General features: G+C 39.2%; 54 protein-coding genes and 1 pseudogene (1 of these 55 running past the window's edge). 25 read left to right on the top strand and 30 right to left on the bottom strand.

Annotation, left to right across the window (positions count from 1 at the left end; genetic code table 11):
- From hppD to HH219_RS15655, 4 genes are all read left to right on the top strand, one after another.
- A protein-coding gene (gene hppD, locus HH219_RS15670) for a 4-hydroxyphenylpyruvate dioxygenase (protein ID WP_054205112.1) crosses the window boundary here: on the top strand, window positions 1-63 show its final stretch. Its footprint begins 984 nt before the window's first position; 63 of the gene's 1,047 nt are visible here — the last part of the coding sequence; its start codon lies off the left edge, out of view; it ends in the stop codon at window positions 61-63.
- A 152-nt stretch (window positions 64-215) separates the two neighbouring features.
- On the top strand, window positions 216-1,529 hold the full coding sequence (gene fahA / locus HH219_RS15665; protein WP_169328009.1) for a fumarylacetoacetase: 1,314 nt from the start codon (window positions 216-218) through the stop codon (window positions 1,527-1,529).
- A gap of 153 nt (window positions 1,530-1,682) precedes the next feature.
- Window positions 1,683-2,840 carry a M23 family metallopeptidase gene (locus HH219_RS15660; RefSeq protein ID WP_169328008.1) on the top strand — a complete coding sequence of 386 codons (1,158 nt, stop codon included), beginning with the start codon at window positions 1,683-1,685 and terminating at the stop codon, window positions 2,838-2,840.
- The gene (locus HH219_RS15655; protein ID WP_054205109.1) at window positions 2,830-3,321 is read left to right on the top strand and encodes a polymer-forming cytoskeletal protein; all 492 of its coding nucleotides are present in this window, start codon (window positions 2,830-2,832) and stop codon (window positions 3,319-3,321) included. The genes HH219_RS15660 and HH219_RS15655 overlap by 11 nt, the downstream gene beginning before the upstream one ends.
- Before the next feature lie 17 nt (window positions 3,322-3,338).
- Here HH219_RS15655 and HH219_RS15650 read toward each other — a convergent pair whose 3' ends face one another.
- Entirely contained in the window at window positions 3,339-3,809 is a 471-nt protein-coding gene (locus HH219_RS15650; RefSeq protein ID WP_054205108.1) for a hotdog fold domain-containing protein, read from the bottom strand.
- 183 nt (window positions 3,810-3,992) lie between these two features.
- Between HH219_RS15650 and HH219_RS15645 the strand changes: the two genes are divergently transcribed.
- Genes HH219_RS15645 through HH219_RS15635 form a run of 3 tightly spaced genes read left to right on the top strand, consistent with a single transcriptional unit; the run spans window position 3,993 to window position 6,312 of the window.
- The gene (locus HH219_RS15645) at window positions 3,993-5,195 is read left to right on the top strand and encodes a multidrug effflux MFS transporter (protein ID WP_054205107.1); all 1,203 of its coding nucleotides are present in this window, start codon (window positions 3,993-3,995) and stop codon (window positions 5,193-5,195) included.
- Between the two features lie 2 nt (window positions 5,196-5,197).
- Window positions 5,198-5,830, top strand: coding sequence for a LysE family translocator (locus tag HH219_RS15640; RefSeq protein ID WP_054205201.1), 633 nt, complete (start codon window positions 5,198-5,200; stop codon window positions 5,828-5,830).
- 17 nt (window positions 5,831-5,847) lie between these two features.
- Window positions 5,848-6,312: a methylglyoxal synthase gene (locus tag HH219_RS15635; RefSeq protein WP_054205106.1), complete on the top strand. Its 465-nt coding sequence runs from the start codon at window positions 5,848-5,850 to the stop codon at window positions 6,310-6,312.
- 286 nt (window positions 6,313-6,598) lie between these two features.
- On the opposite strand, the gene yegD is transcribed toward HH219_RS15635, so the two are convergent.
- The 7 genes from yegD to HH219_RS15600 form a co-directional block, all read right to left on the bottom strand.
- Window positions 6,599-7,966 carry a molecular chaperone gene (gene yegD, locus HH219_RS15630; protein ID WP_054205105.1) on the bottom strand — a complete coding sequence of 456 codons (1,368 nt, stop codon included), beginning with the start codon at window positions 7,964-7,966 and terminating at the stop codon, window positions 6,599-6,601.
- 64 nt (window positions 7,967-8,030) lie between these two features.
- Window positions 8,031-8,918: a DNA ligase gene (locus HH219_RS15625; RefSeq protein WP_169328007.1), complete on the bottom strand. Its 888-nt coding sequence runs from the start codon at window positions 8,916-8,918 to the stop codon at window positions 8,031-8,033.
- Between the two features lie 30 nt (window positions 8,919-8,948).
- Window positions 8,949-9,605: an HAD family phosphatase gene (locus HH219_RS15620; RefSeq protein ID WP_169328006.1), complete on the bottom strand. Its 657-nt coding sequence runs from the start codon at window positions 9,603-9,605 to the stop codon at window positions 8,949-8,951.
- Between the two features lie 60 nt (window positions 9,606-9,665).
- A complete protein-coding gene (locus HH219_RS15615) occupies window positions 9,666-9,965 on the bottom strand; it encodes a hypothetical protein (RefSeq protein ID WP_054205103.1) in 300 nt (99 codons plus the stop codon).
- A gap of 112 nt (window positions 9,966-10,077) precedes the next feature.
- Entirely contained in the window at window positions 10,078-12,369 is a 2,292-nt protein-coding gene (locus HH219_RS15610) for a TonB-dependent receptor (protein WP_054205102.1), read from the bottom strand.
- Window positions 12,370-13,438: 1,069 nt separating this feature from the next.
- Complete coding sequence (locus HH219_RS15605; RefSeq protein ID WP_169328005.1) at window positions 13,439-15,073, bottom strand: methyl-accepting chemotaxis protein; 1,635 nt, start codon at window positions 15,071-15,073, stop codon at window positions 13,439-13,441.
- 231 nt (window positions 15,074-15,304) lie between these two features.
- Entirely contained in the window at window positions 15,305-16,174 is an 870-nt protein-coding gene (locus tag HH219_RS15600; RefSeq protein WP_054205100.1) for a mechanosensitive ion channel domain-containing protein, read from the bottom strand.
- A 176-nt stretch (window positions 16,175-16,350) separates the two neighbouring features.
- On the opposite strand from HH219_RS15600, the gene HH219_RS15595 reads away from it, so the two are divergent.
- The 5 genes from HH219_RS15595 (at window position 16,351) to HH219_RS15575 (ending at window position 22,243) form a co-directional block, all read left to right on the top strand.
- Window positions 16,351-16,560 (top strand): hypothetical protein, encoded by a 210-nt coding sequence (locus HH219_RS15595; RefSeq protein WP_169328004.1) that lies wholly within the window; start codon window positions 16,351-16,353, stop codon window positions 16,558-16,560.
- A 269-nt stretch (window positions 16,561-16,829) separates the two neighbouring features.
- Window positions 16,830-18,962, top strand: a complete 2,133-nt coding sequence (locus HH219_RS15590) for a M3 family metallopeptidase (RefSeq protein ID WP_169328003.1) — start codon at window positions 16,830-16,832, stop codon at window positions 18,960-18,962.
- An 85-nt stretch (window positions 18,963-19,047) separates the two neighbouring features.
- Window positions 19,048-19,911, top strand: a complete 864-nt coding sequence (locus HH219_RS15585; protein WP_169328002.1) for a carboxylate/amino acid/amine transporter — start codon at window positions 19,048-19,050, stop codon at window positions 19,909-19,911.
- A gap of 92 nt (window positions 19,912-20,003) precedes the next feature.
- On the top strand, window positions 20,004-21,347 hold the full coding sequence (locus HH219_RS15580; protein WP_169328001.1) for a glycerophosphodiester phosphodiesterase family protein: 1,344 nt from the start codon (window positions 20,004-20,006) through the stop codon (window positions 21,345-21,347).
- A gap of 161 nt (window positions 21,348-21,508) precedes the next feature.
- Window positions 21,509-22,243, top strand: a complete 735-nt coding sequence (locus HH219_RS15575; protein ID WP_054205199.1) for a dienelactone hydrolase family protein — start codon at window positions 21,509-21,511, stop codon at window positions 22,241-22,243.
- Window positions 22,244-22,256: 13 nt separating this feature from the next.
- Here HH219_RS15575 and HH219_RS15570 read toward each other — a convergent pair whose 3' ends face one another.
- A complete protein-coding gene (locus HH219_RS15570) occupies window positions 22,257-23,174 on the bottom strand; it encodes a LysR family transcriptional regulator (protein ID WP_054453281.1) in 918 nt (305 codons plus the stop codon).
- Between the two features lie 138 nt (window positions 23,175-23,312).
- On the opposite strand from HH219_RS15570, the gene HH219_RS15565 reads away from it, so the two are divergent.
- Window positions 23,313-23,996, top strand: coding sequence for a type 1 glutamine amidotransferase domain-containing protein (locus tag HH219_RS15565; protein ID WP_054205094.1), 684 nt, complete (start codon window positions 23,313-23,315; stop codon window positions 23,994-23,996).
- A gap of 105 nt (window positions 23,997-24,101) precedes the next feature.
- Window positions 24,102-24,698 (top strand): rhomboid family intramembrane serine protease, encoded by a 597-nt coding sequence (locus HH219_RS15560; protein WP_054205093.1) that lies wholly within the window; start codon window positions 24,102-24,104, stop codon window positions 24,696-24,698.
- A gap of 19 nt (window positions 24,699-24,717) precedes the next feature.
- On the opposite strand, the gene HH219_RS15555 is transcribed toward HH219_RS15560, so the two are convergent.
- The gene (locus HH219_RS15555) at window positions 24,718-25,755 is read right to left on the bottom strand and encodes an endonuclease/exonuclease/phosphatase family protein (protein WP_054453350.1); all 1,038 of its coding nucleotides are present in this window, start codon (window positions 25,753-25,755) and stop codon (window positions 24,718-24,720) included.
- A gap of 410 nt (window positions 25,756-26,165) precedes the next feature.
- Between HH219_RS15555 and HH219_RS15550 the strand changes: the two genes are divergently transcribed.
- Window positions 26,166-26,306: a hypothetical protein gene (locus tag HH219_RS15550; protein WP_169328000.1), complete on the top strand. Its 141-nt coding sequence runs from the start codon at window positions 26,166-26,168 to the stop codon at window positions 26,304-26,306.
- A gap of 129 nt (window positions 26,307-26,435) precedes the next feature.
- Here the strand turns inward: HH219_RS15550 and HH219_RS15545 are convergent, their stop codons facing one another.
- The 5 genes from HH219_RS15545 to HH219_RS15525 all read right to left on the bottom strand — a co-directional run bounded on the left by HH219_RS15545 (window position 26,436) and on the right by HH219_RS15525 (window position 30,827).
- The gene (locus HH219_RS15545) at window positions 26,436-26,966 is read right to left on the bottom strand and encodes a metal-dependent hydrolase (RefSeq protein WP_169327999.1); all 531 of its coding nucleotides are present in this window, start codon (window positions 26,964-26,966) and stop codon (window positions 26,436-26,438) included.
- Between the two features lie 87 nt (window positions 26,967-27,053).
- Complete coding sequence (locus HH219_RS15540) at window positions 27,054-27,434, bottom strand: hypothetical protein (RefSeq protein WP_169327998.1); 381 nt, start codon at window positions 27,432-27,434, stop codon at window positions 27,054-27,056.
- 10 nt (window positions 27,435-27,444) lie between these two features.
- Complete coding sequence (locus HH219_RS15535) at window positions 27,445-27,912, bottom strand: hypothetical protein (RefSeq protein ID WP_169327997.1); 468 nt, start codon at window positions 27,910-27,912, stop codon at window positions 27,445-27,447.
- Between the two features lie 433 nt (window positions 27,913-28,345).
- On the bottom strand, window positions 28,346-30,016 hold the full coding sequence (locus HH219_RS15530) for a HAMP domain-containing sensor histidine kinase (protein WP_169327996.1): 1,671 nt from the start codon (window positions 30,014-30,016) through the stop codon (window positions 28,346-28,348).
- A gap of 109 nt (window positions 30,017-30,125) precedes the next feature.
- A complete protein-coding gene (locus HH219_RS15525) occupies window positions 30,126-30,827 on the bottom strand; it encodes a response regulator transcription factor (RefSeq protein ID WP_169328017.1) in 702 nt (233 codons plus the stop codon).
- Window positions 30,828-30,999: 172 nt separating this feature from the next.
- Between HH219_RS15525 and HH219_RS15520 the strand changes: the two genes are divergently transcribed.
- A complete protein-coding gene (locus tag HH219_RS15520) occupies window positions 31,000-33,144 on the top strand; it encodes a TonB-dependent receptor (RefSeq protein WP_169327995.1) in 2,145 nt (714 codons plus the stop codon).
- 563 nt (window positions 33,145-33,707) lie between these two features.
- Here HH219_RS15520 and HH219_RS15515 read toward each other — a convergent pair.
- Together HH219_RS15515 and HH219_RS15510 are read right to left on the bottom strand one after the other, a co-directional pair.
- Window positions 33,708-33,968: a hypothetical protein gene (locus HH219_RS15515; RefSeq protein ID WP_169327994.1), complete on the bottom strand. Its 261-nt coding sequence runs from the start codon at window positions 33,966-33,968 to the stop codon at window positions 33,708-33,710.
- 277 nt (window positions 33,969-34,245) lie between these two features.
- Complete coding sequence (locus tag HH219_RS15510) at window positions 34,246-34,773, bottom strand: GNAT family protein (RefSeq protein ID WP_054453271.1); 528 nt, start codon at window positions 34,771-34,773, stop codon at window positions 34,246-34,248.
- 653 nt (window positions 34,774-35,426) lie between these two features.
- On the opposite strand from HH219_RS15510, the gene yghU reads away from it, so the two are divergent.
- The gene (gene yghU / locus HH219_RS15505; RefSeq protein WP_169327993.1) at window positions 35,427-36,266 is read left to right on the top strand and encodes a glutathione-dependent disulfide-bond oxidoreductase; all 840 of its coding nucleotides are present in this window, start codon (window positions 35,427-35,429) and stop codon (window positions 36,264-36,266) included.
- Between the two features lie 643 nt (window positions 36,267-36,909).
- Window positions 36,910-38,292, top strand: coding sequence for a VCBS repeat-containing protein (locus HH219_RS15500; protein ID WP_169327992.1), 1,383 nt, complete (start codon window positions 36,910-36,912; stop codon window positions 38,290-38,292).
- Between the two features lie 349 nt (window positions 38,293-38,641).
- On the opposite strand, the gene HH219_RS15495 is transcribed toward HH219_RS15500, so the two are convergent.
- From HH219_RS15495 to HH219_RS15470, 6 genes are all read right to left on the bottom strand, one after another.
- The gene (locus HH219_RS15495) at window positions 38,642-41,275 is read right to left on the bottom strand and encodes a TonB-dependent receptor (RefSeq protein WP_169327991.1); all 2,634 of its coding nucleotides are present in this window, start codon (window positions 41,273-41,275) and stop codon (window positions 38,642-38,644) included.
- Window positions 41,276-41,748: 473 nt separating this feature from the next.
- On the bottom strand, window positions 41,749-42,393 hold the full coding sequence (locus HH219_RS15490; RefSeq protein WP_169327990.1) for a hypothetical protein: 645 nt from the start codon (window positions 42,391-42,393) through the stop codon (window positions 41,749-41,751).
- Window positions 42,394-42,515: 122 nt separating this feature from the next.
- Window positions 42,516-42,962, bottom strand: coding sequence for a hypothetical protein (locus HH219_RS15485; RefSeq protein ID WP_169327989.1), 447 nt, complete (start codon window positions 42,960-42,962; stop codon window positions 42,516-42,518).
- A gap of 194 nt (window positions 42,963-43,156) precedes the next feature.
- A complete protein-coding gene (locus HH219_RS15480) occupies window positions 43,157-43,321 on the bottom strand; it encodes a hypothetical protein (RefSeq protein WP_169327988.1) in 165 nt (54 codons plus the stop codon).
- Window positions 43,322-43,347: 26 nt separating this feature from the next.
- Complete coding sequence (locus tag HH219_RS15475; RefSeq protein WP_169327987.1) at window positions 43,348-43,713, bottom strand: hypothetical protein; 366 nt, start codon at window positions 43,711-43,713, stop codon at window positions 43,348-43,350.
- Window positions 43,714-43,851: 138 nt separating this feature from the next.
- Window positions 43,852-44,463: a flavin reductase family protein gene (locus HH219_RS15470; protein ID WP_169328016.1), complete on the bottom strand. Its 612-nt coding sequence runs from the start codon at window positions 44,461-44,463 to the stop codon at window positions 43,852-43,854.
- 106 nt (window positions 44,464-44,569) lie between these two features.
- Between HH219_RS15470 and HH219_RS15465 the strand changes: the two genes are divergently transcribed.
- Genes HH219_RS15465 through HH219_RS15455 form a run of 3 tightly spaced genes read left to right on the top strand, consistent with a single transcriptional unit; the run spans window position 44,570 to window position 47,527 of the window.
- On the top strand, window positions 44,570-45,889 hold the full coding sequence (locus HH219_RS15465; RefSeq protein ID WP_169327986.1) for a DASH family cryptochrome: 1,320 nt from the start codon (window positions 44,570-44,572) through the stop codon (window positions 45,887-45,889).
- 2 nt (window positions 45,890-45,891) lie between these two features.
- The gene (locus HH219_RS15460) at window positions 45,892-47,394 is read left to right on the top strand and encodes a deoxyribodipyrimidine photo-lyase (protein WP_169327985.1); all 1,503 of its coding nucleotides are present in this window, start codon (window positions 45,892-45,894) and stop codon (window positions 47,392-47,394) included.
- Window positions 47,384-47,527 (top strand): DUF2256 domain-containing protein, encoded by a 144-nt coding sequence (locus HH219_RS15455; RefSeq protein ID WP_169327984.1) that lies wholly within the window; start codon window positions 47,384-47,386, stop codon window positions 47,525-47,527. Before HH219_RS15460 ends, HH219_RS15455 begins: the two co-directional genes overlap by 11 nt.
- A 273-nt stretch (window positions 47,528-47,800) precedes the next feature.
- On the opposite strand, the gene HH219_RS15450 is transcribed toward HH219_RS15455, so the two are convergent.
- The gene (locus tag HH219_RS15450; protein ID WP_169327983.1) at window positions 47,801-48,610 is read right to left on the bottom strand and encodes a helix-turn-helix domain-containing protein; all 810 of its coding nucleotides are present in this window, start codon (window positions 48,608-48,610) and stop codon (window positions 47,801-47,803) included.
- Between the two features lie 123 nt (window positions 48,611-48,733).
- On the opposite strand from HH219_RS15450, the gene HH219_RS15445 reads away from it, so the two are divergent.
- The 3 genes from HH219_RS15445 (at window position 48,734) to HH219_RS15435 (ending at window position 52,933) form a co-directional block, all read left to right on the top strand.
- Window positions 48,734-49,489: an HAD-IIB family hydrolase gene (locus HH219_RS15445; protein WP_169327982.1), complete on the top strand. Its 756-nt coding sequence runs from the start codon at window positions 48,734-48,736 to the stop codon at window positions 49,487-49,489.
- 325 nt (window positions 49,490-49,814) lie between these two features.
- Complete coding sequence (locus HH219_RS15440) at window positions 49,815-50,369, top strand: zf-TFIIB domain-containing protein (RefSeq protein ID WP_169327981.1); 555 nt, start codon at window positions 49,815-49,817, stop codon at window positions 50,367-50,369.
- A gap of 284 nt (window positions 50,370-50,653) precedes the next feature.
- Window positions 50,654-52,933 carry a TonB-dependent siderophore receptor gene (locus tag HH219_RS15435; protein ID WP_349251626.1) on the top strand — a complete coding sequence of 760 codons (2,280 nt, stop codon included), beginning with the start codon at window positions 50,654-50,656 and terminating at the stop codon, window positions 52,931-52,933.
- 162 nt (window positions 52,934-53,095) lie between these two features.
- Here HH219_RS15435 and HH219_RS15430 read toward each other — a convergent pair whose 3' ends face one another.
- The 4 genes from HH219_RS15430 to HH219_RS15415 form a co-directional block, all read right to left on the bottom strand.
- Entirely contained in the window at window positions 53,096-53,593 is a 498-nt protein-coding gene (locus tag HH219_RS15430) for a lipocalin-like domain-containing protein (protein ID WP_054453245.1), read from the bottom strand.
- 305 nt (window positions 53,594-53,898) lie between these two features.
- Complete coding sequence (locus HH219_RS15425) at window positions 53,899-54,318, bottom strand: hypothetical protein (protein ID WP_169327980.1); 420 nt, start codon at window positions 54,316-54,318, stop codon at window positions 53,899-53,901.
- A gap of 426 nt (window positions 54,319-54,744) precedes the next feature.
- Window positions 54,745-55,044: a type II toxin-antitoxin system RelE/ParE family toxin gene (locus HH219_RS15420; RefSeq protein ID WP_169327979.1), complete on the bottom strand. Its 300-nt coding sequence runs from the start codon at window positions 55,042-55,044 to the stop codon at window positions 54,745-54,747.
- Window positions 55,032-55,289, bottom strand: coding sequence for a type II toxin-antitoxin system Phd/YefM family antitoxin (locus HH219_RS15415; RefSeq protein WP_054206756.1), 258 nt, complete (start codon window positions 55,287-55,289; stop codon window positions 55,032-55,034). Before HH219_RS15415 ends, HH219_RS15420 begins: the two co-directional genes overlap by 13 nt.
- Window positions 55,290-55,551: 262 nt before the next feature.
- On the opposite strand from HH219_RS15415, the pseudogene HH219_RS22100 reads away from it, so the two are divergent.
- A pseudogene (locus tag HH219_RS22100) lies at window positions 55,552-55,820 on the top strand (hypothetical protein); the annotation flags it as partial.
- 88 nt (window positions 55,821-55,908) lie between these two features.
- Here the strand turns inward: HH219_RS22100 and HH219_RS15410 are convergent.
- Window positions 55,909-56,259, bottom strand: coding sequence for an SH3 domain-containing protein (locus tag HH219_RS15410; protein ID WP_169327978.1), 351 nt, complete (start codon window positions 56,257-56,259; stop codon window positions 55,909-55,911).
- A 23-nt stretch (window positions 56,260-56,282) separates the two neighbouring features.
- Complete coding sequence (locus HH219_RS15405) at window positions 56,283-56,966, bottom strand: hypothetical protein (RefSeq protein ID WP_169327977.1); 684 nt, start codon at window positions 56,964-56,966, stop codon at window positions 56,283-56,285.
- Window positions 56,967-57,671 lie beyond the last annotated feature (705 nt).

The raw sequence follows: 57,671 nt of genomic DNA, 5'->3' as shown, positions 1-57,671 counted from the left end.
GGTAACTTCCAAGCGTTGTTTGAATCAATCGAGCGTGACCAAGAGCGTCGCGGCGTTTTATAAACACCGTTTTTAAAATTTAAAAAGCAGCGTATTTCGCTGCTTTTTGTCGTTTCATCTGTTTTATAAATGACAATCTGATTTTCACTGTTTAAATCGCGCTATTTGTCACCATATCCCTGTAAAGCGTGACTGACTAAACCAAAGGAAATGTAATGAGTTTAATTAACGAAACCCATGATATAAATTTAACTAGCTGGGTAGCCTCAGCAAATGTTGCAAACTGCGACTTCCCTATTCAAAACTTACCGTTTGCAGAAGTACGCCGTAAAAATTCAAGCGAAGCATTTCGTGGTGCAGTTGCCATTGGCGACCAAGTTATCGACCTTGCAAAAGTAAACCAGCTAGCAATATTCAGCGGTGACGCGCAAATAGCCGTTGCAGCAGCAAGTAATGCAACGTTAAATGAATTTATGGGTTTAGGTCAGCAATACTGGTCAGCACTTCGTTTAGCACTGTCTAAAGCGCTACGTGAAGGCTCAGCAGAACAAGCTACATTAAGTGAAGCACTGATCGCACAAGCTGATATAGAATTCGCATTACCATGTCGCATTGGTGATTACACAGATTTTTATACTTCAATTTACCATGCAACTGCGGTTGGTAGCTTGTTCCGCCCTGATAACCCATTATTACCGAACTACAAATGGGTACCAATTGGTTACCATGGTCGTTCATCGTCAATCGATGTTTCAGGTCAAACTTTTCATCGCCCTAACGGCCAAACTAAAGCGCCTGATGCTGAAGTACCGTCGTTTGGCCCATGTAAACGTCTTGATTACGAGCTAGAGCTTGGTATTTACCTAGGTAAAGGCAATGACTTAGGTGATGCTATCGCGATTGAAAATGCAGAAAACCACGTATTTGGCTTCTGCGTATTTAATGATTGGTCAGCACGTGATTTACAAGCATGGGAATACCAGCCTCTTGGGCCGTTTCTTGCTAAAAACTTCGCATCAACGGTATCTCCATGGATTGTGACAACGGAAGCACTGGCGCCTTACAGAACATCATGGACACGCGATGAGAACGATCCACAGCCACTTGATTACTTAGAATCAACCCATAACCGTGAGCTTGGTGCTTTTGATATTAAAATGGATGTATTGATTGAAACGCAAAAAATGCGTGATGAAGGCCATACTCCTGCTCAAGTATCAAAATCAAGCTTTAAACACTCATACTGGACTGTGGCGCAAATGGTCACTCATCACACAGTAAATGGTTGTAACTTTATGCCTGGCGATATGCTTGGATCAGGTACACAATCTGGTCCTACCCATGAAGAAGCAGGTTCACTGCTTGAGTTATCTCGTGGCGGCAAAGAAAAAATAACACTCAGTAATGGCGAGCAACGCAGCTTTTTAGAAGATGGCGACAATGTTGTTATGCGCGGTTGGTGTGAAGCTGATGGCTTTGCACGCATTGGTTTTGGCTCAGTAGAAGGGACTATCCTTCCTGCTAAGTAATTAAATAGCCAATATTTTTAATATCAGGTTAATATAAAAAACGCTCATTTGAGCGTTTTTTTACATTTTAATTATTATAAATTACAATTTTTTTCTGGCTTTTTCAGCTCAAATTGCTATCTTAAATCGGTTAATAGCCAGTATTTATAAGCCATGTCAGTATTTATTAAGTCTTTTTATCATCGAGTTTTCCCAGCGCGACAGCTGTTGATCCGCCAAAATGGTGAGGTCAAACATGTCATATTGGCTCCTTGGTTACAAATTTGTGTCGCCCTGTCTATTTTAATTGCTTTAACTTGGCTTGCTGCATCTACACTTCAAGTTTACTCACAAACAAATAAAATTTCTGATATCGAGCAAAATCAATTATCAAAGCAACAACAATGGCAGCAGCAGCAAAGCGCCCAACAAATACAACACACCAAACAATTAGAGCAGCTGCGTATTCTTGAGCAAAAACATGCTTTGCTGCAAAGCATGATTGAGTCACTCCCAGAATCCATCAGTAAGCAAAATGATAATGTCAGTGACTCACCAATAAAAAATATTGAACAACAAAGTGATTTCCATGCACCTCTTATTGACGAAAGTGACGAAAAAAACACGTCAGTAAATAATTTAAACTCGTTGACTGTAGATCAACGTTTTGTAGCATTGACGAACAGCTATGAACGCAGTTTTTTGCAATTAGAGGTGCAAATAGAGCAACGGCAACAGCACATTCTTACAATGCTCAAAGGTGCAGGCTTAGATACCGCATTAGCCAAGCGCTTAAGTTATGCAACGCCTAAAGCAGCTCAAGGGGGGCCGTTGGATTTATTTGATGAGTCGAAAATTCCTATGCAGTTTTTAGCCATCGCAGATAAGTTACTTTCTCTCAACGCACTTGAGAATTTTTTAAACGAATTACCCCACGCCCTTCCCGCAGCCGACTATTATATCTCTAGTAGTTATGGGTTGCGTAAAGATCCTATGAATGGCCGACGTGCTTTTCACAAGGGTGTTGATTTAGCGGGTTGGCATAAAACTGAAATTTTCGCCCCTGCTGATGGTATTGTTTTACGTGCCGGGCGAAATGGTGGCTATGGCAATTTTATTGAGTTACAGCATAAAAATGGCTTTGTTACTCGTTTTGGTCACTTGCATAAAATTAAAGTAAAAAAAGGCCAAAGCATTACTAAAAATGATGTTATTGGTTTAATGGGTAGCACCGGTAGAAGTACGAGCACTCATTTACACTATGAAGTATTACTTAATGGCAAACATGTCAATCCTGTAAAAATCACAAAGGCGCTCTCTCGTGTTCGGTAAAAAAAAATCTCCTGTGGGTAATTCATCAAGCTCACATTTAAAAAGAACTAATAATACGCCGTCGATTATCTCTGAAGATGTACGGTTAACTGGTAGCTTAGTGAGCCAAGGTGAGGTCCAACTTGATGGTCGCATTGATGGTGATGTTCGTGTTAATCATCTTGTGATCGGTACTACGGGTACGGTTGAAGGAACTGTCACCGCTGAAAGCGTTATAGTCAAAGGTAAAATCTTTGGCTCACTTAACGCAAGTAAAGTCGTTATTGAAAGCTCTGCACAAGTTCATGGTGATGTCTACCAAGATACATTGAGCATTGATGCTGGTGCTATTATTGAAGGTAATTTAAAACAACGTCATGAAGCTGAAACGGTCGCATTAATTAATAATGATACTGAGTCAAAATCAGAACTGACCTCAGTTCTTAGCGAAGGCGATAACGACTTGTCGTTTTTTAATAAACAAGCCGCAGAAAAAGAATAAAACACGCTGTCTTTAAGTTATTTTTTCTCAGTTATGTACATTGTTATATCTGCGGTGAACACCAGTTCATTGCGGGTATTATAAAGCTTTACAGGTACTACTAAATCTTCTTTATCGTGCCATTGTCTTGGCATCGGTATTTCAGCAATCGCAGTCACATCGGTATCTACTTTCGCCAAGTATTTTACCGTCATGCCCTTTGGGATCCAACGATGTGTTTTGCTTGGGACTGTAGCATCAACCATAACACCAGCACACAATTCAGCCAAGTTACACTGCGCAATAGCGTGAATAGTCCCTATATGATTAAACACCTTACGACGTTTTTTAACAACCGCACTGCAATGCCCATCGCGTAATTCAAGTATGTAAGGTTTTATAGAACCAAAATACGGCGCTTTAAAACATACCGCTTTACTAAAAAGCCAGTTTCCGTATGGTAACTTTGTTACTCTTCGCCAGATTTTTAACACAGAACCACCACTCATAGCTCAATCTCTACCACTGTAAATAAAATCAAAACTAACACATCAGACCAGTTATTCAAGGTTTAATAAACTGTCATTCATTCGTTAGCAAAAAAATTATCTTTCACTGACTACGTATGTACCTATATCTCCGCTTTCTTTTTTTCAATTAAGTTCTTAGAATAGCAGCCATAAGGAGCATTCATGCCAACAACAGATCCGCGTCGCCATCTTCGTGTTATTTTAATACTCGCTTTACTGGTTGTATTTTGCCCATTAGCGATTGATATATACCTACCAGCCTTTCCAGACATTGCGCATGCACTGAGCATTGATGAGCAAAAAGTACAGTTAACTGTCGCGATTTTTATGTTAACAGTTGGTTTAGGCCAACTTATTGCAGGCCCACTTGCAGATAAATTTGGGCGTAAACCTATCGCACTCGCTGGCATTATTTTGTATGGTTTGTCATCTTTATTGGCGTATATGTCACCGAACTTTACTGTATTAATGTGTGCTCGTGCATTGCAAGGGTTTGGCGCATGTGCCACTTTTGTTGTAGCATTTGCGATTGTGCGTGACACGTATGGCAGTGCTAAAAGCGGTCAAATGATCACTTACCTCAACGGAATTGTGTGCTTTATCCCTGCCCTTGCTCCTATTTTAGGTGCTTGGTTAACCGTGCAGTTTGGTTGGCGGATGAACTTTTTATTTTTAGCCGGCTTTGCGTGCGTAGGTCTTCTATTGACGTTGCTATTTTTCAAAGAGACTCGCCCAAGTGACAGTCATTACCAGGGGCACATATTAGACATACGCCGATTTGTGCCAATTATTACCACACCTGTATTTTTCTTTAATAGCTTACTGTGCATGGTAGCAATGTCAGCTATTTTAGCATTTGTAACACTAGCGCCTGGCTGGATCATGACCGAACTTGGTGGCACAGTCGGTGATTTCACTTTTTGGTTTACGCTCAATGCGATTGTCAGTATTGTCGCCAGCTTTATTGCGCCGCTCTATATCAAGCGTCACAGCCAAAAAGCATTAAAGTTAGGGGTTAGCTTGCTAATTCTATCAGGCGTGCTGGTATTAGTGATGAGCGAGCTCAGAACGGCCTTTACTTTTATGTTACCAATTTTAATAGCTGCATTAGGCTTTGCGCTAAGTTTAGGGTCAGCTGCGGGTATGGCATTGTCACATTTTCCTAAGCAAGCAGGCACTGCATCAGCATTAATTGGTCTAATGCAAATGAGTGGCGCTGGGTTACTAGTGATGCTTACGCAAGTACTGCCATTTAATGCCCCTGAGTTTATTGCTTTTCATCTACTGTTGTTACTGCCATTGTGGGTAGTATTGCTCAGTAAAAAAGCACATATTTACCACCCTACTCAAACGGCGCAACCATAATGCTGGTTAACTATGAATTTTTGTTATCTTTCTTGGCAGCCAGTTTTTTAATTGCAGTAGCGCCAGGGCCATCAAATGCATTTTTAATGGCACAAACATTCGCAAATGGCCGCGCTGCAGGCTTGCAAAGTGCATTTGGGTTTGCCTTAGGTGGTGTTGCTCATACTCTATTTGCTGTTGCAGGGTTAACTGCCATTTTAAAAGCCTCTGAAACCGCATATGCAACGGTACAATATGCTGGTGCCGCCTACCTTTGCTACCTTGGTATTATGATGCTTAAAAGCACCTTCAGTAATGCAACTGAAAACAGTGATGATAAGCCCAAAGTCAGTAATAAGGCACAAAACGTTATGTTTCAAGCTATGATGACCGAAGTGCTAAACCCTAAAGTGGCGCTCTTTTTTATTGCGTTTATACCTCAGTTTGTTGATACGAGTTTATCAACGTCGACTACTTTTCAATTAGCATTTTTTGGTTTGCTTTACCCTCTTTTTGCTTTTCCAATCGACTGCACATATATTTATTTTGGCGATAAGATAGCAAACTACTTTCGCGATCATCCGCAAAGTCAAATTTGGATTGACCGCATAACAGGCGTCGTATTTATTGCACTGGCAATTAATCTATTAATGTAATAAAAATAAGAGTCAACATGGAACAAAAACAACAAACACTCCCAGCTCGTAAAAATATTGCGCTCGTTGCCCACGATGGAAAAAAAGCAGCGCTGCAAGCATGGTGCAGCAAACACAAGGATGACTTAAGTAGGCATACTTTGTATGGTACTGGCACCACTGGTCACTTAATTGAGCGTAATACAGGGCTTGAGGTTATCAAGCTATTAAGTGGCCCGATGGGGGGCGATCAACAGCTTGGCGCTAAAATAGCTGAACATGAAATTCATATGTTGATTTTCTTTTGGGATCCGTTGGCCTCTCAGCCCCATGACCCTGATGTTAAAGCCTTGCTACGTCTAGCTGCGGTATGGAATATTCCGGTGGCGTGTAATGAAGTCAGTGCTGATATGATATTAAGCTCGTCGTTAATGCACAGCGAGCTTGAGCGTACCTTGCCAGATTACGAAAAATACCTCGCAACCCGACAAGTTAATTTATAAGTTAAACTATATACCCAAGCCACCTCAAGATACGAGTTTCAGTTGGAATTAAAAGCGATTTAGGCAAGGCATTGATTGCAAATAATGGCTGTTCCCTTGTTAAAATCAATAACGCAGTATAAATCGCTTTTAAACCAACCCGCAGGGCATTTCACAGGCACTTACTCTCATCGTTGTTACTTCTTAAAAGGGACTGCCATTGTTGCAAAGTAACGCCTTGATATTAAGCCCCTGTGAAACGCTGAATTCTGCATCTTGAGGTGGCTTGGGTATAAGCTAAGTCTGCCTACTTATAAATTATATTAGCCCACTTGGTTAAACCAGCGGTGACACTACCAAAGTGATCACCGTTCACCATTTTTATATCGCCTAAGTGTTGTTGCAAGGCCGCTTTAATTAAGGGTGATTGTGCGCTACCACCAGTCAAATAAATAACATCTGGTGGTACACCCGCATCGCTAATTGCTTGCTTTGCTAAGGTCACTATTTGGCTGATTGAATCATCAACCGCCAGCGCTAGCTCATTGGTGCTTATTAATTTAATTAACTGCGGCGATAAAAAGCCCAAATCACACTCAAATGTAGCTTGCGAAGACAATGCAATTTTAGCAGCCTCCCCTTGCTGAACAAGTTGGTGACCTTGCTTGTTCTGCTGTAGCGTAATTAAACGTTTGAATAAGTCAGGTTCACTTACATCACGCAGCTGCGTTAATAACTCGCGGGTATGTGATTGCGCATAAAACTGACTTTGCAAGTTCACATCATTAATTTTACACGCTTGCCAAAATGCCTGATTAGGTAAAGGTAAGCCTGACTTAAACGTAGTACCTAAACCTAGTAATGGCATAAGTGCGTGGTAGCTCAGTGCAATGTCTAAATCATTACCACCAACACGTTTACCTGTATGCGCTAAAAAGTCACTATCACGATCATTATTATTACGAAAGCTTGGGCCCATTTGCACAAACGAGCAATCACTGGTCCCCCCGCCAATATCAATAACCAAAACTTTTTGGTCTTCGGTTAGGTCACTTTCATAATCAATCCCAGCTGCCAGTGGTTCGTATAAAAAAGCCACGTCTTGAAAGCCTGCTCGTTTAGCTGCGCGCTCTAAAATGCCAATGGCTTGCTTATTTGACTCTTCCCCGCCCACTGCTTGAAAGTTCACAGGGCGACCTATAACGGTGTGTGTTAGTTGTTTTTGTAACGACGCTTCAGCACGCTGTTTTATTTTTAAAATCATCGCAGTCGCAATGTCTTCAAAAAAGTTAATTTGCCCTTGCTTTAAACCTGTAGCCCCAAAAAATGATTTAGGTGATTTAACAAAATAGCCTTCTTCAGGAAATTGTACATATTCACTAATGGCTTCACGACCGATAAATAAACTTTCATCGCCAGGGACAAGATCTAAATCTGATTTAATGCGAGGCATCGTGTTAAGCAGCGCTTGGCGCTGAATTCTAAAGTCGCTTTCGTAAGCGGTGCCAGTTAAATGTTGTGCAACAAAATCAACGACTAATGCACTATGGTGCGTATATAAGGTTGAGGGTAGGTAAAACTTACCTTGCTCTAAGGGTACTAACTCAACTGTATTTTGAGCATTCATTACACCCATTGCGCAATTAGAACTACCATAATCAAAACCAACTACCATTATTTCACCGTTACTCACATCAAAAGGCCGCGCAATTTAGCACATTTAGTGATTTTTTGAAACGTTATTCAGGTGTGCGTACTCTTAAAAAACTCGCAAAACGAGGGAGCCCGTGCTTGGTAAAACCGTGATAACGGTAAGTAATTGTTACGCCTAATGCTGGTGGTATTCGTCTTTGTGCATCGCTAAATCCAGTGCCTATTGTAAACTCTAATCCATCACTATTTTTAACCCGCAAAGCGCCTAACATGCCCTGATACTTACCCTTACCTGGTAAGTGAGCAATAACCATGGCCTCATTATCAAAATACGGTTTGAGTTTTAATAACGAAGACGATCGACCATCACGGTGTTTTGCACTGGCTAAATGAAGCATAACGCCTTCAGCACCTTGCTGTACGGTGCGCTCAAAATACGCAGTAAGGGTTTCATTTGATGTAAACTGATGTTGTTTTACTGCGACAATGTGGGGCTGATTTATATTACTGACTAGTCGCTGATAATTTTGATAACGGACATTGAAAGGATTTACTTTATCTGGCATATCAAAGACACGATAACTGACCTTTCGCCAGTCATCATCATTTGGTTTTATAGTGCGTACAATGCCACTGAGTGAGGCAAAGTCTTGGTGTTTAGTCCAAAGTTCGCCATCTAACCACACGTTTGGTAATACATCCACAAACCAATGTGGCGCATTAATAGTGTTACCATTACGCGTTACAAATTGATTACCAGTCCAAATGGCTCTAACACCATCAAACTTTTCACTTACTAAATAGCGCGATACAGCAATATCATTATTTGCATCATATACATTAGCAAGCTGCACGTGAGGAGTGGTCGTTGATAACAACGTTTTAATCGCGTTTTTATCGTCATTTGCAGCTATGTTAACTTGACTGAAAACAAGTACACATAACAATAACGCGTTATAAATCCTTTTATTCATCACGGTATCCTTACAGGGTTGATACCTACACTATAGTTTAATCTGTACCCATTGCCATAGTTGCTGAAGATTTTCAAACCGTACAGTTGCTTTGCTCAAGTCATGGTTAAGCGTATGCTTATTGGGTATAGCCATGACACGAACTTGCGCATTATATGCAGCAGTAACCCCCGTGTGAGTATCTTCAATTGCAATGGCATTTTGCGCCGTAATATTAAGTGTGTTTAAAGCAAGTAAATAAGGATCAGCAGCAGGCTTAGGGTTAACAACATCATCTTTAGTCACCACACAATCAAATAATGTATAAAAGCCGTACCCTTTAAGAATAGGTAATGCCTCAGCGCGGGCACTGCCTGTTACGAGTGCCATTTTTAAACCACTTTGCTTTACAGCCAGTAAAACTTCTTTTGCATAGGGCATCAAAGGCGGTAAATGGTTTGATACAAATTCACTAAAGTAATCATATTTAGCTTTCGCCAGCGCTTTAGGAGTTATATCCAACTGATAATGCGCCACCACTTCTTTTGCGGCCTCTAATGTTGCCTTACCAGAAAAACGTTGACAAAATTCGTCTTCTTCGTAGCAAATACCATACTTGGCTAATACATCATTCCAACAATTAAAATGCACGCTTTCTGAATCAACTAGCGTGCCATCCATGTCAAATAAAACAGCCTTTAAAGTCATCCTCATTCCTTTATTTTTAATTATAAAAAAAGGCGCACATGGCACCTTTTATAATATATATTATTGCGTTAAACCCGCTGGTGGCTCTGCAAACGCTTCTGCGCCAGTCTCAACATCAACCAGCTCATAACCTCGCTCTTTTCTGATAACTTTTAATACCGGCTTTTCAAACGCTGTTTTAAGACGCGTTGCATCATCTTGCAATGCCTCTAACGTGTTACCAAATGGCGCTGCACCCGTTTCAGACCAGTTTGTTACTTTACCGTTTAGGTTGTATTCCACTTCGTGTATTTGATATTGCGCAGCATCGTCTTTTGTTGCTTCACAAAAAATAACTCGGTAATTCCAAAATCCAGCCATCACTATTCTCTTTAATTAAAAAATCTATACACATTACTTTAGCAGCAAAGCTTTTCAATATAAACGAAAAAACCCGCTAAGAAGCGGGCTTTATAATCAGATTACTAAAAGCTTAGAAAAACTTAACTTTAAATTCAGCGCCAATGTAACGCTCTTCATTAACCATACCTGTGTTGTTATTGAAGTCGACAGCACCGATTGCTTGTTGCTCATTAAACATATTACGAACGAATCCTGAAACTTCGTATTCATAATCGCCTTCTGACCAGTTATAACCAGCGCGTAGGCCCGTTTCTAACAATGCTTTACCTTCAAACTCAACTGACTCATATAAGAAAAAGTCAATTTTGCTACGGTACGAAACGTCGGCATATGCAAAGAAGTCACCATCAGCAAGTTCTTTCGTATAACGTAACGTTATGTTAGAAATCCACTCTGGTGCATGCGGTAAGTTATTGCCATCTAAAATTGCACGATCCTCAGGACCAAATGGGCCTGGTACTTGGAAAGTAGGATCAGTAACAGTGCATTGCCCACACACAGCAACAGCTAAATCGTTATCATCAAGTTCAGTTTTATTGTAACTTAAATTGAATGTAGCATTTAACTCATCTGTTAATACCCACTCTGTATCCAGCTCAAAACCGTAACCAGTCGTTTTATCAGCATTAATCAAGCGATTAAAGTTTGCACCACCACCAACAGCAGTTAATTGTTGATCATCCATTTGGAAATAGAAGATAGTTGCGTTAACACGACCACGGCCATCTAGCACATCAGACTTAATACCTGTTTCATAAGATGTCACAGTTTCTGATTTAGCAACAGTCACTTCATTACCAAATAAGATACGACCTTGTACGCTTGGTGCACGAAAACTGTTAGCAATACGCGTATACCAGTTAACATCATCATTCACTTTATAGCTTGTTGAAATATCCCAGCTGATATGATCATCATTTAAATCTTCAGTTAAAGATAACGCACCGCCACCAATTGGGCTTACAGTACGATTTGCAGAGAATTGTTTATCGTCATCTGAATAACGAAGGCCAGCAGTAACTTTTAAGTCATCTGAAATAGTGTAGTCAACAGAACCAAACACAGCCCATGCTTTAGTGTCTTGTTGTTGTAATACATAGCCATTTAACTTGCCATTTGCAGACGTGTCAAAGCTGTAGTTTTCAATAGTCAGTGCTTCATCAAAATAGAACACACCTACTTGGTAATTTACATCACCTGAAAAGTTACTCGATAAGCGAAGTTCTTGAGTATATTGATCATGATCAGGAATACCATCAGCACTTTCTGAGCTAAAAGGTATAAAACCAGGGCCCATTGGCGCGTCTTGACCATCAACTTTATAGCCACCGTAACCGCCGTCGATGTCTGCACGAGAGAAAATCTCTGCACTTTCCCATGCTGAGATAGACGTAATAGTATGATTAGCAAGGTCCCACTCAAGCTTTAAGCTTGCACCTTGAGATTCTACATGCTGAACAGCACGTGATACTGCATCTTGATAAATCACATCATGTTCGTAATTATCAACAAGCTCATTTGAGCCTTTTTCAATAACATTGGCGCGAAAAGCAATTGGTGAACCAATCATGTCGCGTACATGGTAGTTAAATAAACCAGTAAAGTCGTCGCCTTCATATAAAAACTGAATACGCGCTGCTTTATCAGTGTAACCGCCAAGGACATCTTTTTGTTCAAAACCAGGTGCACGATTATCGATATAATCGTCTTTATTTTGCCAAAGTACTGAAACTCGTGTTGATAAGCGATCTGTTAATGACCCACCTACTGCACCTTCAAAATCAACAGCACCAAGACTACCGTAAGAAACTGAGCCATAGCCATCAAATTCTTGACCTGGTTTTACTGTGTCGAACTTAACAAGGCCCGCCGGTGTATTACGACCAAACAAAGTACCTTGAGGACCACGTAAAACTTCTACGCGCGCCACATCAAAAACAGGAAAGCCTTTTAAAATAGCATTTTCTTGCACAACCTCATCAACAACTAACGAAACAGGTTGTGAAGCATTTAAATCAAAATCGGTATTACCTAAGCCACGAACATAAAAGCGTGGGAATGAACGACCAAATGAAGACTCAATTGATAAGCTTGGAATTTTCGCATTCATAAAACGAATGTCCATACCTGCAGAGCTGTAGGCATCTAAGCTGTCACCTTGTAACGCAGAAACAGCAACAGGGACTTCCTGTGCATTTTCTACACGCTTACGCGCGGTGATTTGAATAACTTCTAATTGGTTGTTTTTCTCAGCAGCTGGCGTTTGCTCAGCAGCAAGAGTTGAAAATGAAGTACCTGCTACAGCAGAGAACAACGTTGCATTAATTAGGGTTGCTAACGTAGATCTTTTCATTGCTTTCATGTCGGGGTTTAACCTTTTGTATGCACTCTTGTTCAACGGTTGGGGTGTTGCGCCAAATTCACTCGGCGGGCTCGGCCAATTTTTCGCGCCTTGCAGTAAGCTGCGCGGACCTCTTTGTCGAGAGTGCAAAACGAAGTAAAGAGGCTGAACGAACGCTGAAGATTATAACACTGCATGACAGTTTTGCTGCATAAATATGTACAATAAGATAAAGTTTTTACAACAAATACCGACAAGTTAAGCGAACTTAGGACACTTTATGCAATTATTTTTATTTTATGCGGACATATGTCCTATCAACTATCGAGTTAAAAATTGTAGGGAATCCCCATAGATCTATTTAATAACTATTTGCATTGTAAATTTAGGTACGCATTATTTACGCTGAATACGATTTGATTTATCCTTACTTCCTCTATACCAATAATTGAAGTGTGCATATTTTAAGTTATAGATTAATGAGGACTTTAGTTTCGATATACCCAAGCCTCCTCAAGATACGAGCGTCGTTGGAATTAAAAGCGATTTAGGCAAGGAATTGATTGCAAATAATGGCTGCTCCCTTTTTAAAATCAATCTCTTATAAAAGTAACGCAGTATAAATCCCTTTAAACCAACCCACTAGGCGCTTACTCTCATCGTTGTTACTTCTTAAAAGGGGCTGCCATTGTTGCAAAGTAACGCCTTGATATTAAGCCCCTGTGAAACGCTGAATTATGCATCTTGAGGTGGCTTGGGTATAAAATGCGATAAAAACACTTTTCAGGTTGGCTGAATTAATACCAACCTGAAAAGGGATATACCCAAGCCACCTCAAGATGCGAGTTTCAGTTGGAATTAAAAGCGATTTAGGCAAGGCATTGATTGCAAGTAATAGTGGTTCTATTGTTAAAATCAATAACGCAGTATAAATCGCTTTTAAACCAACCCGTTGGGCGTTTCACAGGGACTTACTCTCATCGTTGTTCCTTCTTAAAAGGGATTGCCATTGTTGCAAAGTAACGCCTTGATATTAAGCCCCTGTGAAACGCTGAATTCTACATCTTGAGGTGGCTTGGGTATATATTATTTATAATTTAAACTCGCCAACTAACCCGTTGAGTTTTTGCGACATCTCACTTAACTGCTCACTTGATTGATGTGTATGCTTTGCACCTAATTCAGTTTGCTCTGCAATCGCTGATATCTCTGTAATATTGCTACCTATGCTGGTCATTGCGTTTTGTTGATCATTCGTTGCTAATGCAATGTCTTCGCTTATTGTAAATAAAACATGCACAGCTTCGTCTATTTGCTGTAATGTTTGTGTACACTCGTGACTCACAGATAACCCATATTGTGTTGCAGAATGGGCTTGTTGCATTTGCTCAACGGTTAACCCCACTCTTGCTTGAAGTTGCTCAATCATTAGTTGAATACTCCCTGTCGACTCTTGAGTACGTTTAGCGAGCGTTCTTACTTCATCAGCAACAACCGCAAAACCACGACCTTGATCACCCGCTCTCGCGGCTTCAATTGCTGCATTTAATGCTAATAAGTTAGTTTGTTCTGCCACCTGTCTAATGACATTCAAAATATCACCAATTTGCTCTGATGCTGTTTGCAACTCTAATACAGCCAATTGTGCTTGCTCAACATTGCCTGCAACTTGTGTAATGGAGTTAAAATTATCCTCAACATGTTTCAAGCCCTGTTTGCTGAGCAACTCAACATCTTTTGTCGTTTGTAAACTCAACGCTGTTTGTTGAGTGATTGAATGAGCTTGTGTGCTTAGTGATGCTATATTATTTGCAACCTGAACGGTTTGTTCTTTTTGTTCTGCAATACCCACTTGTATTTGACTCGTCACACATGCTAATTCTTCAGCCTGTGAGGCAAGTGTACTGGTGTTGCCATTAATCACACTTAACACATCTTTGAAGTCATTATTCATATTGTTAAAGGCGCACGCCATGATTGAGAGCTCATCTTTACCATCGCTTTTTAAACTAATTGTGAGATCTTTATTTGCAGCAATTTCACTCATTGAATAAGTTAGCTTAGCAAGCGGTTTAGTAATATTTCGGGCTATGTATAAACCCAATAAAACCAGAACCACTATAGAACCAAATGTACTTATCAAACTTATTTTGAGTTGTTCATTAAACTCCTCTTCAATATCATCTAAGTAAATACCTGTAGCAATAGCCCATTGCCCACTACCTAAACGTTTTACAAATGAAGTTTTTTGTTCAAGTTCTACAGATCCTGGTTTTGGCCATTGATAATAGACAAAGCCCTGGTTATACAGGCGAGCCATTTGTACAAATTGCGTAAATGCAGATGCAATAAAAGGCTTTTCATGTGTAGTCATCGATAAATCATTTAATTGTGGTTTTATGGGATGCATAACCATCTTACCGCTAAGATCAAACAAGAAAAAATAACCACTTTGCCCGTAACTTGCTTGTTTAACTAAACGCTTAATTTCATCATTACGTGCTTGTTCAGTAAGCTCAAAATTACTCTCAAGAGCTTTAAATTGACTTTCTATACTATCAACTAATAATTGAGCACTATTCTTACGCTCAATGAGCATACGGTCTTTTAAATCATAGGCATTGTGTATTTGTAAAATCAAAATAATTAAGCTGGCAAAAATAATTATGAGACGAAGTTTAGCGGATACTTTTAAGTTATTTAAACAGTTGGTTAGCAGTTTCATGGGTATTCCGGATTAATGACGACACAGAGTAAAAACTCTCATTAAGCACGCAATTGTACCCTTTTATAGAACATTTAATATAGACGCATAGCCTTTTAGCAACCTTAAAATATAAACAGTGGCTTAACGTATTGATAATAATTATCTTTTACAGTGGCATTAATTGTAAAGAAATGTAACTGAAAGAGGAACATTGCGAATTCCTCTTTTTGTTAATAAGATGAATTAGGTTTATAAAGAGCGCTTACGCATTAGTGCGATTTCCCCATCAATATGAATATCACGTTGTGGAAATGAAATGGTTACTTCATGCTCTGCAAATATTTTATAAATACTAAAACGAATATCACTTCGGACTTGACGCAGCATACTCTCAGATTCAGCACAAACCCAAAAAATAGCATTAAAAACAAGTGAACTATCAGCAAAGTCATCAAGTAAAACTGATGAACTTGGGGCAGGTAATATCGCTGAATGTTCTTTTAAAACTTGTTTTATTAGCCGTTCAACGAGTAATACATCCGAACCGTACGCAACACCAACACTGACTGAAGAGCGCGCGTTGCGATCAATTAACGTCCAATTGGTTACCGTGTTTTCCAAAAGCTGGCTGTTAGGGATCAGCATATGCACACCATCGTTACGGCGAATTCGCGTAGAGCGGGTATTTATGGTTTCAACAACGCCTTTTGCATCTCCGACTTCTAAAAAATCACCTATACGAATTGGGCGTTCCCACATTAATATCCAGCCACTAATAAAGTTATTAATAATATTTTGTGCACCAAAACCCACACCAATGGCAATGGCACCAGAGACAAAAGCAAATGCGGTAAGCGGAATGTTAAGTACTTCGAGCGAGGTAAAAATTAAAATCGCGATACTTAGCACTAAATAAATACGCGTAAATAAAAGCACCGCATCGGGGCTCATTTTTCGCGCTAACAAGGTTTTTTTAATAAGTCGTCCGATGCGTGTTACCAAAAACCACATTGCAAAAATAATCAGTGGCACTTGAATAACTTTCGCCACTGTAATATTGACCTCTCCGTAGCTAAAAAGCACAAAAGATAAGTAATGATAAATTTGTTCTAAAGTCATACGGCTTCCGCAAAAAATAATAAATGTGTTCAGTGTTCGCTAAGTTTAGCACGTCATAATGAGTTTTAAGGAGAAGTTAAATGCGCACAACGCACTTTATGAACAAATTATTAACATTTACTCATAGTCAGTGCTATATAAATAATAATAGCTTTAATGAGTACCAGGAGAAATTAATGTCACAATTAACCTTAAATCAAAAATTAGCCACTTTGCAGCCACTCGTTGATATGAACTTATTTGAATCGAGCCTTGAGTACCGCAATAAAATTTTATGTTTATTGGCCGAACAAGAAAATACGCTAAATTTAATTAATAAAGAATTTGGCCACGAACAACCACCCAGCTTTAGTAGCGAAAAAAAGTTTGTATTAGGTTACAACTAATTTTGCCACACACAGTGTCTTTTCCATCCAGTCCAACCTAATTGCCGCTTTATTGTTACATCGATAATAAAGTGGTTCTTTTATTTTGACTTTTTTATCTACAAAACGTGCTTTTTGCGCTCAATCCCCCCGTTAAATCGATAAACTTGATTGTATATACATGAAAATTTGTTAACTTATGGAAGTTAAATACCCAAGTCACCTTAAAATTCAGAATTTAGGTGATTTTGGTATACCCACGCTATCTATTTTCATTTAACGGAGTTCTCATGCGTAAGACCTTAATAGCAACAACGATTGCTAGTGCAGTACTATTATCTGCTTGTGGTTCACAAGAAACAAAACAAACCACAGAACAAGCGAGCGAAGTGCAAACCGTCGCCGTTGATAACGTATTGATGAAGCCAAGCCCATTACAATATATGGCGCCAGAATTTGATAAATTTGGCACTAAAGATTACGAACCCGTTTTTGACGCGGGTATTGCGCAACAAACAGCACAAATTGCGACAATTGCAAATAATCCAGAACCTGCAACCTTTGCTAATACACTTGTTGAGTTAGAGCTATCAGGTGAACTACTTGATCGTGTATCAACTGCTTTTTATAACTTATCAGGTTTGATCTCTGATGATGAGTACCAACGCATTGCAGCAAAAATGGCACCTGTGCTATCTGCACATTCTGATGATATTTATTTAAATAAAGCATTATTTGCACGTGTTGAAAAAATCAATAACAACAAAGCTAGTTTAAACGCAGAAGATCAACGTCTTGTTGAATTTTACTACACTAAATTTGTTAATGCTGGTGCAAAATTAGATGAAGCGCAAAAAACTAAAATGCGTGAGATCAATGCTGAGCTTGCAAAACTATCAACTGCTTTTTCACAAAACGTATTAAAATCGTTTAAAGAAGACGTTGTACTTGTTACTGATAAAAGTGAATTAGCAGGCCTTTCTAATAGTCATATCGAAAGCTTAGCGGCTGCGGCTAAAAAAGCAGGTAAAGAGGGTTACATGATCACCCTTGTAAATACCACGCAACAGCCTATTTTGAGCAGCCTAGAAAACCGTAAACTACGTGAACGCGTATTTAAAGCGTCATCTACACGTGCACAAGATACAAATGGCCCTATCATCATCAAAGAAACCAACTTACGCGCACAAAAAGCGGCGCTGCTTGGTTACAAAGATTGGGCATCTTATGTAATGACTACGCGTATGGCTAAAACCACTGAAAACGTGTACGGCATTTTAGATGACTTAGCACCAAAAGCTGTAGACAAAGCAAAGGCTGAAGCAGCTGAAATTCAAAAAGTGATCAAAGCATCAGGCGAAAAATTTGAGTTACAACCGTGGGATTGGGCTTACTACTCTGAAAAAGTTCGCCAAGCGAAATACGACCTAGATCCAGCGCTTGTTAAACCTTACTTTGAAATGCAATCAGTGATCCATAACGGTATGTTCTTCGCAATGGAAAAACTGTACGGTATCACTTTCAAAGAGCGTAATGATTTACCGGTATATCATGAAGATGTAATGGTATTTGAAGTATTTAACGAAGATGGCAGTGCAATTGGTTTATTCTACATGGACCCATATGCACGTGAAGGTAAACGTGGCGGTGCTTGGATGAGCGCATACGTTGGTCAAAGTGGCTTAAAAGGCACTAAACCTGTTATTTATAATGCGCAAAACATACCAAAACCTGCAGAAGGTCAACCAACATTAATGACGTTCTCTGAAGTAACCACTATGTTTCATGAGTTTGGTCATGCGGCGCACGGTTTATTCTCAGACGTTAAGTACCCAAGCCTAGCGGGTACTGCAACAGCACGTGACTTTGTTGAGTTTCCTTCACAAGCACATGAAGATTGGAATATTGAACCAATAGTACTTGCTAACTACGCTAAGCATTACAAAACGGGTGAGCCAATTCCAAAAGAATTATTGGATAAAGTACTTGAGTCACAAAACTTCAACCAAGGTTTTGGTACAACTGAGTATTTAGCGGCGGCATTACTTGATATGGAATGGCATTCATTCGGTGCTGATAAAGTTGTAACTGACGTACAAAAGTTTGAGCATGATGCACTTGAAAAGCATGGTATTGCTTACTACCCGGTACCGCCACGCTATAAGTCTTGCTACTTTAGCCACACATTTGCTGGTGGTTACTCTGCAGGTTACTACGCTTACCTTTGGACTGAAGTATTTGCAGCTGATGCATTTGCACACATGACAGAGCAAGGTGGTCTAACCCGTAAAAACGGCGATAACTTCCGTAAAGAGATCCTTTCAAAAGGTAACAGCCGCGATTTAATGCAAAGTTACATTGAATTCCGTGGTCAAAAACCAACAACTGACGCGTTATTAAAGCGCCGTGGTTTAGTTGAGTAATAAAGCACACGTAAACCAAAAGCCCGCATACTGATGCGGGCTTTTTTGTTATAGTGGCTTTTTTCCACAATACCTAAAAATCATAATGAGCTACCTTTTTGCAGTCACCCTACTTTGGGCCTTTTCGTTTAGTTTAATTGGTGTGTACCTTGCCGGCCAAGTTGATGCCTGGTTTAGCGTATTAATGCGTGTAGCCTTAGCAACAATTGTATTTTTACCCTTTTTAAAGTTTAAACAAATTCCCAGCCAGTTGATCGTAAAGCTAATGCTCATTGGCGCTGTGCAGCTTGGAGTTATGTACAGCTTTTATTATCATTCATTTTTATACTTAAGCGTGCCAGAAGTATTACTATTTACAGTAATGACCCCGCTTTACATCACCCTGTTAAATGACGCGATTGAGCGGCATTTTAATCCACAATTTTTTGCTGTCGCACTGCTTGCAATTGCAGGTGCTATTGCCATTCGTTATCAAGGTATCGATGAAGACTTTATACTTGGCCTATTGTTAGTCCAAGGCGCAAATCTATGCTTTGCCACCGGGCAAGTGACCTATAAACGCTTAATGCGCGATAGTAACATTGCACACCAAACCGTATTTGGCTGGTTCTTTATAGGCGCGCTTATTGTCGCTAGTATCTGCTTTGCTTTATTTGGTAACACTGAAAAACTTCCCACCACTACAACTCAATGGGGTGTATTAATTTATCTGGGTATTGTTGCTTCTGGGGTAGGTTATTTTGCATGGAATAAAGGCGCAACACTTGTCAATGTTGGGGCGCTTGCCGTAATGAATAACGTACTTATTCCCGCTGGTATTTTAGTTAATGTTGTAATTTGGAATCGCGACGCCGATATTATAAAACTCAGCCTAGGTGGTGCGATCATTTTATTGGCACTCGTGCTTAATCAGTATCTAGATAAAAAATCGGCAACACCTAAGTACTGACCTAAAACTGTCACTAAAAGTAATTACTCTAGGGCGTGTTGTATTTCGATATCAACACCCCAATCGTTTTTAATTAATTAGTGGAATAAAAAATGAAGCATGCAGCCCCTTTTATTGGCTTGGCATTATTTAGCGCGGTATTAATTGCATTGTCAGGTTGTGACGATGATATTAAAATCGTCGACAAAGAAATCGTTGTCGAAAACACTCAGCTTAAGATTGTTGAAGTCCCTACGCCTATTATTGTCAAAGTACCTGAAGGTGCAGCGCCAGATATTCAACTGGGCACACGCCCTTATTTTCTTATTAATGATATGCAACAAAGTCCGCTAAAAGAACAACTGGCCAGTTGCAACGAAGGGCCTTTTTACCGCACTGATTTTTCAATAGGTCACCGCGGTGCACCAATGCAATACCCTGAGCACACTAAAGAATCTTATATTGCAGCTGCTCGTATGGGAGCTGGTATTGTGGAGTGTGATGTTACATTCACTAACGATAAAGAACTGGTTTGTCGTCATTCTCAATGTGATTTACACACCACCACAAACATTTTAGCTATTCCTGAACTTGCCGCTAAGTGCAATGTGCCTTTCACACCTGCCGATCCTGTAAACGATATCGCAGCCTCTGCAAAGTGTTGTACCAGTGATATTTCATTAGCTGAGTTTTTAACCCTTGAAGGTAAAATGGATGGCGCGAATAGCAAGGCCACAACAGTTGCACAATATCTGCAAGGCACACCGAGTTGGCGCACGGATTTATACAGCGCACACGGTACATTATTAACGCATAAACAAAGTATTGAACTGTTTAAAGAGTTAGGCGTTAAAATGACACCAGAACTTAAAGCCCCTCAGGTAAGTATGCCATTTAATGGTTTTACCCAAATGCAATACGCGCAAAAAATGCTGGATGAATACACGCAACTTAATGTTGAACCTAGCCGTGTTTACCCGCAGTCATTCAACCTTGAAGATGTTAAATATTGGATTAATACAAACCCTGAATTTGCAGACAGAAGTGTTTACCTTGATGGACGAGATGACAATGCGGGCTTTGACCCTAATAATGCAGATACTTGGCAACCTAGCATGGCTGAGCTTGTGAATCAGGGCGTTAAAATTATTGCACCGCCAATATGGATGCTACTGAGCATTAATAGTGACCAAAAAATCGTTCCCTCCAAATATGCAGTTAATGCCAAAGCAGCGGGGTTAAATATAATTACTTGGAGTTTGGAGCGCTCGGGGCCACTTGAAAATGGCGGTGGTTATTATTATCAATCCATTACGGATGTGATCAACAACGATGGCGATATGATGAATGTAGTTGACGTGCTTGCACAAGATGTAGGTGTTATTGGTATATTTTCAGATTGGCCAGCAACAGTCAGCTACTACGCAAGCTGTAAAAAAATGCCTGCGAGTATTTAACTTTAGTCCAAGTTAAGGTTATTCAAATTATCACCGAGTCCAACATTATGTTGGGCTCGCATATTTTTCAAGGCCACACACTCGTCCACTGACTCACTGTGCGTTATTATAAGCAAAATTTAAGTTTACCAATTGTATTAAATTGGCATAAAAGGCACATTATGATCATTCAACATCACAGCCATGATATCGCAACAGACACAGGTATTATGCGCACCAGCGTGTACCGTCCACAGGCCGGTGGCCAGTTTCCCGCCATTATTTTTTACTCTGAAATATTTCAACAAACCGCACCAATTGCACGCAGTGCCGCACTTTTAGCAGGTCATGGTTTTGTTGTGTTAGTGCCTGAGGTATTCCATGAGTTGAATCCGCTTGGTACTGTGCTTGCTTATGACGATGCAGGTAAAGATAAAGGGAACGCTGATAAATGGGCTAAGCCATTAGAGTCACACGACAGCGACACTCACGCGATGATAAACTTTGTACAAACTCAAAATTACTGCACCGGTGCTGTCGGCGCGATGGGTGTATGCATTGGTGGCCATTTAGCCTACAGAGCTGCGCTTAATCCTGCCATTAAAGCCGCTTTTTGCTTATACGCTACTGACATTCATAGCGACACATTACCTGCAAAAGCAGGCAATAACTCGTTTGAACGCATGAAGGATATCCAAGGTGAGATTCACTTTATTTGGGGCAAGCAAGACCCACATGTGCCAAAAGAAGGACGTGCTAAAATTTATCAACACGCTGTAACTAGCGGTATTAATTACCAGTGGCAAGAAGTAAACGCCCAGCATGCCTTTATGCGTGATGAAGGCGAGCGTTATGACCCAGCCCTTGCTATTGCCATGTATCAGCAAGCTGTTGCGTTATTTAGCCGCACTTTGTAAGGTTAAAACACTTTTAAAATTGCATACCCAATGCGGTATGCTTTTTTACAAAGTAATCTTTTAAATAATCGATAAACAATCGTAGCTTTTTAGAACCCGCGCCGCCTGGCGGAAACACACCATAAAGCTCAATGTCTTTACTTTTATATTCATCCAGTACAATTTCTAATAGCCCAGCTTGTACTTTAGGCCATGCATCATAAAGTGGGATCCGCCCAATGCCGTGGCCGGCTTCAACAAAGGCAGTACGCGCAGCGGCATTATTTGTACTTAAACCGCCTTGCATTGTGAGACTGTGTTTTTTACCGTCTTTTTTAAGGGTTAAGGTTTTACTGCCAAGCTGATACACCACCCATTGATGCTCGCTTAATTGCTCTGGCGTTTTAGGCTTACCAAAGTGGGCAAAATAATCTGGCGAACCACAAATACATGTACTCATTGTCGTGAGCTTAGTTGCCTGTAAATTTGAGTCGCTCAGCGACACACCTCTTACAGCAAAATCAAAACCATTTTTAATAATATCAATCACATCATCTGTTAGCTGTAGATCTATATTGATTTTAGGATATTGACGTTTAAAGGCATTAATTGCTGGCACAATAAGTTGCATGCCAACATTTACTGGACAGCTTATTTTTAATAACCCTTGAGGTTCATTTTTAATGTTTTCAATTTGTAGATTTGCCGCATTGGCTTGCTCGGTGATGATTCGACAACGTTCATAATAAGCAATGCCAGCCTCGGTTAATGCCATCGTGCGTGTTGAGCGATTTAATAAGGTTACTTCAAGCTGAGTTTCTAATTTTTTTAAGTGATAACTAGCCACAGCACGGGTTAACCCTAATTGCTTTGCAGCTGCGGTTAAGCTGCCCTGCTCCACTATTTGTGCAAATACCACCATACTTTTTAACTGCTCAAACGATACCTTCATAACATCTCCTAAATTCAACTTTGCAATTGTATCAATTGTTAAATCAATAAAGTTAAATTTATCATCGTTGTTTAAATATATCTCAGGACATATAGTAATTAACAGATTAAAATTCAATTCATCAGAAGGAATATCGTTATGGCTAAAAAAATACTTATGGTACTTACCTCACATGCAGAGCTAGGTAACACAGGCGAAAAAACAGGGTTTTGGGTAGAAGAATTTGCAGCCCCTTATTACGCATTTATTGATGCTGGCGCAAAAGTGACCTTAGCATCACCACAAGGCGGCCAACCACCGATTGACCCTACAAGTACGTTATCTGACTTTCAAACTGATGCAACTAAACGTTACGACAACGACAGTGCAGCACAAACGTTAATGGCAAACACACATGTCCTTAGCGAAGTAAATGCCAGCGATTATGACGCCGTATTTTACCCGGGTGGCCACGGCCCATTATGGGATTTAGTGGATAACACTGATTCGATTACGTTAATTGAAGATTTTATTAAAGCACAAAAGCCTGTTGCTGCAGTATGCCACGCCAGCGCTGCATTTCTAAATATTAAAGGTGCTGATGGTAATGCATTGGTTGCGGGTAAAAAAGTGACAGGCTTTAGTAATACCGAAGAAGCAGCAGTCCAACTGACTGATATAGTGCCTTTTTTAGTCGAGGATGAGTTAATCAAAAAAGGCGGCGATTATCAAAAAACAGATGATTGGGGCGTATTAGCATTAGAAGACGGCCTTGTTATCACGGGTCAAAATCCTGCCAGCTCTGAACTTGCAGCTAAAAAGTTATTAACTAAGTTAGGTTAAACTCAAGTTAGCTTACATCAAAGCCTTGCCCACTGGGTAGGGCTTTTCATTTAGGCATCAAGATGGGTATACTCTGGCAAATCCATTTTCAATTTAAGCTTATGTATGCCAACTAAAAAAAGCTCTTTGAGCATTCCTCCTTTAGCCAGTAAACGTTTTGCCATTGTAGGCATTATTTTATTATGCACGTTGCTGCAAATCGCCAATAGCGTACCCGGTATTAACTTAAATGGTTTAGGGATCTATCCTCGTAATTTAACTGGGCTAACAGGCATATTTTTTGCCCCCTTTCTACATGGTGGTTGGGTGCATCTATTAAGTAATATGGTCCCTTTTGCGGTGTTAGGTTGGCTAGTATGCCAGTACAGTGTAAAGCGCTTTTGGGCTGTATTTGTTTTTACTGCACTTACTGGTGGTTTACTGGTTTGGCTATTTGGTCGAGCAAATATACACGTAGGTTTAAGCGGGGTACTTTACGGTTTATGGGGCTTTTTAATTAGCTACGGCATTATGCACCGTTCATTTAAAGCCATTTTGATTAGTGTATGCGTTGTGTTTTTATATAGTGGTTTTATTTGGGGTGTATTGCCACAAAGACCGCATATATCGTTTGAAAGCCACCTATTTGGCGCCATTGCCGGAATATTTATTGGCTATTATTTTGCAAAACAAGATAAAAAAAGTAACAGCCGTAAGCTGTGAATAGGCAGGCTATGCTAAATCAAGCACGCAACGTTAGTGTAGCCATCACTACAGCGTGATCGGTGCTTTGGTCATCACGCTCAAAGTCAGGGTTTATCAAGTGACGGTCATAGGTGTGGTAATTACTTACTTCATAAAAACTGTCATGGAAACTCGCATCAAACTCACAAGACAGTAAAATATAATCAAGTACTGAGCTGCTGGCCCCATAGTAATGTGTTGGCACACGATGTGGCTTTTTTGGGGGGTGAGGTTCAGGTTCTATGTTGTCACTCACCTCTTTTGCAACCCCCGTATTTACAAGTGACCTTACATACAAATCCCATGCATCACTTAAACAATATTTTGCAAGGTAGGCACGACAATCAAACGCAGGGGCAAATCGTAATGAGTCAGTAAGCAAATGACTTAATACACCATCGGCTAGGTTATTGTTAAAGTCGCCCATTAATAGCATCGGGTTTTGCGTGGCCTCACGCCGCGCTATCATTTCAACCATCAGTAATGTAGCTTCTGTTCCGCGTTGTATTGTTGAGCCCCAGCCACCAGCAAGTGTTGCTTTTAAATGCTCTATAATATTTTGCTCAGGCGCTAATTGGTTTGGTTCTTCAACCTCAATCATCGAACGTTTAGATTTAAAGTGCACCACATAACAATCAGTGTTACCAATGTGCGGTAAATCAACCGTGGCTCTGAGTACTTTGCGACTAAACGAAAAGTCAGCTGCTAAACCAAGCGTTTGCGCAAGTTCATTGTCATGTCGAACAACACCGACCTCTGTAATTGGAAAGCGCGAGGCTATAGCGACCACTGGCCGTTTATAAATAAAATCATCAATTACTTCTGGCTCATCTATCACTGCAAAATATGCATAACCTTGCTTATGCATAAGCGCTTTTAACGGATCAATACTAAACACTTCTTGAAAGCCTATAACATCAGGTTGCTGCTGATTTAAATAATCACTAATCCAGCGCTGTTTTTTAGCCCACTGCTGTGCGGTATAAATGCGTTCAAATTCATAAAACGCATTAGGCGGCTCAAGGTAATTAAACAGGTTAAACGTCGCAACTTTCAACTCTGTATTATTTAGCACCACCGTATCTTTGCTAGCTAAAAGTACTGAGTTATTGCTTGTTTGTAATTCACTGTTGTTGATAACGTTCACCCGCCTAAAAGTTAGAAAACAATTATATACCCAAACCACCTCAAGATGCATACTTCAGCGTTTCACAGGGGCTTAATATCAAGGCGTTACTTTGCAATAATGGCAATCCCTTTTAAGAAGTAACAACGATGAAAGTAAGTGCCTGTGAAACGCCCAACGGGTTGGTTTAAAAGCGATTTATACTGCGTTATTGATTTTTACAAGGGAGCAACCATTATTTGCAATCAATGCCTTGCCTAAATCACTTTTAATTCCAACTGAAACTGTATCTTGAGATGGCTTGGGTATAACATAAACACATGCTTGAGCTGGAAATACAAGATAATGATGAAGGTATTACCCAAGAGCAAGAAAGCAAAACTTTTGAGTTATCCTATCGTGGCGGTAACAAATTAACCCGCACCACGCAAGGCACTGGCATTGCGTTGGATTCGCGCTAATAAGCGAGCTCATTGTTGCACAACATGGTCAAATTAAAGCAACCAGAAGAAAACCCAGTCTTGCCATGCGGCTTTCATTTCAGTCTAAGTGTTGAATGATTGGAGTTTACTCAGAAAAGCTTTCTACTGTTATTTAAATCTGTCAAAAATACGAAAAAATGCATCATCAGCTTTTTTAGACATAATCTCAAATGGTGATCTTTTTTTGTATTTTATACACCTAAACATCCCCAAGTATAAGACCAAAGCGATGACAATGTTCGGCCATGCGTTAAGTTCCCACTGATACTTCCAAGATAAAGTTACAACCTCTGAAAAAGGTGATAAGTAAGAAAGTGGCCATTGATATCCATCAGGACCTTTAGATCCGATTAAGTCGCAAACTAGATGTAAATGAAATAACAAAAATGCCATACAAGCTACTTTAAACTTATTGATGCTAGCAGTTATATACGCAATGCACGTAACGAATAAGCAAAATCCTAAATTATGTAGCGAATGATGCCATTCACCCCACAAATTTGAGCTGTGCCCAGCCATCCTCAAAATTGGATCAATCAACAACCCAACACCGTCTATATCTGGAGCTATACCAGAAATCGTAATTATACGTCGCTCTCTCACCCTTCCCTTTATCAGGTTTGATGAAAGCCAACTCATTATAAAGTGACTGCTAGGGCTGATATCTATACTCCATTAATTTAGCGTACTAATAAAAAATCATTCGAATTTAATTACTTACCTAGCTCATTTATTAATATACATGGTGTAAGTAAATGTCACTTTATTGTTCTTTGTATTATATGCAGATTCAGACACTTCAGCCTTAAGCAACGCTTTTTTCATACATCGAGCATGCATGCTTTCTTCTTCAAAATTCAGGAACTTAAGGCCATCTATCACTCCGTCTTTTGTAACATTAAACTCTAGTTCAGCGAATGTGTTAGTAACGCTGCATGCAGCAGGCATAGGGCAACGTAAATGTAAGAAATCGTGATTAAAAATAGCCGTTTTACTATTAACATAAATCACTTCAACTAAAGGAGCATTAAGCTTTACAATTGTGTCATCACTACATGATTTAATAACACCGTAATGAATAGGCAAAGCTAAAAAAAGACTCAACATGAAAACACCTTTATTCACCAAGCCAATTATATTTGGCATCTTTCACTATTTTATTAAATTCGGATTGGGTTATTTTCCCACTGGCTAAATCGTCCTCAGCAGGCCATACAATTTTTATGTATTTAGTTTCTATATCAGCAAGAATATAGCCTAATTTCCTTTCTGTTATTTTGTCATTATGAAAGTGCTGCATTGCTAATTTTTTATTCCACCGTTGACCTTCAGGCGGATCTGGTAATGTAAAATCGAGGGTGAGCAATCTTTTATCCGAGATTATATATCCTTTTGCAACGGCATCTTCTGCACATTCATATAAAACATAATCAATCGAATCGTGTAGGCCATAAAAATGCCAATCAAAACCTGCTGTACATCCGCCGACTATATTGCCTTTATCGTCACTTATATCGATAGTTCTTTGCGCACATCCCGAAATAAACAATAAACTAACGATGATCGTGAACAAGCTTTTGTACATATAAGCCTCTTACAAGAAAATATTAACAGTCAATAATTTCAATAGATTAACAGCCAATAATTTGCATCTCAACTGCATTTCATATTTAGTGTTTTAAACTCAAAAAAAGCCAAAGGGGTAAGGCGCTGTTTCACTCAGGTATTTATTTTTGCTTTTATACCCAAGCCACCTCAAGATGCGAGTTTCAGTTGGAATTAAAAGCAATTTAAGCAAGGCATTGATTGCAAATAATGGTTGCTCCCTTGTTAAAATCAATAACGCAGTATAAATTGCTTTTAAACCAACCCGCTGGGCGTTTCACAGGCGCTTACTCTCATCGTTGTTACTTCTTAAAAGGGACTGCTATTGTTGCAAAATAACGCCTTGATATTAAACACCTGTGAAACGCTGAATTCTGCATCTTGAGGTGACTTGGATATATACACTTAAAAAATCACTGGCTCTTACTTTTAAACCGTATTTTTATTGATAGGCCTGGCGACATGCGTTGTGCCTCAATGGTGCCTTGCTGCGCTAGAACGAGTTCATTAACCAGTGCGAGCCCGATCCCAGTTCCTTGTGTTGAGCGTGTTAGTTCTGAACCTCCTCGATAAAATAATTCAAAAATTTTACGTTCTTGTTCAGCACTAATCCCATCACCATAATCACGAAATTCTATCACGATGAAATCTTTATTTTTAGGATCCGGTTTAAAATGAATATCTATTTTCTTACGTGTGTAATCTTGTATTTTATCGCTATCAAAGAACTTAATGGCATTATCGGTTATGTTAATGACCACTTGTGAAAATGCATCTAGATCAACTAAGAGTAATGTTCTTTCAGGTTGTTCAAACTCACTCGAAATGTTTATTTTAAAATCGCTTTTAATTAATAAAGACGACACTTTTGATTCAATCATGTCGATTAGAATACTGAGTTTGGTGTAGTGCGCTTCAACACTATGTTGTGGTTGATTAAGCTTTGAAAGTTGCAATATATTATCGATTAAACGAGAGAGCCGTTCACTCTCGCTGTGTATAAAGTCGTAATAATCTAACTTATACTGTTCTGATGGCACCATGCCTGACTTTAGCATTTCTGAATACATGCGGATTGATGTTAAAGGTGTCTTAAGCTCATGACTCACTGAGGAAACAAAGTTTAGCTGCTGCTCTGCAAGCTTTAGTTGTTTGACCCCTAAACGGTAAAAGCCATAACAGCCAATGACAATGCCAAGCATCAGCAGCATCATTAAACCCAGATTATAAGTGGCAGCTGTGGGTAAAATAAATTTTGAGGTTGAATAAGTAAGCTGATGGTCTTTAAAAGGCCACCTTAATTCATGGCTGTTTATGGCCCGTTGACTATACACTGGTGATAATTGCATTGGCTGGGTTATAGTTCCCGGAGTTATAGTTGCCTGAGTGATAGTTGCTTGGCTTTGCGCGCTCCCCTGATAAATAAAGTAGCCTTTATCTGAGCCCGTTAACGTAGACTTTAATGTAATGGCTATCGTGTTGTTAAACTGCACTGTCGTTAGCATTCTTTTAACTTGATTGTTTAAGTATGCGCTTACATCGATGACATAACCTTGTAACTTTTGAATGTTATTTACATGAACAACGCGATAAAAAACAAGGTGTCCGGGTACATCCGATAATAAAAGAAACTTCTCATTATTTACAGATAGTTTATTGTTAATGAGTGCTTTTAGTTCATTAGACTTGGCGGTTATTGTATATAATTTTGACACGAGGCTTTTACGTTTTATCGTCTCATCATCATCTTGAGCGGTTATTAAACTTTGGGTATCGCGTATAATATCAGGCCAGACAGGGCTGTTAAAATTGCCATCTTGGTCAACTTGAAAATAACCTAAAAGTCCGTCATATCGAGTATTGTATTCTAGGCTTGAAAGAGGCGATTTTTCTTTGGTTACGTGTTTATTGTTCGGGTTATAAATATGTTGGTAGTAATCAAACGCGAGCGTGCTTAACGCGTTATCAAAAACCACTCGCTTAAATAACCGCAAGTTTAGCTGCGAGGTTATTTCTTCGGTTTTATCTTGATACTCGGTTAAAAGGTCTTTTTCAAATTGATAGTAACCTTTAATGAACACCATGCTAATTGGCGCTAATAAGAGAAACAAACAAACGAAGGTAAAACAACGCAGACGGTTAACACGCTGTTTGTAGCTTAATAATCGCTTATTTAAGAGCTGTGGCTTCATATTACGATTGTCGACTAAAAAGCTGATACCCTTCGCCTCTTAGGGTGACTAGATATTCAGGTGTTTTTGGGTCGCGTTCAATTTTTTTTCTTATTTTAGCGATGTGAATATCCACAGTACGGGTGTCTAGGCAGTCGGTTGATTTATATCCCCACACTTCTCTTAATAGTTCATCGCGTGATACGGGGGCTTTTTGCTGGTTTAAGTACGTTAAAATATTCACTTCTCGACGTGTATAGCGCACGGCTTGTTTATGAGATGTTCCCGTTAATTTTTGCATGCAAATACTCACATGCTTGCCAATATTGAGCTTGTTGTTATTGCTAGATAAGCCTGAGCGCCTGATTAAAGCCGTGACTCTTAATACTAATTCAGACGTTGAAAACGGTTTTGCCAAATAATCGTCAGCGCCTAAGGTAAGGCCATTAATAATATCTGCCTCTGTATTTTTTGCAGTCAGCATTAAAATAGGCTGAATTTGGGATTGTACTCTAATGGCATTGCATATATCAAAGCCATTCATTGATGGCAGCATCACATCTAAAAGAATACAACTGTGTTGTTTTTCTAACGCGCGGCTTAATCCTTTTTTTCCATCCATTTCACTTTCAACATCAAAGCCATGAAATACAAATAGATCAGTTAAGCCACGTAATATACTCGGTTCATCTTCGATGATGAGCAGTGTTGGTTTAATATTCATATTATTGTTTTTTAAATCCTTCACTTATGCAATCTGGACTATATCACCCTTTTTAAACGTTATAATGCAAAGTTTTGTAAAACTTTTACTGCGTTAATTTTACCTTTTGTGCCTATTTGAAGGTGCTGAGACTGATTAAGATAACCCTGAATTAAATAACAGGGATCTAACAATGACAAACCGCGATACTCACCCAAATTTATTGTATAAGCGCTGTGCGTTATATCAGACTATTTTATCCACCGTTTTGATTGGTGGCTCAAGTATGTTACTTGGGTTTTCAACCAGCAGTGCTGCAAGTGAACCCGTCGCCAATACGCAGCGGTATGAAGCGAGTACCTTTATGGCGTTAGATCCTCAAACGTTATACGACATTTTAGAAAATACCCCCGGTGCAAATACCCTATTAAGTAAAATGAACAGCGCATCAGAAAGTCGCGGTTTTGGTTCGTCCGGCGATCAAATTTTGATAAACGGTAAACGTATGTCGGGTAAAGAAAATAATATTTCGAAAGAGCTCAATAATATTCAGGCAAAGGATGTTGAGTACATTGAATTGATCCGCGGGACTCGCTCTGATTTAGATGTTCAAAGTAATGGATTAGTGATTAATGTGGTACTTAAACAAGATATAGATACATCTATTCTTTGGACACTGGGCACGGTTAAAACAGCTGATATAAAGCCATATACCACAGGTTCTTTGACTTACAGTGCAAGCAAAGGCAATTTAAAATATAGAGTTGGCTTAAACCACTACGTCAATACAACTGAAATAAGCTCAGAAGAAGTGTTTACTTCCCCAAAGCTAGTTGACACACAAACGAACGCCCGTGTCCGCGAGAATATATACAAAGCAAGCCAGCTATCAGCAAAACTAGAATATGTATATTCAGATAAAACCGCTATGCAACTCACAGCCATTTACGAAAAAATTAAAGTCGATGCACTCACTGCCAATGACAGTGAATTTTTAACCTCAGACACATTTGAAAGCAAAGTATTACAGTACGATTGGGGTAGAGATAAGTGGGAGGTAAGTGGCGATATTACCCATGATTATAATGATGCCCATCAGCTGAAACTGTTATTTATTAGTAATCAGGCGGATTCTGATGATAAAATTTGGCACCGTATTTTGCAAGATGGTGATGTATTTAAACCAAATTATAAGTTACCACGCATTTATACCTCAAAAGAAAATGTTCTACGTACCAATTGGCGTTTTAACCTTAATAAAAGCCATACTTTTGACTCTGGCTTTGAGGTGGCGATAAATCAGCTTAATGAAAATTTACAATTTATTCGTCAAACAGGCGCGGCTTATCACTCGACTGAATTAAATGATATTAAAGAAACACGTTATGAAGCGTTTAGTAATTATAACTTTGCCATTTCTCCTCAGTTAAACCTACAGTCGTCTTTGGTTTATGAACGCTCGACTATTAATGTAGCGACAGATTTATCCGTGATAGAGGAGACATTACAAAACGCAAAAAGTAACACAGCTCGCACATTTAACTACCTTAAACCACGCTTAAATCTACGCTATGATTTTAATGATATTTACCAGATGCGTTTTAATTACCAACGAACAGTCAGTCAACTTGATCTTAAAGATTTTGTGCCAAGGTTTGATAGTTACGAGTCTCGCCTTGAAGAAACCAACCCTGATTTAAAACCCCAAGTGCGTGACGAGCTATCAATCGCGTTTGAAAAGCAGTGGCAATCGACCGATGGTAGTTTTATTGTGACGCCTTACTACCATAAAATAAGCGATTTAATAAATGAAGTGTTATTGGCTAAGCGCTCAGGTGACGGTAATATCGATAACGCTAAAGAGTATGGTATTGAGTTTGATACATACTTTGGATTAGAGGCGTTTGGACTAAATAACACCTTGATCAGTGCTAATTATACGTGGCGAGATAGTGAGGTGATCCATCCTTTTACCGCTGAAAAAGCCCCTATCGAGAGAGTCAGTAAAAACACTTGGCAGGTAAAGCTAAACCAAAACGAAATTTTACCTGGGCTATCGATGAGTTTAACACTCGAAGATAAAAGCCGTTATATGTTTTACTATTATAACTATCAGGGCAATGTTGATACTAAAATCACTGCAAATGCCTTTATTGATTATCAAATATCGCAAAATTTAAAGTTGCGCTTCAAAGGTGATAACTTACTCAATGATAGGTACACCGTTAATAAAGCGCGCTATAAAGGGTTATTTACGCAAAGTCAGTATTTAAGGCAAGAGCAACGTGCAAATGAACGCGCACCTCGATTTTCATTAACCTTTACCGGCCAATTCTAGGTTGGGTGTTTAGCACACTAATTATTTAGTCGTTAAAATGACAAAAATAGCATTGCAGCTTTTGTCATTTTTTACTGTTTAACTAGCATGCTCATTGAAGTTAGTTGAATGTAACCTACCAATTACGTGCGCCAGCACTGAACTTTTTTATAAAAATACCGGCCTCTGTGCAGCGAAGCACTTCTGTGTTTTCGGTGGTGCAATTCACTTTAACCTTGGTGAAACACCATTCGCGGCTAAAGCCTACTCCTACGAAAAAACTAATGGGGTCAAAATTGGAACTCAGTGATGATTGAGCCATCCATAAAAATAAATTCACAACGAGTATTCAACAATCTCGTTAGAAGATAACAAATAAATAGGGGGTATTACGCGAAACTGCAACTTAACCCTATTATTTAAGGTAGAAAGTACTCTGTTCTTGGCTTCATAATTACTGAGCAACCGCTCATAACTCAAAAACGATAGTCTATTTTCATCAACGTATTTTTCTAAGAAGTATAATTAATTTGTTACATCTCTATTATTAAAATGAACATATAGATAATCAACACATAAAACGATCATTTACCTGCTTTTTTAAATTCTAATGGGCCTTTTTTCCCTCCTGATGTGTAATGCCCTGTGAGCATTGTACCGTCTTCAGAAATCGTTAACGTATGCATACCTTCAGTAGTCCAACCTGGTATTTTCTGAGTTACTTTTACTTTATATTCAATCGTATTACCTGTACGAGTGCCTATACCGTATTCAACTAAAGGCACCCCTTTAAACTCAACGTAATGCGTTACGTATATTAATTCAGCGTCTTGGGATATGATCATGTGACCATTACTAAAATTGCTGTTATTTACATCCTCCCAGAGCCCATTGACGTTTAGATAATGCAATTTTTGAGCTTGAATTGGCAAGCTTATAGTGGTGATGAGAATACAAAATACAATAAATGACGTAAATTTTACCAACGTTAATTCCCTTTAAGTTTAACTCTAATTCATTGTTAACAATCTATCTTTTGCAGGTATTCAATGCAATTAAAAATCCCTATACAATCACATTATTGCAAGCAAAACCTAGCAATATAAGAATACTAATCGATTGTTATAAATCAGATTTACATAATCCGTAAATATAGTCATCAACATATTCCCCCTTGATTATAACGTTTTGTTTTAAACAACCTTCGCGAATAAAACCGTTTTTTTCTAATAGCTTGTACGAATTAGAATTACCAACTGAACAGGTAGCCACTAATTTATTGAGGCCTAGCTCGAGTAAAGCAAAGTGTTTAATTAAGTTTAATGCCTCGCTAGCAAACCCCCTTCCCTGAGCACTTGGTTTGATCATAAAACCGACCTCTGCAATACGTGCTTCATGACTCGTAATTTTAAGGCCAATATTACCAAGCTTTTCACCCGTGGTTACTTCGGTGATACCAAGCGATAACCAGCCATCACTATCCATAGTCCAAGGGCGTGATTTGGCAATAAATGCATCGTTAGCTTGTTCAAAAGTACATGGGTCATACACATGTTCCATCATCGCTGATGACATTGATATTTCAATAAATAAATCTAAATCAGACTCATCCAACGGTGATAGTTTTATTCTTGCCCCTGCTATGTGCATGCAGCGTCCTTCGGCTTTACTTTTATTGGTACCAAACCATAGCTGAGTTCCTATTATGGTTCAATTGTTTAGTGTAAGTCATGGGTGCCTCTGATTTCATGTTTTTATAGGTGAATGTTTTATAGGGGGATGTTTTTATAAAAGCACATAGAGTGAGTTTTGCTATCTTTTTAAAAGTAAAATACTAGGGCGTGTTGACCTTTGTGGATTGAAATTTGTTCGATCTAGGGGCGATTTAATCGCGGCGCGAGGTTTGTAACCTAGCGGGCTAAGTAAAAACCGAGCAACAAAGAGTTAATCGCCCCTAGGAAGAACCCTTTGGGCAGCGCATGTTTGGCATTTATACTGCGTTATCGCCTATTTATGGGGAACAACCACACACCATAGGCGCTGCCTTGCCTAAATACCAAACATACTGCTGCAAAATCAATCACGAAAGGTCAACACGCCCTAGCAACAAAATAACTTAAACTCGGAACTTTAATTGGCATCTATACCCACACTAAGCGCATAACCATGCTTATTAAACATACTGTTATTTTTGAGTGTTGAAATTCAATCTTACTTCCTTTGTTGGTTATGATCATCTACAGTGGGTTGTTCGTAATGTTCTTTATACCCTAATTTGTACAACCCATGTTTAAGGAGTTTTTATGAGTAACAGCGAAGACTATACACCACCCACAGTATGGCAATGGGATGCTGATAATGGCGGCGAGTGGGCTAAAACCAATCGCCCTATTGCTGGAGCAACCCACCAACAAGAGTTACCCGTAGGTGAGCACCCTCTACAGCTGTATTCTCTAGCAACCCCTAATGGTCAAAAAGTTACCATTATGCTCGAAGAGTTATTAGAGCTTGGTTTAACTGATGCAGAATACGATGCGTTTTTAATTAAAATTGGCGAAGGTGACCAGTTTGGTTCTGGGTTTGTAAGTGTGAACCCTAATTCAAAAATTCCTGCTCTTATGGATCACACCACAACGCCTAGCACACGCGTGTTTGAGTCTGGGGCTATTTTGCAGTATTTGGCTGAAAAGTTTGATGCACTCGTGCCGAGCGATCACACCAGTAAAGCTGAATGTCGTAATTGGCTATTTTGGCAAATGGGATCTGCGCCCTACTTAGGCGGTGGTTTTGGCCACTTTTACGCGTACGCACCACATAAAATGCAATACCCTATTGACCGTTTTACAATGGAAGTTAAGCGCCAGTTAGATGTGTTAAATCGCCATTTAAGCGATCACGATTATATGGCTGGTAGCGAGTATTCTATTGCCGATATTGCGATTTGGCCTTGGTATGGCTCTTTGGTATTGGGTAATTTATATGACGCTGCTGAATTTTTAGATGTTGAGTCATACACACATGTAATGCGCTGGGCTAAACAAATTGAACGCCGCCCAGCAGTTACACGTGGCCGCCGAGTTAACCGTGTATGGGGACCCGACGAGGAGCAACTCGCACAGCGCCATAGTAAAGATGACTTTTAGTAGAGTGTAGCTAATACCCATACAATGCGCTTGAGCTCAATAAGCCACGCGCATTTACGCTATATACCCAAACCACCTCAAGATGCAGTTTCAGTTGGAGTTAAAAGCAATTTAGGCAAGGCATTGATTGCAAATAATGGTTGTTCCCTTGTTAAAATCATTCCCTTATAAAAGTAACGCAGTATAAATCGCTTTTAAACCAACCCCTTGGGCGTTTCAAAGGCGCTTACTCTCATCGTTGTTACTTCTTAAAAGGGACTGCCATTGTTGCAAAGTAACGCCTTGATATTAAACACCTGTGAAACGCTGAAGTCTGCATATTGAGGTGGCTTGGGTATACTCTAAACAGTGTGCGTATCAATTGATGCTTTTTTTACTTGTATCATCAGTATTACCCGCCCTAAAAACACACCGCTAAATAATCCATAAAGCGCACTAATTGTAGCCATAAACGCCATGCTATTGGTGATCGGTACACCATGAGGTTAATGCGCTTTGAGTTACTAACATTTATAAGCAAAGATAAATTAACATCTTCAAACAATTACTTACAAAACATTTGTTGTACCAAACCGTGCTTTTGTTAGCATTTAAGGCCAAAGCTTAAACACAATAATTACAATACGTTTACAAGGAATTGAAAATGCTTAAAACAACGGCTGCTTTAACACTACTCGCCTTTAGCCCATTATTACTTGCAAGCCAGCAGCTTGTGATTAAAACCACAGAACAATTAATAACGACTGACTCTTCAGTGCTTTTTGCCTACAACTCAGAACAGAATCAATTAGCCAAAATTGATATTGAAAACACTGAAAACTATGCGCTAACAGTACCCGATAACGCGCTTGGTTTTGACGTTGCAAAACTTGCGAATACACCGCACCCGCAAGCACTTATTTTAACTGCCGATGGCGTATATATTAGCCAAAAAGAACACAGCACATTGTTATTCAAATATACCTCAGTTTTAAATCGATTAACCAGTGATAAGCTTAATAAGGTTAGCTTTGTTGTTGATGTAAATCTTGATGGCCTGAGTGATATTTTACTGCCCGATATTGAAACCAGTACGGTTTACATTCAAGATCAGCTTGGTAAATTTACCCCTCATACCTTTAAAAAAGAGTCCTTGTTTAATGGTCAGTTTAACGACAACCATTTAACTCTTGATATTGATATAAGCACCGCCCCTACAACGATTGATATAAACCGCGATGGCTATGTTGATTTAGTGTTTAAAAACGCACAAAGTGCCCGTGTTTTATTTGCCACAGAGCAAGGCTTTGCAAGTAAGGTTACGCCACTGACATTACCAGTAAGCATTGGTAAAATGGATGACGACAGCAAAGTAACAATCAATCATTTTGCTGATATAAATCACGACAGCTATTTAGACTTTATTATTGCCAAAATGCCTAAAACGAAAGGCATGGATGCGCTTGATGCGACAGTCACTCGTAGCCTTTATTTAGGCCAAGCGGATGGTAGCTTTAGCAACCCTATAAGCTTACCGAACACCAGCGCCATGGGTGAGTTAATATTTGAACATGATTTAGATAACGATGGTTTAATTGACTTACAGCGGTTAGACGTTGATTTTGGCTTTGGGACCATTGCCTCGATGGCGATGGGCGGCGGTGATACCGACGTAGATATTGAGTTTTCATTTTTTAAACAGTTAAATACAGGTAACTTTTCAGAGAAACCAAACGCAGACTTTGAAGTTGAAGCCCCGCTTTCTATGTCAAATTCAGGCCCTGTAGAGCCTCTTAAATTAGCCGATATAAACGGCGACGGGTACATTGATGCGGTTTATAGATACAATAAAAAAACCTTAGGCATTTATTACGGTGAGCAAAACAACTTGTTTGCTTCAAAACGTAAAAAAATCAAACACGCGTTACCAACACACCCAAGAGATATTTTATTGGTTGATTTAAATAACGACTCTAAACACGATTTTGTATTTAAATTTACTGAAGAAGATGGCACCAGTAAAATAACCACTCTGATAAGTAAGTAGCTTATATACCCAAATCACCTCAAGATACAGAATTCAGCGTTTCAAAGGGGCTTAATATCAAGGCGTTACTTTGTAAGAATGGCCGTCCCTTTTAAGAAGTAACAACGCAGAGAGTAAGTACCTGTGAAATGCCCTGCGGGTTGGTTTAAAAGCGATTTATACTGCGTTACTTTTATAAGAGATTGATTTATAAAAAGGGAATAACCATTCTCTGCAATGCCTTGCCTAAATCGCTTTTAACGCCAACTGAAACTGCATCTTGAGGTGGCTTGGGTATGGATATGCAGCAAAGTGCATAAACGCACTTTGCTGTAACGTGAACTTAAATTACACGCATCACTAAATTGCTTTAAAAGTTAATATTTAACTTAATGTAGCCTCTTCTACCAAGTAAATCATACGTCATCACATCTGTATTAGCGTCGTTCCATGAGGTTAAAAAGGGAGCTTTTTTATCAAAGATGTTGTCTATCCCCATGCTGATAGATGTATCTTGAGTTATAAAGTAACGCCCTTGAACATCACTGTAGGTAACACTTTCAACCGCGCGGCCAATTGGCCCACCGCCATTTACATCACGCGCACCACCAATGTAACGCATAGCATAATGTGCTGACCACGCATCCGCTTTTACAGTGATCCCTAAATTAGCGCGCCATTTTGTATAACTGCCTTGGTCTTCAGTAATGTAGCCTAACAGGCTTTGCGTTGCTTGCCCTGCAAAAGGCGTGTTTTCATGCTTGAGTAACCGCGTGGCATCTAACTCAAACTGGCTGCTTAAACCAAAAATATCAGCGGTGTAACGTGTATTAAAATCAACCCCACTAACCGTTTCAAACGCAGCATTGACTGGGCGCTGACTCAATGAATTTATTTGCCCCGTTACGGCGTGGCGTGTAAAAGTATTACAGTAAGCGCTGTAAAGCGCTGGGTTGGTGTAACACAACTTCAAGGTGTCAGAGCCATTAACCGAGGTAATAGCGTCTTTTACGTCTATATCAAAGTAATCGAGTGTAGTCGATAACCCGTCAATAAAGTGCGGCTGCCAAACTAGACCTAGTGTAAGTGTGTCTGCCGATTCAGGTTTTACATCTGGGTTTCCACCGACTGAAGTTCGTACCGTTGTGCCATCTTGTGCAAAATCAGTAGGGAGCCCGGCGGCTAAACAATTAACCGCAATTGCGCCAGTTGCGTTTTCACAGGGATCGATAGTGCGAAGGTTCTCCGCATTTGTGCCACCAAATAACTCGGTTATCACCGGCGTTCTAAATGCTGTTGATTTAACACCACGAAGCATTAAGTCATCCGCAACTTGCCATGTAAGCCCGAGCTTATAAGTCAGTTTATTGCCAAAGGTACTGTAGTCTGAGTAGCGTGTTGCTAAGTTTGCTTCAAGGCTTTCAAACAATGGGATGGCAAGCTCAATAAAAGCTTCATTTACATCATAGTCACCATTAATACTGTCTTCTCCACCATTGGCAAGAACCGTTGAATCAGGATTTCGCCAGCCGCTTTCTTCACGCCTTTCAAGCCCAGCGGCAAAGGCCAATGTACCTGCGGGTAACTCAGTGATGTCACCCGATAAGTTAAATGCCAATGATTTTAATTGGTTGCCACCATTGCCTTCACGGCGATACTTTACGTAATCAATCACTTCATTACTTAATTCACCAACACCAAACCAGTCGCCACACACAATGGCAGCACCAGGAGTATAACTGCATACTGTATCATCTAGCGTTTGTGCGACCTTGGCTTTATCTTGATCAAACGTCCAGCCGTCAGTGCCTGTGTTACGCCCATAGTTATAAGCAACTTCCCACTGCCAATCATTTGCTAATGTGCCATCAAACCCAATAACAATACGCGCTGTGTTTGTTTCTTGAAAAAAATACGGCGCACCAAGCTCTACATTACGCCTACGAGTTAGCTCTAAGTCTTGCCCTGTTGGGTTATAAGCAAACTCTTTAGAGACCTTAATACCGCTAATACTGCGTGGTGTCACTATTTGCTCTGATTGGCGATTACTATATTGCGCTTCTGTAAAAAAGTTTATGTTACTTGTCAGTTGGTAATTGAGGTTAGTCGATAGGTTAATACGTTGGCTTGGGTTTACTGCATTTAAATAAGGGATCCACGTAAAACCGTGTTTTGCTATATCATACGCTTCAAAACTATTACCATCGCCTTGCGGATCTTGATTAAATTGCACACTGCTGCCATCAGCCAATAGTGCTCGCCCACCAGCGGTTGTTGCACTGCCAAAACAATTTAATTGGCTACTGCCATCTGCATTTACTTTCTCATTTTTAGCGCAGTCTATACGGTCTGACTGCCTTACTGCCTCGGTATTTATATAGCTCGCACTAAAAACAAAATGGCCGCGATCAAACTCACCGCCTACATTAAAGCTAATTTCTTGGCTTTGCCCGTCACCTTCATCCCCAGCGCCTAACTTTGCAGTAAATTCAGCACCATCTAATTGTGTTTTAGTGATGATATTAACCACACCGGCAACAGCGTCAGCGCCATAAATGGCAGATGCGCCATCTTTTAGTACTTCTACGCGTTCAATAATTGAGGTTGGGATCATATTTAAATCAACCGCACTATTGGCTCCCGTACCACCGTTTACAATTCGTCGCCCATTTAATAATACTAGCGTGCGTTTAATCCCCATACCGCGCAAGTTTACCTGTGCCGATCCATATCCTCCACTTGTCCAATAGGCATTGGTCGCATTACCCGCAGCGCCCGCTGAAAACGACATGCGTTGCAATAAATCTTCAACATTTACAATGCCTGTTTGAGCAATTTGTGTTGCGTCAATCACGGTTACAGGACTGGCTGTTTCAAAATCAGTGCGTTTGATGTGTGAGCCGGTCACATTAATGCGCTCAATATTATCGGTCATTTCATTTGCTAAAGTATGCGATGTGGCTAATGCGGTTGCGATGGCACAAAAGGCCATGGGGTTATTCATGTGTACTGCCTATTAAGAATTTTATTATTAAAAATAGGAGCTTATGATATAGACTTTGCTGTTTTTGAAAATGCGACAAATTGTCGCAGTGCTAGGGCGTGTTGACCTTTGTGGATTGAAATTTGTTCAATCTAGGGGCGATTTAATCGCGGCGCGAGGTTTGGAATCAAGTGGGCTAAGTAAAAATCGAGCAAAGCTTCCTCGTCCTGCTCACGCCCCTAGGAAGAACCCTGTGGGCAGCGCATGTTTGGAATTTATACTGCGTTATTGCCTATTTATGGGGAGCAACCACATTACACAGGCTCTGCCTTGCCTAAATACCAAACATACTGCTGCAAAATCAATCACGAAAGGTCAACACGCCCTAATATTTATTCGATTAAAAGTTGCGGTTCATAAAAAGGTACTGCAAATATTATTCAGCAATGCCTAAGGAGTCGCTATAAATTAATGCAATACTATGCCCATACTAGCTAATCGCCTCCTCCTCCACAGCCACTCCCACAGCTACTTGATGAATCACCCGACGATCCGCTGCACCCAGATGAACATCCTATATGTGTCGCACAATAATCATTGCCATAATTTGGAGAATTCTGATCATGGCAATTTAATGAGTAAAAAAAACCATCTTCGATTTTTAACTGGGCATCAATAGCAAAGAGTGTAGGTAAACGACGAGGGGATTTAGGGTTAATATTTTCAAAAAAGCATGCTAACCGCCACGCTCTTTTAATACCATCTTGAGCCGTAGTTTGCGACTTCATTGCCTCTGTGGGTGTATGATGTAAAAACCTACCTAATCCTTTTTTACAAAAGGTTTCATAGTTTTTTGTAAATAAAATAAACTGATGCCAAGCCACATCAACCACTTGAGATGGCATTGCCACAGGCTTTGATTTAGCTTTACCAGCAATTAGAAAGAAGGATTTAAGTGCCTCTAAAGCTAATTCAACCTGCTTATCATTTAAATGAGGGTAAGTCGTTTTAACATGGTGTTTTATTGAACTAGGAAATTCAAATGATGTGATGAACTCAATTCTTTTTTTATGTATATTATTAAAAAAAATAGCTAAAAGAATAATTACAATAACAACACATAAAATAGCAAAACCCATATAGAATCGAACTCCAAAAATCAAATTTATATAACGAACCATCGAGTGATTCGTAAGTGTTTTATCTCTATTAATACATCAACCAGATCTAATGGTTTTTGATTCAATCGTTTAAAAAACCTCTATTTTGGAGGCGAAGGCGGGCCTGATGGAGCCTTTTTCGCTGACTCAAAACTAACAAGCTCTGTTAATTTATAATCTTTCCAATTAGCGCAAAAAATCATGTTTGATCGATCTTTTTTTGTTGTATTGTAAGATAGAGAAATTTCGATTTGATCAATATGCTTGTTAGCTACTCTTACGTAAGATTGATAGTAATCACCTATATAACTACGAGATTCTCTTATATCTAAGCTAACTTCAAATTCACCTTCCACACTCGCTGTAATATTACTTAAAAATGCATCACCTTTTTGTATTGGCGATAATATTTCAAATTCTCTAAGTGCCTGTAGGCTATTACTCTGAGCTTCAAATTCAACAGCAAAAGGTAAAAATTCTTTTTGTTCCTTACCACATGCAAAAATGTTTAAGCTAAAAAAGAACAATAATCCTAAAAGTCTGCACATATATTTTCCTTAATAAATCACGAGACTGAAGCTCTTCAAAAGCAGCTCGATTTTGCTTATACATAATTGGGGGAGTTCGTAATATAGCATCATGTAACCTATTCGCTATTAAAACAATCTTAGAAAACGATCCGCTTTCCCCACGATATCATGGAAGCAGGCCTTGTTAACTGTTAACTGTTAACAGTTAACAGTTAACAAGCACGGTGTTTCCAGTCAAATTGCACAATATTAACCCTTTGATTAGTAGTACTATCCCACTTTAAAGTGAACCCTGCTCTTTGTAACTCTTGCTGAATAGTTTGCGCTACTTTAATTTTTTCAGGTACATCGCCATCAACGTGATCATAAGCGAGCATTAAACCACCGCCAGAAACAGCTCTTTCTAGATCTTGACCATGATAGAAGTAATAGCCAAAGAATGCCCCTTCGGGTAAGCCATCAATTCTTCTATTGAATCGTCATGTCCATCAGAGATCGTATAGCCCGCATTATGTAAGCAGTGAATACCATTACGATTAAGTGCTTGAAAAACACTTTCTAACCGATCTACATCTGTAACTTGAGGCCAATGTTTTTCAGCTTCAAACTTTTTCTTAAATTCAATACTTACGAATTCACGAAGCATCCTTTCATCAGCGTCCTCTTCAAGTAAATCAGAAATAACCCTTTGAATTTCATCTCGCGTATCAAAACCGCCCCAAACATGAGTCTTAATAGTATCTAATATATATTGATTCACTTCATTCATGTTCTTTCCCTTTAACAAAATAAATACAGGCGTAGTTATTGATAATTCGTTAGAACGCTAATCTTTATATTTGAATTCAAGAACTAATAACATCTTCTCAAAGCTCACTTTCAACTTTTTAAGATAATAAATTACACTTTATATACTCGGCCGATTTAATTCAAATATACTCTGCGTTGTCACAAAATAATCTCCGCCTAATTTACCAACGGCATTCAAAGCTATAGGGTTGATATAACCGTCAGTTAATACACGCTCATCAATGTAAATTCCCACAACGTCTAATAGCATCATTTGTCCGCCGCTGGGCTCTTGTGAAATAGAGATTACTTCACGTAGCGTACACTCATAACGTACTTTGGCAGATTTTACACTTAATGGCTGCACATATTTACTTGCCTCTGAGGTAATACCAGCCGCTTCAAATTCACTCACATTTGTTGGGTAATTTGCGCAACTTTGATTCATTTTTTCAACAAGTTCATGGCTAACAATATTCACCACACATTGCTTAGTGGCTAATAGATTACTTAGGGTGTCTTTATTACTTTTATCACTGGGGTTTACTTGTGTCACACTTAACACTGGCGGGTTAACACTGGCGACGGTAAAAAATGAATATGGGGCAATATTGTCAACTCCAGTTTCACTTACCGTACTTATCCACGCAATCGGCCGTGGCGTGATCCCGCCAACCAGCTTACTGTAAACACTTTTTTGCTCTAATGGATCAGTTAAATCAAAATACACCATCACCTCTTTAAAAATTAAATTTAACGTACTAATAAACGTGTTTTTACTTTGTTACGTATTGAACTCAAAGTAAATAAAAATGACTGTATTGGCACATTATTTTATGACACATTCTTTATATTGGTTTACCCATGATTTGCGGCTCAACGACAATCAGCTATTAAAATTAGCCTGCGAGCAAAAGACACCATTGAGTTTCGTGTACTGTGTTGATCCTAAATGGTTCAAAACCACCCGCTTTGCCAGCCAAACTATGGGCAAATACAGGTGGCAATTTTTAGTGAGCGCTTTGCGTGATTTAGACGCCCAACTTAAAAGCTATGGGCAGCATTTAGTGGTTTATCATCAACCGGCTTATGAGGTTATTAGTCATTACTACCATCATCACAATGTGCGAACGCTTTATTGTAGTGAGCAAATTGGTTTTAATGAACGACAGTCACTATCTGCTATTGGTAACACATTTGATGACCTAAAAATAAACCAAGCAAATACTTTTACTTTATATGATGAACATCAACTGCCATTTTCAGTTAACGACCTCCCCGCAACATTTAGCAAATTTCGTAAAATAATAGAACATCACGAACCACAAATTCTTGCGCCAATTAATACCCCAACGTATTTGCCGCCGCCACTCATTGCCCCAATGTCATGGCCTAAGACATTACCAGAGATAAAAAAGTGGGCTGTATCTTCACTGTTTATTGGCGGTGAGCAAGCTGCGATGGAGCACTTAAACCACTATTTTGCTGGGGATGCTGCATCGAATTACAAGCAAACCCGTAATGCACTTGATGGGATAGAAAATTCGACTAAATTTTCGCTATGGTTAGCTAATGGCAATCTGTCTGTACGCCAAATTATTGCTGCGTTACATGATTACGAACAAATACATGGCGCTAACGACTCCACCTATTGGATTTTCTTTGAGCTACTTTGGCGTGAATATTTTCAGCTTTACAGCGTGTGCTATGGTAAAAAGCTATTTTCATTTAAAGGCATTGGCAGCAAAAAACCGTTAACTAGCTTTTATTCACAACGTTTTAAACAATGGTGTCTAGGCACCACGCCCTATCCTATTATCAATGCGTGCATGAAACAGCTTAACCAAACGGGTTATATGTCTAACCGAGGTCGCCAGTTGGTAGCAAGTTGCCTTGTGCATGAGCTTAATCTAGATTGGCGTTTTGGGGCCGCTTACTTTGAACAACAACTAATTGATTATGATGTAGCGGCAAATTGGGGCAACTGGCAGTACTTAGCTGGGGTTGGCGCAGACCCACGTGCTGGGCGTCATTTTAATTTAGCTAAACAAACGCAAATGTACGACCCTCACAATACCTTTATTAATCATTGGCGAGGAAATAATGTACAAAGCTTAGATTCTTCAGATGCCGCCGACTGGCCACTAAGTAGTTAACAATGCAAAATAAAATTAATATTGTGTGGTTTAAGCGTGACTTGCGTTTATCTGATCATCAGCCATTAAAAAGTGCCTTTGAAAGCTCGCTGCCTACATTATTGATCTATAACTTTGAACCATTATTACTTAATGACAGTCATTATAACGAGCGTCATTGGCGGTTTGTATATCAGTCAATTGCTGATATGAACCAGCAGCTAAAACGCTTCAATACCACTATTTACACCTTTAGCTGCGCAATGGAAAACTTACTTAACTCTTTAAATCAAGAGTTTGAAATTGTTAACCTATTTAGTCATCAAGAGATTGGCTTAAATAATACTTTTGAGCGCGATAAAGCAATAAAAGCATGGTGCAAGGATCACGCTGTTCAATGGCTTGAAACCCCAACAGGCGCAGTAATTAGAGGGGCAACAAACCGCAACCAATGGAACGAGCAATGGCAGAAAACAATGCAAAGCGCTATTGCAATCCCAAATTGGAAACGCGTTAACAGTGTAACCTTAAGTGGTTATGCCCCACCTTGTTTACCTAAAAACTACACTCACTCTGATGATAACTTTCAACTTGGCGGGCCAATGCAAGCACGCCAGGTTATGCAGAGCTTTTTTGAAGTCCGTGGCAAAGGCTATCAAAAAGGCATTTCAAGCCCGAGTTTAAGCCAAACTCATTGCTCGCGGCTCTCTCCTTACTTGGCATGGGGCAATATAAGCCTTAGGCAAGTATATCAAACGGCAATCGACACTTATCATTCTAAGCACCCAGACAAAAAAGGCTGGAAGCGTCCATTAGCTGCGTTTGTTTCGCGCTTACATTGGCACTGCCATTTCATGCAAAAGTTTGAAAGTGAATGCAGTATGGAGTTTGTAGCCCTTAACCCCGGTTATCATGTATTCCCTTATCGCGATGACAAACACGTAACAACCGACTTAGCGCGCTGGGCACAAGGGCAAACAGGTATTCCCATTATTGATGCTTGCATGCGCTGTTTAAAACACACAGGCTATATTAACTTTAGAATGCGCGCGATGCTGGTCAGTTTTGTTACACACCACTTAAACATTAGCTGGCAACAGGCAAGCTTGCCTTTAGCGAATTACTTTTTAGACTTTGAGCCCGGTATTCACTACCCGCAAATTCAAATGCAAGCCTCTGTGACAGGTATAAATACCATTCGCCATTACAATCCAATCAAGCAATCTGAAGATCAGGACCCAACCGGGGCGTTTATTCAAAAGTGGTGTCCAGAGCTTGAAAAACTCCCCATTGAGTACTTGCATGAACCTTGGATGCAAACGCCTATGGAAGCCTTATTTAACGATTTTAAAGTAGGTGAAGATTACCCAGAGCCCATGATAGATTTAACTAAGGCGTCTAAAGAAGCTCGCCTAAGGCTCTGGCAATACCGCGAACGAATTGACGTAAAACGCGCCATTCCCGGTATTTTAAAAAAGCATGTTAGTATCGTTCCAAAGATAAAAAAGCATAGCAATGGCGCATAAAAAGCAACACTTACCACAAAAAACATGCCCTATTTGCAAACGCGATTTTACTTGGCGTAAAAAATGGCAACGCGAGTGGGATAACGTAATTTACTGTTCACAGCGATGTAAACGCCATTTAGCTAAGTCTTAAATCTAAGCAATTAGCCACTTACCCTACTCCATTTAAAAACATTGTATAAGTAAGGCTTGCAGCTACAAACTAACTTAAACTCCTGTTTAAAAAAGTCTGTATCTAAAAACTCTATAAAACTCCGCTATCAAGCAGCAAACGAAATATTAAGTACGTGCGAAATCAACCATTATTAATACCTAAATTCAAGATATACAAAGTCAGTGAACAGCTCAACAAAGTGCAAACAACAATGAACATAATAAAAAGTAAAAAGTAAAACTGAGTTAAACTCTATTTACGCCAAAGATTATTAAATCTATAAGTTGTCGGCGTTACACTCATGTGCGCCTTAAACACTTTATTAAAATAACAAGCACTTTTAAAGCCAGATAAACTAGCTACACGATCAATACTTAAGCGTGTGGTCGCTAATAAATGCTGTGACTTCTCTAACCTTAGTAAATTAACCTGAGCACTAAAACTGCTACCCAAATATGTTTTAAATAAGCGCTTTAAAGTTGCATTACTGACATTTGCCTGTTTTGCTGTTTTTGTTAAGTTCGGTACGTTTTCAATATTTTCAGATATATAACTCAGCGCTTGTGTCAGCCTAGGGTCTAACTGATGTCCATTTTTGTAACCACTTTCTGTACTAGGTAAGTTTTGCAAATCTTGCAGTAGGGTTATTAATTTTGCTAACTTGTCGAGTGGATGTTTCGCAGCTGCGAGCAAAAACAAAGCGTTGATCATTGGGTGGTTTTTTTCAACAAAAAATGTGTGACTTTCGTTAATAATAGATAGCCAGTTATTGATAGAGTCAAATTCGGGGAACCGATTAGCAAACAAAGTTTTTGGCCACAAAATCACTATAACATCTTGCGCTGTATCACTATATTTACTGCTATCCCACGTATGCGGTACGTGTGGACATATTAACGTTAAGTCCACTTCTTTAAACTCTAATACCGCACCTGCAATATACTTTTTGCCTACAGCTCCCAAGGTCAATATTAACTCATAGCAGTCATGCCGGTGCCATTCAAACAACAATGGAGTGTTGCTAATATGCTTAATGACAATAGAGCTATGTGCTGGAAACAATACGGCTGCGGGTTTAATCGTATTAATAAGCTAAAACCTCAAAAATATGAGCTAATTATTAAAATCTAGCATGTTTGCTATGGCACTGTATATGCTCATATTTAATCACAAGGCAGGCACCGTATGTATTTAGTATTTGACTTAGATGGCACATTAATTTTTGAAGGTGAACCGCTTTCAATAGCCCTTTGTCACGCACTCGTTGAGTTAGAGAAATTAGATACACAAATAATCTTTGCAACAGCAAGGCCACTAAGAGATACATTACCAATATTACCAAAGCGATTTCATGAGCATACAATCATTGGGTGTAACGGGGCTATGATCAGTCAAGGGGGTAACGTTGTAAGCGCAAGCACATTTGAAGAACAACACATAGAAACTTTACTAAATTGGCTAGATGCAAAAGATATTACGTATTTATTTGATAGTTATATGAATTATGCAGTATCAAATAAGCCTCATTACTTTCATCAAATAATGACGAAATATGGGCATTTACCAACAGATAAACAGATATTGCAAACGCAACCAATCGTAAAGCTTTTAGTATTAGAGTCACATTGTAAATCACAACTCACTCAATTTTGCGAAACCAACTTATTTAAGTTTGCCTATTACCATCATAGTGGCCATGATTGCTTTGACGTTGTACCAAACGCTTGTAATAAATTACAGGCTTTACAAAAACTTAAAATAGACCTTAACAACACCTTATGTTTTGGTAATGATATAAATGATCTTGCGATGCTTAATGCTGCAAAAAAGGCTTTTGTAGTAGGCAATAAAGTGACGCCGTCAAGAGAGTATATTCAGTTAGAACAACATACCCTGTTAGCGAGTTTGAAAAATCTCGCACTTAGCTTAAGTAGCAAGTAACTCTTATATTGAGCCTCGTCACAGGGGCTTTATAGTAAACTTTGCAAGTCAAATCAATACCCACTTTTTACATCTGTTATTTTACTAATGTAATTGATTCACTCAGCGCTCTTTATTTTAGTGATAACAAATAAGGTTAATAACATGCTCGCTGTGAAAATCAGCCCTTAAAATCAGTAAATCTTTGTTATCAATTCTAAAAATACGTTAATATTAGAAAAACTCACTCTGGCTGTTGCCAAAATTAAACCTGTTGTTTACTCATTAATGAGATCAAAACAAAACTAACTCTAAATAATCAGGTTGCAAATTTTTAAGGGATACTATGAATTGTACTAGCTGTAATAAGGGCTTACTAAAGCCAAGTTTTATTGAAGGTCAGTTTCGCTCGCACACATGCACGCATTGTAATGGCCACTGGATCTTAATCGAAGATTTTGCGGCTTGGAAAGAGCGTAACCCAACTTTTGAATTTGCTGATAACATCTCATTTGAAGCAGAAACATCAGACACAAAAAAAGCCCTAATTTGCCCTGTGTCGGGTGTGATCATGCGTAAATTTCGTATTTCATCATCAAGCGACCACCGGATAGATTACAGCGCACCCGTTGGCGGTATATGGTTAGATGCCGGTGAGTGGGAATTACTAAAAGAAGAAGGCTTAGCTGGAACATTAAATACCGTAGTCACGCAGCAATGGCAAAACCAAATTCGCGAGCAAAGTACTAAGCAAAACTTTAGTGATATATACGCTGATAAATTTGGCACTGACACTTACGCAAAAGTAAAAGACCTAAGAGAGTGGCTTAATGCACAACCACAAAAAGCAGATTTAAGAGCCTACCTAATGGCCGAAGATCCATATTCTGCTGAAAAATAACCTCCTACATTAAAAACAACTTTCTACGGCTAAATTTGATTTATTAGAAAAACTAAATTTAGCCGTTAGTATCTATATCATTTGTTATCGACTATTACGACTAGCAAACAGCAAGCCTAATGCTAATCACCTAGTTGTTTTAAATAAACAGATACCAAAAAAGTATAACTTCGTTATTGCCCCACATCTGCATATTTAGAAAAACCTTAATTGGGTACTTGAAAAACCCCACAACTTTAGTGATAATGATTTTCATTAACAAAAATCACAGTTAAGGACGAATTGTGCACGCTCATAAAACATACCATTTAACTCGTAAATTTAAACTTTCTACTTGTGCGCTAATGATTTGCGCATCATTCCATTCGATTTCAAAACAAAATACTGATACTAATCAATACATTAATGACTCCGCTGAAGCCACAGATACTAAACGTGTTCAAGAACTTGAACATATATATGTTACTGGCACTAGTATTAACGATTACTCAGAATCAGCTAATAAAGCCGCCTTAAAAATGATTCTTTCACAGCGAGAAACGCCACAAGCCGTTACAGTTATTACTAATCAGATGATGCAAGATTGGCAAACCATCAATATAGACGAAATTTTAGAGCATGCGACGGGGTTTTATGCGCGACGCTCATCTAGTTTAGATAGACCTCGCTTTTCTGTGCGTGGTGGTAATGTTAACTTGATCCAAGTTGACGGTGTTCAGCAGTTCCCTGGTGGCCGCAGACCCAACGTAAATGGCGATTCTGCTGCATATGAACGCGTTGAAATTGTACGTGGTGCAAATGGCTTGTTAACCGGAGCGGGTGATCCTACTGCGACTGTTAACCTTGTTCGTAAACGAGCCACTAATACAGACTTTCAAGCAAGTGTTGGTCTTTCAGCTGGCAGCTGGGATAATTACCGTGGTGAGATTGATATTTCAGGTTCATTAGTCGAGGACGGTACTATTCGTGCTCGGTTTGTGGCTGCACATTATGATAAAAACTCTTACATTGAACGCTATGGGCAACAAAAAACCTCAATTTACACTACTTTAGAAGCCGATCTAACAGATTACACCCTACTTCGCTTAGGCGTAGAATATACTGATACCGCATCAAAAGGAGCTATAAACTCCCACTCCCAACCCTACCTTTTCGCTGATGGCAGCCGCTATAATGGTAAACGCTCAGATACAGGCATGACCGCAAAATGGAGTGGCTGGCCGCTTGAAGAGCACACCTATTTTATTGGCCTTGATCACGCTTTTGAGAATGATTGGCAATTAAATGCTATTGCGACTTACAACACCATAGAGATGCAAGGCGGCAAACTATTTTTCGTTTACCCTGAAGGTTATATAAATCCAGATGGTAGTAGTGACTTAGGCTTTGGTTACAGCGCAGTGATAAGTAGCTCTGAAGATAAACAAACAACATTTGATGTTTCATTACAAGGCCCCGTAGAGTTATTTAATCGCACACACGAAATGATTTTTAGCTATAACCAATTTAGCCGCGACCGGACCTCTTTTGGCAAGCAGGCTGATCAAACCTCAATTTCCCTTGAAGGGCTCAATTTTCATGATTGGACTGGCGATGTACCGCATTACCCTTTTAAAGATTTAGCCAAACAAAGTGTTAATATCACCAAATCCAACGGTGGTTTTGCTGCCATACGTATAAATCCTCATGACCGTGTGAAAGTGATTTTGGGTGCGCGAATAAGTAACTGGGATTATCGCAATGATCGTTTTAACCCCTCAACTGGCGAGTTCCAAGGTATACGCTATCAAGAGAATGTAACGGATGAACTAACGCCCTATGCAGGGTTAATTATTGATATAAGCCAGCAGTACAGCATATACACTAGTTACACCGAAGCGTTTAGACCACAGGCCTACTTTGACGCTAATGACAAAATGCTTGACCCTAGCACTGGAGAAAGTTATGAAATTGGTATTAAAGGAGAGTTACTCAAAGATACCCTTAACGTTAGCGCAGCCATTTATGAAAATATCGAGAATGGTCTGGCAGAGCTTGATCCTAATTATTCCGAGAAATATCTTACTCCAAATGGAAATCGCCCTTATAAACAAAGGGGGGAAGGTGATACGACCAAAGGGTTTGAAGTAGAATTTAGCGGCTCACTAAGCCAAGATTGGAATTTAAGTGCAGGTTACTCCCAACATAAAACTAAATCCAAAGAAGGTAAACAGCTTAAAACAGATGAGCCAAATAAATTACTAAATATTTATACCACATATGACTTTGATCGTTACCTAACTGGATTTACTGCTGGTTTTGGGGTTAATTGGCAAAATAGTTTTTATGCCACGCCACAAAGGCCAGTAGCTAATGGCCAAAGTGAAGCATATAAAATTGAACAATCGCCGGTGACACTTCTCAACTTTATGGCACGTTATGAGATTAATGATAAAACCAGTGTTTCCCTAAATATTAATAATTTATTAGACGAACACTATTTTAATAGTATTTCATCTTGGGATGGTTATGTTTTACACGGTGAGCCCGTGAGTTGGCAACTGAGCTTACGCCACGCTTGGTAACATACCCCTAAAACGCCAATGCCCTATTCAATATAACTTGATGCGCCTAAAGGAGGCGCATTTAGCTGTATATTTATCATCACCAATAAACACAAAATACCAACATTACGTAACCTGAAAAAGCAAGGTCACAGAAGGAGTACTCTCTTCGTTTTTTAATGTCTATTCAATGCGTTTGAATGTTGAACGCAAGTAACCGTCCTGATCCCCCAAACCGAGTTCAATTAATGGATAAAGCCCTTCTTGGATCATAGTATTATCAATAATAGTGATCTTGAAAGGAATAGATACTCCCTCATAGTTTGGAAAGCTAGAATATTCAATATGCTCAATTAATGTATCATTTTCGTAGGTATAGCGGCCCAACGAACCACCATAATTGTCAAATGCTACAACTTTTTGATCTGCCGTTAGTTGATATGAATTAAACCTTGGTCGATTTGTGCCAATACTTGAAAACGCAAAATGACTGTCTGTAAATATTTTAATCATTTTACGGTTTTTACCATCAAAGGTAGTGTATTCCTGTTCTCCAATAGCCAATGTTTCTAATTCTAATTGCCACTCACCTTCTAGCGCATTTGGTTGAGGGTTATCGCCTAATGTTTTACAGCCAGTTAAAAGCGCTACCACTAAGGTAAAAATAAATAAGATTCGCATAATCTTACATCCTTATAATTAATTAAGATAAAACCCATCTTAGTTACTTTTCGGGGACAAAACAACAAATGCAAAAAAGACAAGTGGGCCTGTGACTACTCAGCAGGCTCACATAGGATGAGTGTCTTCTTAGTGTTTATTTTACTCTAGGTAATCAGTGTTTAGCTTCACAAGATTTATTGCCATTGAAAGTGTTTGGGTAGATATTTATCACGGGAGATGAACCGTCCATAGCACTTCCTGTTAATAAAAAGCGCATGATGGGTAATGTGGGGGCCGGCGGTTAGAGACCTCCGGTTACCCGATTACGTGATGTCACTAAGCTCAAAGCAAATTTCCAGTTCACCTTGTGTATTCGGAAACCAAACCTCACCTCTTTCTGAGCTAGCGTTTAAAAAACCCAAAGAATACTTTTTTGCGAGACTAAACATTTTTTCGAAAGCAGGTTCACTTTGCGACCAAGCAAAGCCAACGTATACAACTACCTTCCCAACACAAATATCAGCTAAGGTATCATCATCGAGCTCTTTTGCGAAAGGGCCGTTCATTGGGGGAAAATCATTTATGAGCTCCATAAAAAAAAGCCGGAGTTTATCAGTCGTTACTGAAGGGTCGTCATAGTCATGCTCTTCTGCCCATTCAGACTGGTCATCATACCAATCTGAGAAGATTTCTAATTCTCTAGGTGCTTGTTCTGCATCAAATACCATTAAATCATAACTCATGGGGCTATCCTTGAAATCACCTAACGAGCCTGTAGAATAACTCGTTTTTTATTTATTTTTATTGATGGTTCAACTATAGCTGAGATCCTATTTGGGTTCAATCGGTTACTTCGATTTTACGTAAATATAAAAAGAGGACTTGGTGTTGTTTTAATGGGCTTTTTTAAGGTATTGCAGATGTTTGAGTGGCTTTTGGGTGATAAGGGCTTAGCCCTATTAATGCATCGTGTTTCTCAGCTTTTCTAGGTTATGAACAAGCCAATAGAACTGCCGCACAATGAAGTGAAGGCAGGCTCGATACAGGCAAGTCGTTTACCATTGTTTTAAAAACGTGTTGCCCTGTTTTTATTGGCGCTTTTCTAAGTAATAGGATAGGTGTAGCCTTTGTTTTCTTTTATTAACCTCAGGGCGTGTTGTTAGGCGTATTTAGCTCTGTAGAAGAAATCTACGAAGATCTCGCTCTTGACGCATGACATGTAAAATATAAACTTTGTCGCTATCCACTTTATAGAAAATACGGCAAGGATTAACATGAACTTCACGGTAATTTAAGTTACTTAATTCATGTGGCCTTTTACCTGATTCAGGCTGTTCTTCTAGCCTAGATATTTTATCAAATACTTTTTGAGTCAATTTCTTAGCCGCATCAATATTACTTAAAGAAATATACTCAGCAATATCGTTTAAATCATTAAGAGCTGGAGAGGTCCAAATTATTTCAGCCATTTGCTCATTTTTTCTTTTGCTTCTTGATTCGAGAATGTATTACCGTTTTTGATTGCTTGCTCACCACGTGCAACCCCCTCAAGAATTGCCATTCGTTGTTGCATAAATTCATAATCTTCAACATCAACTAAATAAGCGGATGGTTGACCATGCTCAGTAATTAACACTGGTTCTTTAGATATATGAAGATCAGCTAAAATTTTGGTAGCTTGGCGCTTAAGTGTCGTAACAAGTTCAACTTTCATAATAAATTCTATTTAGAACTCACATAATGTATCACTATAGTATCACAAGGGTTCGGATTTACAATTATACGGCTAACATTTTAGTATTTAGCGACACGCAGTTTGTGTTGCATAATCGCTTGCTGAACGAAGCCGCTGCGCGGCAGAATTAATACGCACCTTTCGTGATAATATTAAATACTTGCTAGATGCCATCTATTTTGGCGGTCTATCTAGGAGCTTAAAAAAGGACAGCGTAAAAAAGGACAAGCATATATTTTGCCGGATAATAATGTGCTACTGGCGGCAGTGGCGCCCTTTATCAGGTATAGCACGCACAAAAGTACGCAGTTTAATGAAATTGGGTGTTAGCGAACAACTCGCCATAGCCTGTGGTATCACCAGTACCAAAAGTAGGCGCTTGGAAGCGAAGGCCCTTGTAGAAGCTCAAAAACAAAAGGAATTAACATTGCATTAGGCAATGATTACTTCGCGTCACAAGGTTTAGTGTCATTGAGAGATATTTGGATCAATATTCATTACGGGAGATGAACCGCCCATTGCACTTCCTGCTAATAAAAAGCGCATGATGGGTGGTGTGGGGGCTGGAGGTTAGAGACCTCCGGCTACCCGATTAGCTTTACTGATTGACAAAACGTGAAGAATATCTGGTGAATACCCAACAATGCATTTCAGTCCCATTTTCATATTTATACGATATTTCAATCCAGTTTTTATTTTTGGAATGTACAGTGACAACTTGCCCAAAAATCATTTCGTCGAGTATTTCAGAGTTTGTTGACGCATCGGCTCTTAAGCGAACATTATTTCCAGTTATAAAACGAAGACCTGATGTATCAATACCTTCAATTTTTCGCGGTAGTACAGAAATATCTTTGACCTTTTCTCTATCTGCTCGGTCACTCTCCAATAAGTAACTTTCTACTGTTGGTGTTATTAAGTTTGCAGAAATACTATTAATTTGTGGCAAAAAGACATGTAAAAAGAATGTAGCTAGAACAAGCCGAATAAAAGGAGGTAAATTATTGAAAATCTCAAAAAGCTTTTTGAATCTTCTGAATCAGTAAGCATTTCGGTAGCAGATTGAAATTCACTTTCGAGTGTTTTTTCATCCAGCATCGACGTATTAATTGAGCTTGATTCTTGAATAGAATGTGTAACTTGATTAAGGAATGTTGAATTAATTTCTCGTAATACTTTTGAATTTTGCAATTGACTTAAAGAAGAATAGATAGAGGATGAATTAGCCATTGCTGCCATAGCTCGATCAGTAATCCCCTGCTGAGATTCAAATGACCTCATTGCTTTTTCTATTGCTGATGTGGCATGTGAAAACCCTAAAGCTTTTTCCATTATAGGGTTCTGTGATTCGAAGGTTTTCATGGCTTGTTCTACAGCGGAATTAGTTTTTGAAAAACCTAACAAATTTTTCATCAAAGCCTGTTGTGAATCAAATGATTTAATCGCTTGTTCAATAGCTGATGATCCTTCAGAAAGGCTTAACACTCTTTCAATTATGGTATTTTGTGATTCAAAAGATTTCATTGCCTGCTCTATAACAGAGATTCCTTTCGTATATCCTAAGGCCTTTTCCATTAAAGACTGCTGTGAGTTAATCGACCTCATTGCTTTCTCAATAGCTGTAGAGCCATGTATCATTTCTAGAGTACTTTCCATTTAATAGAGTCCTTGATTAATCACTGTAATTGAGAGTAAAGCTAACGAGGCTGTAGAATAACTCTAACAGCCAAATTCAATTAAAAAACGAGCTCCTATAATTAACTCTAAGCGTTTTTAAAGCACTAGGCAATGCATTTAGGACCCACAAAACTGGCTGTTTTTCTTAAAAAAGAGTAATTCTACAGCCACAACGCTCTAATAATGGGCAAAAAATTGTTGGCTAAAATGTTGAGGAACGAAAACAGCCAACTGCTATTTGTCCTGATTTGTTTGCCTTGTTATGTTTCAAATGCACAACACTAAAAAGTTAATTTGTCATGTGATGATGTACAAAGAGAACAGCCCATAACAATATTGCACTACCGATAAAGATCAATAAACCTTTTAGACTAAAGCTACTAATTCTATGTTTGCAAACGGGGCAAACAAAGTATGATTTGTTCATTGCCACCTTAACCTCTAGGGGAACAATATCCGCCTTGCATTTTTTACACTGAGCCATTTAAATTTGCACACTCTGATTGAAACATAACGAGCCTGTAGAATAACTCGTTTTTAATTTATTTTTATTGATGTATACCCAAGCCTGACGAATCCCCACGAAATGAATTAAAAAAAGATGAGTAAAGGGGATCGACCTTCATGACTAATTGTGATCAAATTACTTCGCCAAAAACAACTTAAAACAATAGCCATGAAGAT

Source organism: Pseudoalteromonas sp. NEC-BIFX-2020_015, from assembly GCF_012952265.1.
Classification (GTDB): Bacteria; Pseudomonadota; Gammaproteobacteria; order Enterobacterales; family Alteromonadaceae; genus Pseudoalteromonas; species Pseudoalteromonas neustonica.
Note: the sequence above shows the minus strand (reverse complement) of the source record. Positions and strands in the feature narration are given on the sequence as shown.

What these genes read in the sequence shown, in the direction of transcription:
- fahA (WP_169328009.1), top strand. Translation starts at nt 216, where the DNA reads ATGAGTTTAATTAACGAAACCCATGATATAAATTTAACTAGCTGGGTA.
- HH219_RS15660 (WP_169328008.1), top strand. Translation starts at nt 1,683, where the DNA reads ATGTCAGTATTTATTAAGTCTTTTTATCATCGAGTTTTCCCAGCGCGA.
- HH219_RS15650 (WP_054205108.1), bottom strand. Translation starts at nt 3,809, where the DNA reads ATGAGTGGTGGTTCTGTGTTAAAAATCTGGCGAAGAGTAACAAAGTTA.
- HH219_RS15645 (WP_054205107.1), top strand. Translation starts at nt 3,993, where the DNA reads ATGCCAACAACAGATCCGCGTCGCCATCTTCGTGTTATTTTAATACTC.
- HH219_RS15635 (WP_054205106.1), top strand. Translation starts at nt 5,848, where the DNA reads ATGGAACAAAAACAACAAACACTCCCAGCTCGTAAAAATATTGCGCTC.
- yegD (WP_054205105.1), bottom strand. Translation starts at nt 7,966, where the DNA reads ATGGTAGTTGGTTTTGATTATGGTAGTTCTAATTGCGCAATGGGTGTA.
- HH219_RS15625 (WP_169328007.1), bottom strand. Translation starts at nt 8,918, where the DNA reads ATGAATAAAAGGATTTATAACGCGTTATTGTTATGTGTACTTGTTTTC.
- HH219_RS15620 (WP_169328006.1), bottom strand. Translation starts at nt 9,605, where the DNA reads ATGACTTTAAAGGCTGTTTTATTTGACATGGATGGCACGCTAGTTGAT.
- HH219_RS15615 (WP_054205103.1), bottom strand. Translation starts at nt 9,965, where the DNA reads ATGGCTGGATTTTGGAATTACCGAGTTATTTTTTGTGAAGCAACAAAA.
- HH219_RS15610 (WP_054205102.1), bottom strand. Translation starts at nt 12,369, where the DNA reads ATGAAAGCAATGAAAAGATCTACGTTAGCAACCCTAATTAATGCAACG.
- HH219_RS15605 (WP_169328005.1), bottom strand. Translation starts at nt 15,073, where the DNA reads ATGAAACTGCTAACCAACTGTTTAAATAACTTAAAAGTATCCGCTAAA.
- HH219_RS15600 (WP_054205100.1), bottom strand. Translation starts at nt 16,174, where the DNA reads ATGACTTTAGAACAAATTTATCATTACTTATCTTTTGTGCTTTTTAGC.
- HH219_RS15595 (WP_169328004.1), top strand. Translation starts at nt 16,351, where the DNA reads ATGTCACAATTAACCTTAAATCAAAAATTAGCCACTTTGCAGCCACTC.
- HH219_RS15590 (WP_169328003.1), top strand. Translation starts at nt 16,830, where the DNA reads ATGCGTAAGACCTTAATAGCAACAACGATTGCTAGTGCAGTACTATTA.
- HH219_RS15585 (WP_169328002.1), top strand. Translation starts at nt 19,048, where the DNA reads ATGAGCTACCTTTTTGCAGTCACCCTACTTTGGGCCTTTTCGTTTAGT.
- HH219_RS15580 (WP_169328001.1), top strand. Translation starts at nt 20,004, where the DNA reads ATGAAGCATGCAGCCCCTTTTATTGGCTTGGCATTATTTAGCGCGGTA.
- HH219_RS15575 (WP_054205199.1), top strand. Translation starts at nt 21,509, where the DNA reads ATGATCATTCAACATCACAGCCATGATATCGCAACAGACACAGGTATT.
- HH219_RS15570 (WP_054453281.1), bottom strand. Translation starts at nt 23,174, where the DNA reads ATGAAGGTATCGTTTGAGCAGTTAAAAAGTATGGTGGTATTTGCACAA.
- HH219_RS15565 (WP_054205094.1), top strand. Translation starts at nt 23,313, where the DNA reads ATGGCTAAAAAAATACTTATGGTACTTACCTCACATGCAGAGCTAGGT.
- HH219_RS15560 (WP_054205093.1), top strand. Translation starts at nt 24,102, where the DNA reads ATGCCAACTAAAAAAAGCTCTTTGAGCATTCCTCCTTTAGCCAGTAAA.
- HH219_RS15550 (WP_169328000.1), top strand. Translation starts at nt 26,166, where the DNA reads ATGCTTGAGCTGGAAATACAAGATAATGATGAAGGTATTACCCAAGAG.
- HH219_RS15545 (WP_169327999.1), bottom strand. Translation starts at nt 26,966, where the DNA reads ATGAGTTGGCTTTCATCAAACCTGATAAAGGGAAGGGTGAGAGAGCGA.
- HH219_RS15540 (WP_169327998.1), bottom strand. Translation starts at nt 27,434, where the DNA reads ATGTTGAGTCTTTTTTTAGCTTTGCCTATTCATTACGGTGTTATTAAA.
- HH219_RS15535 (WP_169327997.1), bottom strand. Translation starts at nt 27,912, where the DNA reads ATGTACAAAAGCTTGTTCACGATCATCGTTAGTTTATTGTTTATTTCG.
- HH219_RS15530 (WP_169327996.1), bottom strand. Translation starts at nt 30,016, where the DNA reads ATGGTGTTCATTAAAGGTTACTATCAATTTGAAAAAGACCTTTTAACC.
- HH219_RS15525 (WP_169328017.1), bottom strand. Translation starts at nt 30,827, where the DNA reads ATGAATATTAAACCAACACTGCTCATCATCGAAGATGAACCGAGTATA.
- HH219_RS15520 (WP_169327995.1), top strand. Translation starts at nt 31,000, where the DNA reads ATGACAAACCGCGATACTCACCCAAATTTATTGTATAAGCGCTGTGCG.
- HH219_RS15515 (WP_169327994.1), bottom strand. Translation starts at nt 33,968, where the DNA reads ATGATCATATCCCAAGACGCTGAATTAATATACGTAACGCATTACGTT.
- HH219_RS15510 (WP_054453271.1), bottom strand. Translation starts at nt 34,773, where the DNA reads ATGCACATAGCAGGGGCAAGAATAAAACTATCACCGTTGGATGAGTCT.
- yghU (WP_169327993.1), top strand. Translation starts at nt 35,427, where the DNA reads ATGAGTAACAGCGAAGACTATACACCACCCACAGTATGGCAATGGGAT.
- HH219_RS15500 (WP_169327992.1), top strand. Translation starts at nt 36,910, where the DNA reads ATGCTTAAAACAACGGCTGCTTTAACACTACTCGCCTTTAGCCCATTA.
- HH219_RS15495 (WP_169327991.1), bottom strand. Translation starts at nt 41,275, where the DNA reads ATGAATAACCCCATGGCCTTTTGTGCCATCGCAACCGCATTAGCCACA.
- HH219_RS15490 (WP_169327990.1), bottom strand. Translation starts at nt 42,393, where the DNA reads ATGGGTTTTGCTATTTTATGTGTTGTTATTGTAATTATTCTTTTAGCT.
- HH219_RS15485 (WP_169327989.1), bottom strand. Translation starts at nt 42,962, where the DNA reads ATGTGCAGACTTTTAGGATTATTGTTCTTTTTTAGCTTAAACATTTTT.
- HH219_RS15480 (WP_169327988.1), bottom strand. Translation starts at nt 43,321, where the DNA reads ATGCTCGCTTATGATCACGTTGATGGCGATGTACCTGAAAAAATTAAA.
- HH219_RS15475 (WP_169327987.1), bottom strand. Translation starts at nt 43,713, where the DNA reads ATGAATGAAGTGAATCAATATATATTAGATACTATTAAGACTCATGTT.
- HH219_RS15465 (WP_169327986.1), top strand. Translation starts at nt 44,570, where the DNA reads ATGACACATTCTTTATATTGGTTTACCCATGATTTGCGGCTCAACGAC.
- HH219_RS15460 (WP_169327985.1), top strand. Translation starts at nt 45,892, where the DNA reads ATGCAAAATAAAATTAATATTGTGTGGTTTAAGCGTGACTTGCGTTTA.
- HH219_RS15455 (WP_169327984.1), top strand. Translation starts at nt 47,384, where the DNA reads ATGGCGCATAAAAAGCAACACTTACCACAAAAAACATGCCCTATTTGC.
- HH219_RS15445 (WP_169327982.1), top strand. Translation starts at nt 48,734, where the DNA reads ATGTATTTAGTATTTGACTTAGATGGCACATTAATTTTTGAAGGTGAA.
- HH219_RS15440 (WP_169327981.1), top strand. Translation starts at nt 49,815, where the DNA reads ATGAATTGTACTAGCTGTAATAAGGGCTTACTAAAGCCAAGTTTTATT.
- HH219_RS15430 (WP_054453245.1), bottom strand. Translation starts at nt 53,593, where the DNA reads ATGCGAATCTTATTTATTTTTACCTTAGTGGTAGCGCTTTTAACTGGC.
- HH219_RS15425 (WP_169327980.1), bottom strand. Translation starts at nt 54,318, where the DNA reads ATGAGTTATGATTTAATGGTATTTGATGCAGAACAAGCACCTAGAGAA.
- HH219_RS15420 (WP_169327979.1), bottom strand. Translation starts at nt 55,044, where the DNA reads ATGGCTGAAATAATTTGGACCTCTCCAGCTCTTAATGATTTAAACGAT.
- HH219_RS15415 (WP_054206756.1), bottom strand. Translation starts at nt 55,289, where the DNA reads ATGAAAGTTGAACTTGTTACGACACTTAAGCGCCAAGCTACCAAAATT.
- HH219_RS15405 (WP_169327977.1), bottom strand. Translation starts at nt 56,966, where the DNA reads ATGGAAAGTACTCTAGAAATGATACATGGCTCTACAGCTATTGAGAAA.